The sequence below is a fragment of the Hoylesella shahii genome (genome assembly GCF_937990675.1).
Lineage (GTDB): Bacteria > Bacteroidota > Bacteroidia > Bacteroidales > Bacteroidaceae > Prevotella > Prevotella shahii.
The window spans coordinates 1-55,366 of sequence record NZ_CALKQY010000028.1 but is presented as its reverse complement, the minus strand read 5'-3'; the positions used below and the strand labels follow the sequence as shown (position 1 = coordinate 55,366).

The 55,366-nt window shown below is 45.3% G+C and carries 34 protein-coding genes; 14 read left to right on the top strand and 20 right to left on the bottom strand.

What is annotated here, in order from left to right; genetic code table 11:
* Positions 1-1,361: 1,361 nt before the first annotated feature.
* The 7 genes from QME03_RS04795 to QME03_RS04765 form a co-directional block, all read right to left on the bottom strand.
* On the bottom strand, positions 1,362-2,645 hold the full coding sequence (locus tag QME03_RS04795; protein WP_281723642.1) for a Gfo/Idh/MocA family protein: 1,284 nt from the start codon (positions 2,643-2,645) through the stop codon (positions 1,362-1,364).
* Between the two features lie 566 nt (positions 2,646-3,211).
* A complete protein-coding gene (locus tag QME03_RS04790) occupies positions 3,212-4,723 on the bottom strand; it encodes a glycoside hydrolase family 10 protein (RefSeq protein ID WP_273146574.1) in 1,512 nt (503 codons plus the stop codon).
* A 191-nt stretch (positions 4,724-4,914) separates the two neighbouring features.
* Complete coding sequence (locus QME03_RS04785) at positions 4,915-5,499, bottom strand: IMPACT family protein (RefSeq protein WP_025815976.1); 585 nt, start codon at positions 5,497-5,499, stop codon at positions 4,915-4,917.
* Positions 5,500-5,845: 346 nt separating this feature from the next.
* Entirely contained in the window at positions 5,846-7,099 is a 1,254-nt protein-coding gene (locus QME03_RS04780; RefSeq protein ID WP_025815977.1) for a DUF1015 domain-containing protein, read from the bottom strand.
* A 10-nt stretch (positions 7,100-7,109) separates the two neighbouring features.
* Complete coding sequence (locus tag QME03_RS04775; protein ID WP_281723641.1) at positions 7,110-8,027, bottom strand: NAD(P)-dependent oxidoreductase; 918 nt, start codon at positions 8,025-8,027, stop codon at positions 7,110-7,112.
* Between the two features lie 96 nt (positions 8,028-8,123).
* Positions 8,124-9,191 carry a 3-phosphoserine/phosphohydroxythreonine transaminase gene (serC, locus tag QME03_RS04770; protein WP_273146576.1) on the bottom strand — a complete coding sequence of 356 codons (1,068 nt, stop codon included), beginning with the start codon at positions 9,189-9,191 and terminating at the stop codon, positions 8,124-8,126.
* A gap of 545 nt (positions 9,192-9,736) precedes the next feature.
* Positions 9,737-10,246: a nitroreductase family protein gene (locus QME03_RS04765; RefSeq protein ID WP_273146577.1), complete on the bottom strand. Its 510-nt coding sequence runs from the start codon at positions 10,244-10,246 to the stop codon at positions 9,737-9,739.
* A gap of 211 nt (positions 10,247-10,457) precedes the next feature.
* Here QME03_RS04765 and QME03_RS04760 point away from each other — a divergent pair, with 211 nt between their 5' ends.
* From QME03_RS04760 to QME03_RS04740, 5 genes are all read left to right on the top strand, one after another.
* The gene (locus QME03_RS04760; protein WP_281723640.1) at positions 10,458-12,515 is read left to right on the top strand and encodes a DNA topoisomerase 3; all 2,058 of its coding nucleotides are present in this window, start codon (positions 10,458-10,460) and stop codon (positions 12,513-12,515) included.
* A gap of 295 nt (positions 12,516-12,810) precedes the next feature.
* Positions 12,811-14,151 carry a TolC family protein gene (locus tag QME03_RS04755; protein WP_281723639.1) on the top strand — a complete coding sequence of 447 codons (1,341 nt, stop codon included), beginning with the start codon at positions 12,811-12,813 and terminating at the stop codon, positions 14,149-14,151.
* A gap of 853 nt (positions 14,152-15,004) precedes the next feature.
* A complete protein-coding gene (locus QME03_RS04750) occupies positions 15,005-18,232 on the top strand; it encodes a SusC/RagA family TonB-linked outer membrane protein (RefSeq protein ID WP_281723638.1) in 3,228 nt (1,075 codons plus the stop codon).
* A gap of 19 nt (positions 18,233-18,251) precedes the next feature.
* Positions 18,252-20,186 carry a RagB/SusD family nutrient uptake outer membrane protein gene (locus QME03_RS04745; protein ID WP_281723637.1) on the top strand — a complete coding sequence of 645 codons (1,935 nt, stop codon included), beginning with the start codon at positions 18,252-18,254 and terminating at the stop codon, positions 20,184-20,186.
* Between the two features lie 24 nt (positions 20,187-20,210).
* On the top strand, positions 20,211-21,122 hold the full coding sequence (locus QME03_RS04740; RefSeq protein WP_273146586.1) for a discoidin domain-containing protein: 912 nt from the start codon (positions 20,211-20,213) through the stop codon (positions 21,120-21,122).
* A gap of 1,668 nt (positions 21,123-22,790) precedes the next feature.
* Here QME03_RS04740 and QME03_RS04735 read toward each other — a convergent pair.
* The 5 genes from QME03_RS04735 to QME03_RS04715 form a co-directional block, all read right to left on the bottom strand.
* Positions 22,791-23,261: a hypothetical protein gene (locus QME03_RS04735; protein ID WP_273146588.1), complete on the bottom strand. Its 471-nt coding sequence runs from the start codon at positions 23,259-23,261 to the stop codon at positions 22,791-22,793.
* A 155-nt stretch (positions 23,262-23,416) separates the two neighbouring features.
* Positions 23,417-23,989, bottom strand: coding sequence for a crossover junction endodeoxyribonuclease RuvC (gene ruvC, locus QME03_RS04730; RefSeq protein ID WP_110370303.1), 573 nt, complete (start codon positions 23,987-23,989; stop codon positions 23,417-23,419).
* Positions 23,990-24,118: 129 nt separating this feature from the next.
* A complete protein-coding gene (locus QME03_RS04725; protein WP_281723636.1) occupies positions 24,119-24,763 on the bottom strand; it encodes an MBL fold metallo-hydrolase in 645 nt (214 codons plus the stop codon).
* 101 nt (positions 24,764-24,864) lie between these two features.
* Entirely contained in the window at positions 24,865-25,485 is a 621-nt protein-coding gene (gene rsmG, locus QME03_RS04720) for a 16S rRNA (guanine(527)-N(7))-methyltransferase RsmG (protein ID WP_281723635.1), read from the bottom strand.
* Positions 25,486-25,583: 98 nt separating this feature from the next.
* Positions 25,584-26,384, bottom strand: coding sequence for an RsiV family protein (locus QME03_RS04715; protein ID WP_281723634.1), 801 nt, complete (start codon positions 26,382-26,384; stop codon positions 25,584-25,586).
* Positions 26,385-26,635: 251 nt separating this feature from the next.
* Between QME03_RS04715 and QME03_RS04710 the strand changes: the two genes are divergently transcribed.
* Together QME03_RS04710 and QME03_RS04705 are read left to right on the top strand one after the other, a co-directional pair.
* Positions 26,636-27,196, top strand: a complete 561-nt coding sequence (locus QME03_RS04710; protein ID WP_025815989.1) for a 30S ribosomal protein S16 — start codon at positions 26,636-26,638, stop codon at positions 27,194-27,196.
* 101 nt (positions 27,197-27,297) lie between these two features.
* The gene (locus QME03_RS04705) at positions 27,298-27,930 is read left to right on the top strand and encodes a response regulator transcription factor (protein ID WP_281723633.1); all 633 of its coding nucleotides are present in this window, start codon (positions 27,298-27,300) and stop codon (positions 27,928-27,930) included.
* Positions 27,931-27,984: 54 nt separating this feature from the next.
* Here the strand turns inward: QME03_RS04705 and QME03_RS04700 are convergent, their stop codons facing one another.
* On the bottom strand, positions 27,985-29,592 hold the full coding sequence (locus tag QME03_RS04700; RefSeq protein ID WP_281723632.1) for a DUF7017 domain-containing protein: 1,608 nt from the start codon (positions 29,590-29,592) through the stop codon (positions 27,985-27,987).
* A 382-nt stretch (positions 29,593-29,974) separates the two neighbouring features.
* Here QME03_RS04700 and QME03_RS04695 point away from each other — a divergent pair, with 382 nt between their 5' ends.
* Positions 29,975-30,412: a hypothetical protein gene (locus QME03_RS04695; protein WP_281723631.1), complete on the top strand. Its 438-nt coding sequence runs from the start codon at positions 29,975-29,977 to the stop codon at positions 30,410-30,412.
* Between the two features lie 76 nt (positions 30,413-30,488).
* Here QME03_RS04695 and prmA read toward each other — a convergent pair whose 3' ends face one another.
* Positions 30,489-31,358, bottom strand: coding sequence for a 50S ribosomal protein L11 methyltransferase (gene prmA / locus QME03_RS04690; RefSeq protein WP_281723630.1), 870 nt, complete (start codon positions 31,356-31,358; stop codon positions 30,489-30,491).
* A 231-nt stretch (positions 31,359-31,589) separates the two neighbouring features.
* Between prmA and QME03_RS04685 the strand changes: the two genes are divergently transcribed.
* The gene (locus QME03_RS04685) at positions 31,590-32,570 is read left to right on the top strand and encodes a heterogeneous nuclear ribonucleoprotein A2 (RefSeq protein WP_281723629.1); all 981 of its coding nucleotides are present in this window, start codon (positions 31,590-31,592) and stop codon (positions 32,568-32,570) included.
* Positions 32,571-32,624: 54 nt separating this feature from the next.
* Positions 32,625-34,262, top strand: coding sequence for an OmpP1/FadL family transporter (locus QME03_RS04680; protein WP_281723628.1), 1,638 nt, complete (start codon positions 32,625-32,627; stop codon positions 34,260-34,262).
* A 1,346-nt stretch (positions 34,263-35,608) separates the two neighbouring features.
* Here the strand turns inward: QME03_RS04680 and carB are convergent.
* The 4 genes from carB to QME03_RS04660 all read right to left on the bottom strand — a co-directional run bounded on the left by carB (position 35,609) and on the right by QME03_RS04660 (position 42,713).
* Entirely contained in the window at positions 35,609-38,839 is a 3,231-nt protein-coding gene (carB, locus tag QME03_RS04675; protein WP_274946989.1) for a carbamoyl-phosphate synthase (glutamine-hydrolyzing) large subunit, read from the bottom strand.
* A gap of 15 nt (positions 38,840-38,854) precedes the next feature.
* Entirely contained in the window at positions 38,855-39,934 is a 1,080-nt protein-coding gene (gene carA, locus QME03_RS04670; protein ID WP_281723627.1) for a glutamine-hydrolyzing carbamoyl-phosphate synthase small subunit, read from the bottom strand.
* Between the two features lie 6 nt (positions 39,935-39,940).
* Entirely contained in the window at positions 39,941-41,836 is a 1,896-nt protein-coding gene (locus QME03_RS04665) for an amidophosphoribosyltransferase (RefSeq protein ID WP_281723626.1), read from the bottom strand.
* Between the two features lie 82 nt (positions 41,837-41,918).
* A complete protein-coding gene (locus tag QME03_RS04660) occupies positions 41,919-42,713 on the bottom strand; it encodes a polysaccharide biosynthesis/export family protein (RefSeq protein WP_025815998.1) in 795 nt (264 codons plus the stop codon).
* 1,066 nt (positions 42,714-43,779) lie between these two features.
* Between QME03_RS04660 and yfcE the strand changes: the two genes are divergently transcribed.
* Complete coding sequence (gene yfcE / locus QME03_RS04655; protein WP_110370299.1) at positions 43,780-44,325, top strand: phosphodiesterase; 546 nt, start codon at positions 43,780-43,782, stop codon at positions 44,323-44,325.
* 200 nt (positions 44,326-44,525) lie between these two features.
* Positions 44,526-45,326, top strand: a complete 801-nt coding sequence (locus tag QME03_RS04650) for a TrmH family RNA methyltransferase (protein ID WP_281723625.1) — start codon at positions 44,526-44,528, stop codon at positions 45,324-45,326.
* 291 nt (positions 45,327-45,617) lie between these two features.
* Here the strand turns inward: QME03_RS04650 and QME03_RS04645 are convergent, their stop codons facing one another.
* Positions 45,618-47,948: a glycoside hydrolase family 20 protein gene (locus tag QME03_RS04645; protein WP_281723624.1), complete on the bottom strand. Its 2,331-nt coding sequence runs from the start codon at positions 47,946-47,948 to the stop codon at positions 45,618-45,620.
* A 130-nt stretch (positions 47,949-48,078) separates the two neighbouring features.
* Entirely contained in the window at positions 48,079-48,561 is a 483-nt protein-coding gene (locus QME03_RS04640; RefSeq protein ID WP_232227291.1) for a hypothetical protein, read from the bottom strand.
* Positions 48,562-49,493: 932 nt separating this feature from the next.
* On the opposite strand from QME03_RS04640, the gene QME03_RS04635 reads away from it, so the two are divergent.
* On the top strand, positions 49,494-50,414 hold the full coding sequence (locus QME03_RS04635) for a TolB-like translocation protein (RefSeq protein WP_281723623.1): 921 nt from the start codon (positions 49,494-49,496) through the stop codon (positions 50,412-50,414).
* A complete protein-coding gene (locus QME03_RS04630; protein WP_281723622.1) occupies positions 50,411-54,151 on the top strand; it encodes a prealbumin-like fold domain-containing protein in 3,741 nt (1,246 codons plus the stop codon). Before QME03_RS04635 ends, QME03_RS04630 begins: the two co-directional genes overlap by 4 nt.
* Positions 54,152-55,366 lie beyond the last annotated feature (1,215 nt).

Genomic DNA, 55,366 nt, shown 5'->3' with positions numbered 1-55,366 from the left:
AGAAACAGGGATGCGCAATAAATAGATTGTACTGGACAAAGATTTGATGAAATCTCAAGTTCTGCCCATTCGTCTGTGGCAAAACATGTCCATGCCTTAAAAGGTAACCTGGAGGGAGTTCTTTCAATACATTCTTTACAAGTTGAAAGCATCTTTTCGGTGGCACATAATGAGGAAAAAGAAGATGGACTTTTTTATGTTTCTTATGTTCTTATGTCAAAATGGATGTAAAAACATGAAAGATGAACGTTTTCGTTAAGCCAAATGAACAATGTTGAGTTTGCTCGAACATTGTCATGGTGAGAAAACGCACTTTTAGAGAAACGAGAAATGAACGATTAACTCGTTCACTTATCCTCTTGTCCTCTTGTTAACCTGTTCACCCATTAAGTCGTTAGTCGTTGTAATATTTTCAGCAGGAAATTTAACATTGTGAGTGCCCATTTTATCCACCAACCGCCCACCTTGTCGCAAAAAATCGATTCTCGCGGAGGTTTGTTTTGATGCAAATAGAGGTTAGTTGTACATGAAGAGGGAATGAATATTTATTTAAACTGGACGCTACTAGCACCCGTTTTGGGGCTATTGCAGCAATATGAAGTGTGTTTTGGTGCTAAATGTAGTGCAATATGCCGCTAAACGCAGTGCGTTTTGGTGCTAAATGCAGTGCGTTTTGATGCTAAACGCAAGGTAAAATGGTGCTAAATGCAGTACTAGATGCTGCTAAATGTGAGGTGAAAAGCATAAATATGCACCGCGATGGTATAAATTTAACCTTTATGATTCATTAAAAACATGGCTGAAAAGGGCGAAATAGTCGTTAAAAAGTGGGATTTTAGGGGTTAAAAGCAGCTAATTGGGCTTGAAAAAATACGAGCAGTTAACCAAACTAGAAAGGTAAAATGGTACTAAAAGTGGTTTTATTCTTAAAAATAGACAAAATAAAAGACACGAAAGACTAGAAATAGTGGCTATTTAGCTGCTTTTTAACCCAGATTTTCGCTAGAACGGAGCGAAAAATCAAGAGAGTTTGTAAAATAAAAGCAATAATTTTAAGTTTTGTGTTGATGGGTTGGTAAGTTGCTGGGTTGGTAAGTTGATGAGCTTGTGAGTTGATGTTTTGAAATTTGTTGGGCTTCCGTTAGATTATAAGCCAGCGGGGTTACTTGTTCTGCACTTCGTATATGGTGGAATGTTTATCTTGTTGTTGGCATTACGAAGATAACAAACTCCGCTCAATTTATAAAACATTAAAAGCCCAAACGGCCTCTATGTAGGATTTAAGGGATTATGGGTGGGGTTGGGTAGGCGGAAAGGGGATGATGTTCGGCCGTGAGCAAGAGGGAACTTCGCCCATTGGGTTACCGCAAGACATTGCGGCGTGTGAAGTCGGGTATCATTACGGGCATCGACCCATGCTCGATAGATAGTTTTGAGAGTTCGGCAATGCAACACCACTCGGCCAAATCGTACACATCCATGTCTAGGGGCAAGCCTTGTTGTAGGCATTGAGCTAGGCGTAAGTCCATAAAGTAAGACATCCCACCGCGCGAGTCGAGTTGTTTAGCCGTACTAAGGGCTTCGGACGAGAAGGGCGGGGCATATTGATTGAGTAAGGTTTCGATTTGCAAATCGGTAAGAGGCGTGTTGTTATTGTCGATCTCAAGACCCCGTTTGGCGGCTGCTTCGGGGCTAATTAGCATTTCGGGAATGGGGTATTTAGCAGCATATCCCTGCGTACCAACAGCCTGAAACATGCGATTATAGGGGCGCGGGGTCATCACATTGTGCTGAATAAGGATGGTTTTGCCCTTCACGGTGCGTATCATGGTAGAGGTTTGGTCGCCGTTGGCAAAGCTATTGCAAGGCTCTCCCATTACTTCTTGATACACCTGCTTGCCCAAAAAAGCATTGGTATGCATGGCTGTGAGATAGTGTAGGCGATCGGTTCGATGTATATCGAGCAGTTGGCAGGCGGGTCCGATGCTATGAGTGGGATATACATCACCACAATTTAGGCGGTTGTACTCCATTCTCCACGCTGTCCAGCGGTTGCCAATGGGATGCGCATAGCCACCCTCCACATGCACCAGTTCGCCAAAAAGTCCTTCGTGGGCCATTTGTTGCACAGCCATTTCAAAGTGGTCGTATACTGCATTCTCCAACATCATACAATGTTGTTGCGTTTGTTCGGCTGTATCCACAAGCTGCCAAATGTCTTTTAGCGTGAGTGCTGCCGGTACTTCCACAGCCACACATTTGCCGCATTGCATGGCATAAGTGGCAATTGGCACATGCGAAAGCCAGTCGGTGCACACGTACACGAGGTTAAGACCTTGCTGTTGGCATAGTTGGCGGTAGGCCATTTCGCCCCAATATACAACCGGACGAGGCTTACCCAGTTGTTCAACGTGCTGTGCAGCCTCTTCGGCCGCTTGTTTCGATACATCGCATACGGCAGCAATGTGCACCCCTGGGATGTGGCACCAACGGGTTACGGCCACCTGTCCGCGTGCGCCAACCCCCACAAATGCTACTTGTAAATGGGGCATTGGCTCGAGAGCTAACGATAAAACATCGCGCTGACCGGCAGCACGAGTAGGGGTGAAAGTTTCTAATGGGCGCACCGCAGAGGTTATTTCCATTGTGTTCGTGTTTTAAATCTAATGCAAATATACCCAAAAAAGTGGAAGATGAAAGGGGGGAAAGCCTGAAAAAGTAGGGTGGAGGAAAATAAAATGTAAAAGGAGGAGAAGAACACCAACGAAAACAGTAGGCGAAGGAGGCGTAAAAAGGATAATGGTTGTGAGATAAACTCATGGTTGTGATTTGCTTTCTTGGTTGAAGGCGGTTGTGTTCGTGGAGGCTTTTGCGTGTTTTCTTAGCAGAAAAAACTTTGTTTGCACTTTATTTTGCGTAAGATAGAACTTTGATTGTGGTTAAAAGGTGAACTTGTTAGCCAGTCAGTGAATTAACTCTCGATACACAATGCGGGCCACATAAGTTCTTCGTAAAGGCAATGAGCCATTTTCGAGCAGCCTATATGGCCCGCAAAAAGCGTGTATGTAGAGAAAAATCTCAGACGTTGTTTGTTTGTTGCACCACGATTAAGACTAGAGGTGTTTGTGTGCTGAGGCGCTCAACCTGTGAACGCAACAGCGCAGCAGGGGGAGAATAGTGGTGTGCAAAAGGCATTTGCGGCCCAACAAGCCTACAACAACACCTTCTTTTTAGCCTTACGGCTCTCGTTGCTCATTCTGTCTAGGGCCGTAACCACGTAAGTGTATTTCACTTCGCCTTTGTTGTAGGGCAATTTAATCCATTTGTCGTGAGTGATAGCCACTATCTTAGCAGGATTCTCAATGTCGATATCCTCTCCAGGAGCAAAGCGATACACCACATACTTTTGTGCGAAGTCGCCCCAGCGTTTGCCTTTGGGTTCTTCCCAGAACAGAACAAGCCCATCTTCTGTCCATACAGCCTCAAGGTGTTTAGGTTTTTTGGGGCGTTTGTGGTCGATAAAAGGCATAAGCGGTTGCAGAGCTGGCGTCTTCCAATAGTAAGTTCGGAGTGCAGTTCCGTAGCTTCCCATGTTGTCGGCCACAGCTTTAGCATACCAAAGCACAGCACCTTGCACGTTGGGTAGCATTCTGCGCAACTTAAATTTAGCCTCCATCTGGTTGGTGGCAGGGTTCTTGAGGTCGGGTTCTTTAACCGTTTTCTCCACACTTTCTCCAATGTAGAGTGGTCGGTTGCCAGCATATTTATTCCACCAGATGGCCAGTGTTTGGTAGTCGGCAGCTGGATGGCCAATCTTCCAATACAGTTGTGGCACGCAATAGTCAACCCATCCTTTGTTTACCCATAAGAGAACGTCGGCGTAAAGGTCGTCGTAGTTTTGTAACCCACTTGTTGCGCTGCCGTTAACAGGGTCGGACTTTTTGTTACGGTAGATGCCAAACGGCGACACACCGAACTTAACCCAAGGTTTTCTATCTTTGATTGTTTGTCCTAGTTGCTGTACAAAGGCGCTCACATTGTTTCTTCGCCAGTCGTTTTTGTTGGCAAATCCGCCGCCATAGCGTCTAAATTCCTGGTCGTCGGCAATTGTTTGTCCAGCGGCAGGGTAAGGATAAAAATAGTCGTCTATATGAATACCGTCAACATCATAACGCGTTACGATATCGTCTACCACACGACAGATGTGTTCGCGGTTCTCAGGCAAACCGGGATTGAGAATTAATTGTCCGTTGTATGCAAAGGTTCTGTTGGGATAGAGCGCAGCCACGTGGTTGCGAGCCAATGCCTTTGTACCAGCAGTTTTGGCCCGATAGGGATTTATCCATGCATGAAGTTCCATGCCTCGGCGATGACATTGGGCAATCATCCATTTGAGTGGGTCCCAATAGGGTAGGGGTGCTTGGCCCTGAACGCCAGTCAAGAATCGGCTCCAAGGCTCAATCTTGCTTTCGTAAAAGGCATCACACTCTGGTCGTACCTGAAAGATAATGGCGTTAACACCATCGCGTTGTAGCTCGTCGAGTTGTTGTTTGAGAGTTTGTTGCATGGCTGCAGTGCTCATTCCTGTGAACTGTCCGTTCACTGTTTGTATCCATGCTCCCCTGAATTCTCGTTTGCTATGAAGCGAGGCAGCACGGAGTTGGGTTGCGCCCGCTAGCAACATGGTAGCCAAAAGAGTGGCTATCATCATTGTTTTTTTCATTTCCTATTAATGTTTTCGTGCAAAATTAGTCAAAATATACGTAAAAACAGCCTTTGCGGATGTAATATTGTTTAAGAATGTAGCCTCTTTTGCGTGTGGGCTTAGGCGATATTGTATTATTGTATGATTGAAGATGTTTGTTTGAAATGGTGAAAATCGCTGTCTCTTAGTTTGCTGCGACGTTGAAAAGGCTATTGAAAAGACAATTTTTTAAGTCGGTTGCGAAGCTCTTCAGCCTTTGAACGCACAATGCTCAACTTTATTTCGCAGGTGTTTTCGAAGTCGGTAGACACAATTTGAGCGTCCGACTCCTTTACAACACGCATCACACTGTTCATCATCACATAGGGAAAGGAGAAAGTAACGATTTCTTCTATCAGCTTACTTACCGCAGGTGTGTTGTCGATGGCTAGTGCAGCAGCTGTGCGATAAGCAACGATAAGCCCGCCCGTACCAAGGTTTACGCCACCATAATAGCGCACCACCACCACGAGTATGTTGGTTAGTTCGCGACTGTTAATTTGTCCGAGTATGGGCTTGCCAGCCGTGCTGCTAGGTTCGCCATCGTCGTTGGCTCTGAAATCCAGTCGCTCAGGGCCAAGCATGTAGGCATAGCACACGTGCCGAGCATCGTAATGTTGTTTACGATAGTTGGCCAGCAGGTCTTTTATTTGCTCAATCGAGTTCACGGGATGTGCATAGGCCAAAAACTTACTTCGCTTCTCGGTGTAAACCCCTTGTCCTATATTGTCGATGGTTTTGTATTCGTCGTTCATCCTTTTTATGTGTTGCAGCATGCCCATGCAGAAATATAAAGGGCACCTTGCAAAGTTAATACAAAAAGAATGATAAGGCGAAGAAAGTTGATAGTTTGTTTGGAGTGTTGATGAGTTATAGGGGAAAACTTGTGTTTCTAGGTGTATTCGGCGTTTCTAGTATTTCTTGGTGTTTCAGTAATCTTAAAAAGTTCAATTAATACTATTTTTTCAGGTTATTGGATATAAAAGCAATGTGTTTATGTGTGAATTTGTCTTTAGGTATAGAGCAAAACAAGCCGTGGACAGCTTTCTGCGCTTAATAGCGCACGCAAAAGCTTGTCCACGGCCATAAAGTGTAGGTGTGTTAGTCGCTAAGTTTATGTATAACAAGGCCCGAGCGCAGTTTAGGTTCGAACCAAGTAGCCTTTGGTGGCATAATCTTACCGCTGTCGGCGATGTCCATAATCTGTTGCATCGATACAGGATATAGTGCCAAAGCCATCTTCATTTCGCCACTATCAACGCGTTCTTTCAGTTCGTTTAGACCACGAATGCCACCCACGAAGTCGATGCGCTTGTCGGTACGAAGGTCTTTGATGCCCAAAATCTCATCGAGTATAAGCCGGCTAGAAATATCAACGTCGAGCACGCCAATGGGGTCGGCATCGTTATACGTGCCTTTCTTTGCCGTGAGGCTGTACCATTCTCCGTCAAGATAGAGTGAGAAATTGTGCAATCCCGTGGGATGATACATTTCTTTACCCATCTTTTTAACATCAAAGTTTTGTTCCAGCTTCTCCAAGAATTGAGCAGAAGTAAGTCCGTTAAGGTCTTTCACCACGCGGTTATAGTCTAAGATGGTGAGTTGTGATGCTTGGAAACACACAGCCATGAAGTAATTATACTCCTCGTCACCCTTATGATTAGAGTTGTTCTTAGCCTTTTCTGCGCCAACAAGAGCGGCAGCTGCCGAACGATGGTGTCCGTCGGCGATGTAAAGAGCGGGCATCTTGGCGAATTCTTTTGTGATAACGTCGATGTCGTTAGCATCGCTGATAACCCAGAATTGGTGTCCGAAGCCGTCGATAGGTGCAATAAAATCGTATTCGGGAGCGTGGTTCTTAACGTATTTGTTGATGAGTTCGTCGAGAACCTTATTATCAGGATAGGCAAAGAATACAGGTTCAATGTTGGCGTCGTTCACGCGAACATGCTTCATGCGGTCTTCTTCCTTGTCCTTACGAGTCAGTTCGTGCTTCTTAATCGTTCCGTTGAGATAGTCGTCAACGAATGCACCCACCACCAAACCATACTGCGTTTTGCCGTTCATGGTTTGTGCGTAAATGTAATACGAGGGTTTTTCGTCTTGCACCAGCCATCCCTTATCTTGGAATTTTTTGAAGTTGTTGGCTGCTTGCTCGTAAACTTTGGGGTCGTATTCCGAGGTTTCGGGTGAGAAATCAATTTCTGGTTTAATGATATGATACAAGCTCATTTCGTTATCGCCAGCTTCTACGCGAGCCTCTTCAGAGCTAAGTACGTCGTAGGGACGCGATTCCACCTTCTCAACCAAGTCTTTTGGGGGGCGGATACCTTTAAATGGTCTTATCGTTGCCATAGTTCGTGTATTATTTGTTTACTTGGAACTTGGTGCATCCATCAGCGAAGTATGCATTAATCTGCTTGGCTGCAGCCAGTCCAGCATTGAAGTTAGCCTCTGCTGTTTGTGCACCCATCTTCTTAGGTGTGCTGAAATATCTTCCTTCCAGCTTAGCAAAGTCGGCATCAGCGTCGGGTTTGATGTCGGTAACAAACTTCAAATCTTCGCGTTCAGTCATCAATTTGAGCAGCTCGGGCTCATTAATAACCTCCTTACGAGCGGTGTTTACTAGGATACCACCTTTAGGTAAGCGATTTACGAGTGCGTAGTTGATGCTTTGTTTTGTTTCGGGAGTTGCGGGGATGTGCAAGCTCACGATGTTGCATTGCTCGAACAGAGCTTCTTGGCTAGCCACAGCGTGCACGCCAGCCTCTTCGATAACGTTGGCAGGGCAGAAAGCATCGTAAGCGTAAACGTCCATTCCGAAGCCTTTGGCGATGCGAGCCACGTTGCGTCCAACATTTCCAAAAGCCAGCAACCCCAGTTTCTTACCGATGAGTTCTGAACCCGACTTGCCATTATAAAAAGCTCTAACGGCATAAACAAGCAAACCAAGAACAAGCTCAGCAACAGCGTTAGCGTTTTGTCCAGGAGTGTTTTCTACGATAATACCTTTCTCTTTGGCATAAGCAGTGTCGATTGAGTCGTAGCCAGCACCAGCTCTAACGATAACTTTCAATTTAGGAGCAGCGTCCATAATCTCGGGAGTAATTTTGTCGGAGCGCACAATCATGGCTTCAACATCTTTCACTGCGTCGAGCAATTGAGCAAGTTCTGTATATTTTTCTAGCAAAACAAGTTCGTGTCCTGCTTTTTCAATTTCTTCTTTAATGGCTTTAACCGCGTTGGCGGCAAAAGGTTTCTCGGTAGCAACAAGTACCCTCATAAGGAAAACAGTTATTTAGTTAGGTAAAAAAGTGTGGGTCTAGGTCTGACTGCGACCCCAGACCCACCTAATTGAATACGAAAATCTATATGTAGCTTAGAGTTTTGCTTCGAACTCTTTCATGCAAGCAGCAAATGCTTCAGCGCCTTCGATGCTCATAGCGTTATAGCAGCTAGCACGGAAGCCACCAACATCGCGGTGACCCTTGATGCCCACCATACCCTTTTGGGTTGCAAACTCCATGAAAGGCTTCTCCAGTTCGGCGAAGTCTTCGTTCATAACGAAGCAGATGTTCATCAATGAGCGGTCTTCTTCCTTAACGGTGCCACGGAATAAGCGGTTGCGGTCGATTTCATCATAGATAATCTTCGCTCTTTCGATAGCCTTTTTGTCCATTGCTTCAACGCCACCCGACTTCTTAATCCAGCGAAGTGTTTCGAGTGCACAGTAGATAGGAACAACGGGCGGCGTGTTAAACATCGAACCCTTGTCAACATGTGTGCGATAGTCGAGCATGGTTGGGATTTGGCGAGGAGCGCGACCCAGCTTCTCATCTTTCACGATGATAACGGTAACACCAGCCATAGCCAAGTTCTTTTGCGCACCAGCGTAGATACAATCGTATTTAGATACGTCAACGGGGCGGCTGAAAATGTCTGACGACATGTCACCAATAAGTGGGATGGGTGAGTCTATTTCTTTGCGGATTTCAGTTCCGTAGATAGTGTTATTGGTTGTAACGTGTAGGTAGTCGGCATCTGTGGGGATGTCAAACACCTTAGGAATGTAAGTAAAGTTAGCATCAGCCGATGTTGCTACTTCCACAACTTCGCCATAAAGCTTAGCTTCTTTCATTGATTTTTTAGCCCAAACACCAGTATTGAGATAAGCAGCCTTCTTAATAAGGAAGTTGCAAGGCACTTGGGTGAACTGTAACGAAGCACCGCCACCGAGGAAAATAACAGAATATCCTTCGGGAACGTTGAGCAATTCTTTGATTAAGGCAACGGCCTCATCAAGAACAGGTTGAAAATCCTTTGCTCTGTGGCTAATCTCCATCAGAGAAAGTCCAGAACCATTAAAGTCTAAAACTTGCTTCGCCGTGTTCTCGATAACTTCTCTAGGTAGGATTGAGGGACCGGCATTGAAATTGTACTTCTTCATATCTGTTTATGTTTTTAGTTATATAGACTAATCTGTGGCGTGCGCTGAAATGCTTCTGCGGTGCAGAAATCATTGTTCTTTTCTAGCCCTTCATGGTGCTGGGCTTTTGCTTGGCTTCTTTTGCTTTTCCTTTCTGTTGTTTTGTTAGTCATTTTTCATCAGGAAGTTAGCAAGGTGTTGCTAGGTTCAAGCCTTTTATCCATTAGGGGAGGTTTTTAGAACGCGCTTTAATTGTCATCAGGTAGTTGATGGTGCGAAGATAGTTTTTTTTGCTTTCCCCGCCAAATTTTTTTGTAGTTATTTTTCGCTAACAAAGGGCGATGGGTTTAATGATTTTGTAATGAAATATATTGCAAATGTAAAATATGTTGCAAATAGTAACGAAAATGCCTTTAACAAGATAACACGAATTTATTGTTTGCGTATGTCAATTGTCTTTTTGATACTCTGTTTAAATTTGTAAAAAAGCGCGACTATTAAACATTTCAAGGCTTTTAATCGCGCTTTTTAGTGTTTTAGGGATGTTTTTGGATGGCTGTTCAAGGTTAGAAACGAGACGTTATTTGGCTCATTTCTTTGCGTGGTGATGGTTTGTTAGGTGTGTTTGCTGGGTAGCCAATTGGCAAGATGGCCACGGGATGCCATTGTTCACCGAGGGGGAATGCTGCTTGCAGAGCCTTCACATCAAAGTTACACACCCAGCAACTGCCTAGTTCTAAGGCCGATGCAGCCAGACAAATGTGCTCTGTGGCAATGGCCGCATCGATGTCGGCGTGGTTTTTTTCATCCTCTTCACGCCTCCAGGCTTGTTCGTTTGCCGCATATATAATAATGTATAGTGGGGCTTGTTTTATCCAATCGCGGTTATAACATTGCTGCACTTTGTTTCGGGCTTCTGCTGTTTCTGCCACAACGAAGTGCCATGGTTGTTTGTTGCAAGCCGAGGGAGCACGTCTTGCACATTCCAAAAGATAGTTTATCTTTTCTTCTTCCACCGCTTGCGCACTGAAGGCGCGTGTTGAATAGCGTTCTTTTGTCAATTCTAGAAAGTTCATTTGCATGGTTGTTTTTAGGGGTTCAACATATTATGCACCCACAAAGTTAGCATTCTTTTATCAGTTCACCCTCGTTTCTGCCTTGTCTTTTAGTTTTTTTCTTCGCTAAAAAATGCTTTTTGCCAATGCCTCAAATACAGTTAGCCCATCAAGCTGGCACCATATTATAAATAAAATTCCTAACTTTGTAGTCGTAATTCGATAAAACAAGATGATAGTTTGTATAGCCGAGAAACCTAGTGTGGCACGCGACATCGCCTCTGTGATTGGCGCAACTGCTCAACGCGATGGATATATGGAGGGAAATGGGTATCAGGTGACCTGGACTTTTGGACACCTCTGCACCCTAAAAGAACCCAACGACTACACCGATAATTGGAAAAGGTGGAGTCTGGGGGCACTCCCCATGATACCTCAACGCTTCGGCATTAAGCTAATTGAAGACCGTGGTATCGAAAAACAATTTCAAGTGATTGAACGTTTGATGCAAAATGCCGACGAGATTGTGAACTGCGGTGATGCCGGACAGGAGGGCGAACTCATTCAACGATGGGTGATGCAGAAGGCGCAAGCTAAATGTCCCGTGAAGCGGTTGTGGATTTCGTCGCTCACAGAGGAGGCCATCAAACAGGGTTTTGCCAATCTTAAAGACCAAAGCGAATACCAACCGCTTTATCTTGCAGGACTTAGTCGTGCCATTGGTGATTGGATTCTGGGCATGAATGCCACGCGACTCTACACCCTAAAGTACGGACAAAACCGACAAGTGCTAAGCATTGGGCGTGTGCAAACACCTACTTTGGCCCTCATTGTTAATCGGCAATACGAGATAGATAATTTTAAACCCGAGGCTTATTGGGTGCTTTCAACCATCTATCGCGACACCTTGTTCACCGCCACAACTGGAAAATTCACCAACAAGGAAGAGGGAGAACGCGCCTTTGCCACCATTGCCAATAAAGATTTTGAAATTACGGATGTGGTTAAGAAGAAAGGAACCGAGGCTCCGCCCCATCTTTTCGACCTTACCTCGCTGCAAGTGGAGTGTAATCGCAAGTTTGGCTATTCGGCCGAAACCACGCTCAACCTCATTCAAAGCCTCTACGAGAAGAAGCTTACCACCTATCCACGCGTTGACACCCAATATCTTAGTGATGATATCTACCCCAAATGTCCGCTTATATTAAAAGGTGTGAGGGGATACGAAGAGTTTACCCAGCCACTGATGGGTAAGCCTTTAAACAAAAGTAAGAAGGTGTTCGACTCCTCAAAGGTTACCGACCACCATGCCATCATACCCACAGGCGTTGCTGCAGGAGGGCTTTCGGATATGGAGAGCAATGTGTACGACTTGGTTACACGTCGTTTTATCTCGGTGTTTTATCCCGATTGCAAGTTTTCTACCACTGCCGTTACGGGTAAGGTAGACGATGTTGAACTCAAAGCCACGGGTAAGGAAATTCTTGAACAGGGATGGCGCATGCTCTATAGTAAGGATGCCAACAACACCAATAATGATGAAGACAACCCTAAACCAGCGGCCGAAGAAAGCACGTTGCCCACTTTTACCAAGGGAGAAAAGGGGCCACACACACCTACCTTGAGCGAAAAGTGGACTGTTCCGCCAAAGTTCTACACCGAGGCCACGCTCTTGCGTGCAATGGAAACGGCTGGAAAGTTTGTTGATGATGAGGAATTACGCAGTGCACTGAAAGAAAACGGCATTGGCCGACCTTCTTCGCGCGCTGGCATTATCGAGACTTTGTTTAAGCGACACTATATCCGCCGTGAGCGTAAAAACCTTTTGCCCACTAAAACTGGTATTGAATTGATTGGCATCATTCGCGAAGAACTGCTCAAAAGTTGCGAATTGACGGGTATTTGGGAAAAGAAATTGCGCGACATCGAACATGGTAAGTACGACGCTCAGCAGTTTGTTAACGAACTGAAGGTGCAGATTACCGAAATTGTTAACGAGGTGTTGGGCGATAACTCTCATCGTCAAATCACCATCACCACCGAAGACGACTTGAAAAAAACTATCGTTAAGAAGAAAACCACGACCCCTAAAACTAAATCTCCTGCTGCAACAAAGAAGCAAAGTGAGCCTCAAAGCCAATCTCTTCAAGCGCTGCCTGCCAACGATAGCATTGTGGGCACGTTATGTCCACAGTGTCAGCAAGGACAGATTGTCAAAGGTAAAGGCGCCTATGGGTGCAGCAATTGGAAGGCGGGCTGCAAGTTTCGTTTGCCTTTTGGCGATGCCTAGCCTTTTGGTTGTTCGCCTTTTTGCATCTCTTGCAATGTTTCGCTACAATACAATGGCATTAACCCAACCATAAATTATTGTTAAACCCAGTGCCGAATGTAAACTTTTTAGCCGTTTTTTGTGTCTAAACTTACATAATAACATCCTGCGTACAAGCATAAAAGGGCGTATGAAGCGCACTCACATGAAGTGTAGCTGTTGGCAAACAACCTCATTCACCCCTCAATGTCTACATACAACCTACAACTAACGTAAAATGCCGCAAGGCGCAATCAACAATAAAGCACAATATATAATGAAGAAATGGATATTAAGCCTTGGCGTACTCTTCGCCTTGCCCACCATGCTCTTTGCCCAAACTCACCAATGGACATTGAAAGACTGCATTAGCTATGCCATGCAGCACAATATCAGTCTGCAAAAGCAACGGCTTGCCGTGAAAACTGCCGAAGAAGATGTGCTGAGAAGCAAGTCCGACCTCTTGCCTTCGTTGTCGGCTTCCACCTCGCAAAACGTGAACTATCGCCCTTGGCCCGAAACTGGGCAGGCTCGTGTGTCTAATGGTTACGTGCAGTCGAGTGTGGATAAGGTGTTCTATAATGGCTCTTATGCGGTTAATGCTCAATGGACCGTGTGGAATGGAAACCGCAACCGCAACACCATTGCACTCAATAAGCTGGAGGCAAACAAGGCTCAAGCCGAAGAAATGGTGTCGGCTACCACCATTCAAGAGCGCATCGCTCAGCTTTATGTACAAATCTTGTATACGGCGGAGGCCATCAATGTGAACAAGCAGTCGTTGGAAACGAGCACCCGAAACGAAGAGAGAGGTAAGGAAATGTTTGATGTGGGTAAGATTAGTAAGGCCGATTTGGCTCAGCTCACTGCCCAAAGGGCACAAGAAGAATATAATGTACTGGCCGCACAAAGCACCTTGGCCGACTTTAAACGCCAGCTTAAACAGCTGTTGCAAATAACCGACGACACGCCTTTTGAAGTGGCTGTACCTGCCACAACCGACGATATGGCCCTGCAGGCTATACCTGCTGTGAGCGAGGTTTATGCCCAAGCCATTAGCTGGAGACCTGAGTTGAAAGCCGCACAACTAGCCATCGACGCATCAGAATTGAATATTAAGATGGCTAAAGCCCAAAACCTACCAACGCTAAGTCTTGGCGCTAGCTTCGGCACCAGCACCTCGTCTATGAGCGATGCTGCGTGGGGCACGCAGATAAAAACCAATTTCGACATGGGCGCTGGTCTCTCTTTAAGCATTCCTATCTTTGACAATCACAATAAACGCTCGGCCGTTAGTAAGGCGTTGATTGGTAAACAAAACTCATTGCTCGACCTACAAGACAAGAAAACAACGCTTTATTCGAATATAGAAGACTGTTGGTTGCAGGCCACCAATAACCAAAATAAGTATAAGGCGGCAAGGATTAGTGTTGAGAGTGCGCAGCAAAGTTTTGATTTGTTGAACGAACAGTTTAATCTTGGAATGAAAAATATCATCGAATTGATGACGGGAAAAAACAATCTTGTTTCTGCTCAGCAAAACGAATTGCAGAGTAAATATTTGGCCATCCTTAATATTAGCCTGCTCCACTTTTATAAAACGGGCGAAATTAAGTGATTTGTAGTCTCTTGGTGACTTGTCTTTTCTTTCCAAATACCCTCTAACGCCAGTTGCTTTGCTTTTATGGCTTTTGTTTTAGTGGGCGCAGGCTGCAAGGCTGTCTAAAAAAGCCACTTTGCAATAAGCCCCTTCAAACCTGAATTGTGGTTTGAAGGGGCTTATTGTTGGTATGTGCGACGATGTTTTTGTCTCCAGGGTCTTTACCTACGATAACTCCATCCTTTAACACTATAATGGCTGTTTTTTGTGTTTACGCTCATGATTAGGGTAGGAGATGGAGCGTGTTGTTTGTACTACACATTATAATATATAGAGCGATTTGCAGATGTGGACAATACGTGAGCGGTGTTGAGGCTGGTGTGATTGCGTAAATAGGGGAATAAAGTGAAGGGCAAAGATGGAAAAGAAAGGGAAAACAGAGGATGGCTGATGTTGAAGAATAAAGCTGGTGAAAAAATTGTAAAGGTTAGATGCTAAACAAGCGTCTTTTGATGATAGGGTTTTGCGAACAGCTTTTTAAGTTCGATAGTATTTTTAACGCGGAAGTATGTTTTTTTAGTTTGCTTATGGTTGGATAAGATTTATGTATTAGGGTCTTGATTTTCATTTGTTTAGTTGTAGTATCTGTTTAAAAGGAGTGCTTTTCATTAGAGTTGATTAACTAAAATTAACGGTTTAATAATAAATTAATTAATAAAACATCGGATAGAATAAGAATTTTAATTACTTTTGCAAGGCAATTCTCTACTAGATGACAATAGGAAATTATTTGCGCCCTGCCTTGAAATAAATGGCTACAAGATTAGACAAATCATTTTAAAAAGTTACAATCATAAACTAAAACCACATTATGCAATCACAAACAACCTTGACTAAGAAGTTGTGTTGTACTGTGTCGGGAGCGGCTTTGCTAATGCTCGCCCCATCTTTGCAGGCTAAAGCTTATGCCAGCGCATGGCCGCTTGGTATGCCTTTGGCTAGTGTTGCTGCCACTCCTAATGGATTGACGGCATCAGTTTTGCCTGCTCAAAACAGTTCTTCACCAAAAATCGTGGGTGTAGTAACCGACTCAAACACCGGCGAACCGCTAGTGGGAGCCACTATTAAAGTGGCTGGTACAAACGATGGAACTACCACCGATGTTGATGGACGCTTTGAAATCCGTGCGTCAAAGGGTGCAACGCTTGAGGTTTCTTACTTGGGATACACCAGTAAGAAAATCAAAGTTACCGATGTAAAGGTGTTAACCATTACGCTTTCTGACCAAGCTCAGATGCTGGAAGGCGCTGTTATTACGGCTTTCGGTACGGCTCAGAAGAAAGAAACCGTTACTGGTTCTATCCAAACAGTTAGACCAACCGACCTGAAAGTGCCTGCAACAAGCCTTTCTACTGCCTTTGCGGGTAGACTGTCGGGTGTTATTGCCTATCAGCGTAGTGGCGAACCTGGCAACAATGGCGCTAACTTCTTTGTGCGTGGTGTCTCTACTATGAGTGGTGCAACGTCTCCGCTCATCGTAATGGATGGTGTTGAGATTTCTCAAGGCGACCTGAATGCCATCGACCCCGAAATCATTGAGAGCTTCTCTGTGTTGAAAGATGCAACCGCTACGGCCATGTATGGTACACGTGGTGCTAACGGTGTGCTCATCATTAAAACCAAATCGGGAGCCGACCTCGACCGCCCTGTTATCGGTGTGCGCGTAGAAAGCTGGGTGAACACACCCACTAAGGTGCCAAAAACTGTTGACGGTGTTACCTTTATGCGCATGTACAACGAGGCTGTAAGAAATCAAATGTCGGGCGACTTGCTTTATTCGGACGATAAAATCAACGGAACAATGCAAGGACTTAACCCCTATGTATATCCTAACGTTGACTGGTATAACGAGCTTTTCAAGAGTGCAACTTGGAATCAACGTGCCAATTTCAATGTTCGTGGTGGTACTTCGAAGATTACTTACTTCATGAACATCAATGCAAGCCACGAAACCAGCATGCTCAAAGACGTGTCTAGTAAGTATTTCTCTTACGACAATGCTACCAGCTACATGAAGTATGCCTTCCAAAACAACGTAGATTTCAACATCTCTAAGAACTCTAAGCTGTCGCTTCACCTCAATGTGCAACTTACCAATATGCATGGTATGCTTACAAATAAAGATGGTGGCGGTGTTGGAGAAGTGTTCAATGCCATCATGGGAACCAATCCCGTTGACTTCCCCATCACCTATCCCAAGCAAGGTGAAGCGTGGTATCGCTGGGGAGGCTTGCTGGCTGGAAACTATAATCCTGTTAACCCCGTGGCTTCGGCAACTACTGGGTATCGTGATGAGTTCTCAAGCACGGTGGTAGCAAACATCAATTTCGACCAAAAACTCGACTTTATTACCAAAGGCTTGTCGTTTAAGGCGTTGTTCTCTTTCAAGAACTGGTCGCATAATAATAAATATCGAGTGCAGAATTACAACCGCTATCAGCTTACTGATTATGCTGCTAACCCATCAGTTGAGGGTGGATACGATATGACTGTGAAGCCTATTGCTGTTCCTGAAAAGTATATTTTGAATAACTTCTTTAGCACTTCCGGTGACCGTAGATATTATTTCCAAGCATTTGCAGATTATAATCGCGCTTTTGGTGACCATACTTTAAGCGGTATGCTGTTGTTTAATATCGACGAATATAACTCGAATGTAAACTCTAACTTCTTGTCTTCACTCCCAAAGAGGCGTATGGGTTTGGCTGCACGTCTTTCTTACGATTATAAGTATCGTTACATGGTGGAAGTGAATGCGGGTTACAATGGTTCAGAAAGTTTTGCTAAGGGGCATCGTTGGGGCTTCTTCCCATCTATCTCTTTGGGATGGAATGTTAGCGAAGAACCTTTCTTCGAACCACTTAAGAATACCGTTAAGCAATTGAAACTGCGTGCTTCTTATGGTTTGGTTGGTAACGACCAAGTAAAAGATCAGCGTTTTGCTTATCAAGCCATTGTAGAATTAGGACAGAGTCCAGGTTTCACTTCGGGTTATGGTGGACAGACTAGAGAACTTAAAGGCCCTGTATTCAAGCGTTTTGAAAACAATAAACTGACTTGGGAAGTGGGCCATAAACTCAATGTGGGCTTTGATTTGAACGTGATGGATATTAAACTTACCGTTGATGCCTTCCGCGAAATACGTAGCAACATCTTCCAACAGAAGGGATCGGTACCTAACTATTTCGGTACCGCATCTACCGTAATCTATGGCAACTTGGCCAAAGTAAAGAACTGGGGTATTGATTTGGCTGCCGATTATGGTAAGAATATCACCAAAGACCTTTCTGTTGAGTTCCGCGGAACATTTACTTTCGCACGCAACAAGGTGCTTGAATATGATGAAGCAGCCGACACGCGTCCTGCTCTGAGACAAGTAGGCAGAAGCCTAAACACCTATATGGGTTATGTGGCTAATGGGCTTTACATCGACGATGCCGACATTGCCAACAGCGCAAAATCAACAATTGGCAATATTGCTATTGCTCCTGGTGACGTGAAATATGTTGACCAACCCGACCAAAATGGTGAGTACGACAACAAGATTGACGCTAACGACCGTGTACAATTGGGCTATCCCCACGTGCCCGAAATCATTTACGGCTTCGGTCCTTCTATTTCTTACAAAAAATGGGACTTCTCTTTCTTCTTCCAAGGACAAGCTAACGTAAGCTTGATGATGAGTGGTTTCGAACCATTTGGTACACAAAGCAAGAAGAATGTGCTGCAATGGATTGCTGACGACTATTGGGGAAAAGACAATCAGAACCCCAATGCACGCTATCCACGCCTAACTAAGTATAACAACAGCAATAATATGCAGGGGTCTACCTATTGGTTACGCAATGCGGCATTCCTTCGTTTGAAGAGCCTTGAGGTGGGGTATAAATTTAAGTTTGGCCGTGTTTACGCCAGTGCAACCAACCTTGCCACCTTCTCTGCATTCAAATTGTGGGATCCCGAAATGGGTGGAGGAGCTGGTATGAGCTATCCGCTGCAAAGAACTTTCAACATTGGCTTGCAGCTAACATTTAAATAATCAATAACTGAACAATAAGATGAAATCAATATATAGAATTTTCATTGCCGCGGCGGTGACGTTCTCGTTGGCATCGTGCAACTTCTTGGACATCGTTCCAGATGAAAATGCAACGAAAGAAGATACCTATTCGGATAAGGAAAAGACAGAAGGCTATCTTTATTCTTGCTACTCGTATTTGCCACAGTCTAACTTAGGACATTCTTCGCTGGATTTTTTTACCGGCGACGAAGTGGTTACGGCATTCGAACACGAAACGTTTGCTGCCTTCCCTAAAGGCAATTACACGGCTGCCTCTCCTGTTATCTCCTATTGGAACACCTTTTTCCAAGGTCTAAGACAGTGCTACATGTTCTTGGAAGCAGTAGATAAGACACCAGACCTTGATGAGGATAAGAAGATTGACTATAAGGCACAAGCCCAATTCCTTATCGCTTACTATCATTATCTGCTTGCTCGCTGTTATGGTCCTATCATTTTGATTAAGGAAACACCAGACATCAATACTACAGTAGACAGCTATGCACATCGCGCTCCTTATGATGAGTGTGTACAATGGATTTGCGATAAACTGGATGCAGCTGCTGCCGACCTTCCTGAGAGACGCGACCAAATACAATATGGCCTTGCAACAAGCGTGGCTGCAAAGGCTGTAAAAGCAAAAATGCTGCTCTATGCTGCTTCGCCCCTCTTTAATGAGCGCGCTCCCGAACTGTTTAAGAACTTGCGCGACCCAGACAATGGCACGCAATTGATGCCCACTGCGTACGATGCAAACAAGTGGGTGAAGGCTCGCGAAGCGATTAAAGAAGCCATCGACATTGCTGAGCAAAATGGTTATCATCTCTATACCAAGCAAGACCGATTTATTGGCGAAGCTGGTAAAAACCAATACCCCGCTGCTGGACCCGTTCGCTGCTTGCGTTTAATGACTTTAGATTATCAAGAGGTTAACCCCGAGGTGCTATTGGCCGAAAGCCGTGGCGAAGGATGGTACGGTGTGCTTAGCAAATCGCTGCCTTTCAGTGCCTCTGGTTGGGCTTGGAATGGTGTATGTCCTACATGGGCAATGCTTAATCGCTTCTATACCAAGAACGGATTGCCATGGGATGAAGACCCCGAATATAAGAATGTAGATAAGTTGCAAATCGTTGCTATCGACTCTGCTCACCAAGACCAAGGCCAGTTGGGTAAGCAAACCATCGCCTTTAACCTCGATCGCGAGCCACGTTACTATGCGTGGATTGCTTTCCAAGGTGGATATTACGAAGTGCAAAACGACCCTTCTAACCCTGCTTACACCATGAGCAATGGACAAAAGAACACTTCAGACACACGTTTGGTTTGTGATTTCGTGCTTGGTGGTAACTGTAGCTTGGGTACGCCTACAGTAAAGCGTACGGGTAACTATTCACCTGGTGGCTATCTCAATAAGAAGTTTGTTAGCCCCAATACGGCTGTCTCTGCTCGTGGTGGCGGTTCGCGCGAGTGGATGCCCTTCCCCGTTATCCGTTTGGCCGACCTTTACCTGGCTTATGCTGAGGCTTGTGTGGAGACAGGCGACCTTACAACAGCTAAAACCTATCTTAACAAGGTGCGTCAAAGAGCAGGAATACCCGATGTTGAAACATCGTGGGCACGTGTGGGCGCTACACTCGACCAAGCTAAGTTGCGCCAAATTGTTCGTCAAGAGCGTATGGCTGAATTCTATTTGGAATGTCAAAACTTCTGGGATATGCGTCGCTGGATGCTTGCTGAGCAATATTTTGGAACTAAAGCCAAAGGTTTGAACATCAATGCAACCAATATGACAGAGTTTGCTGAGCTGCACGAAATTCAATACGAACGTAAGTTTGAAGCTCCTACGCAATATCTATTGCCCATACCCATTGATGATATCAACAAGAATCCTCACCTTGTGAACAACCCCGGATATACCGGTGACCATAGGTAACATCCACTTTTAATATTCAACAAAATGAAAAAAATAATATTATCTATCGTTTGTTTGTGCGCGATTGGCTCGTTCTTCTCGTGTAGCAACGACGACAACGGACCAGCACCTGCGCCACTTGCCGCTAATGCAATTACCTACGACAAGGTTCCGGGCGCCATCATCATCAGATTGAACAAACCTGCTGAGCCAACATATAAGTACATTAAGGTTACTTATCAAGTACCAGGAGAAGACAAACCACGTTTGCGTTTGGCTAGTGCCTATGCAGATTCTATCAAGATAGATAACCTGTTGGCACGCTATGGCGAGATTGAATACTCGCTGCAACCTGTTAGCGAGACGGGTGTTACTGGCGAAGTAACGAAGATTACTGCGCAAGCTGGTGCAGCATTGAAAACGGTTTACGAGACGTATAAAGACCCTATTGAGTTTGATATCAACCGCGTGTGGACCGATGACCCTGAATCAAGCGAGGGACCATTGTCTGCTTTGATTGATGGAAAGGAGAATACGTTCTTCCATATGAGTTGGAGTGCACCCAAACCTTTCCCTCATTACATCGTGTTCGACTTGGGACAAGAACGCACTGCATTGCAATTCCGCTATGTATGCCGCGACAACAACAACAAAGACAACCCCAAGGAAATGGATGTTTTGGTGAGCAACACCTTCGAAAACACAAGCGACTATTACACCAACGAAACAGGAACACGCAAGGTGGCTACCTTTGCTAGCTTGCCTGGTGATAAGAAGGCTGTGTACGAATCGGCTCGCACCATCAAGAGCGACACGCCTTTCCGCTATGTTTGGTTTAAAATTAAATCGTCTACCTCTAATTCTAATTGGGTGGCAATGGCCGAATGGCAAGTGTTTAAGGTGAGAGAAAAGGTGTTCGACCCTGAACTCAACGAAACAACGATATTGGAATATTAAACTGATGGCTTAACATACAGACAAGTTTACTTGGCCCAAGAGGCAAATAGTTAAGCTGTTGAACTGTTTAAAAGCCAAAGATTATTCTTAAAAAAATGCTCATTAAAATGCCGCGTGCTTGTATTGCATGCGGCATTTTTTTCAAAACCTGTTGTTAGTGCATTTAGATTTTGTGTGTTGTTGAACCCCAATCGGTTAATAAACCACAATGTTTCCATAGTTCTTGTTTTTATGTTGTTTCCTAACAGCTTTTATTTTCTTGTCGGCATCTTGTATGTCTTGCACCTTAACGTAGCCCGCTACGCCTGCTTTACAAAGAAAGGCAATCTACTCGACAATAAAGCAACATCTGTTTAGGCTCTAATGACTGATTTGGGTTTAACCAATGGTCTGTCTTTTTCTAAAGGCGAAGTGAGCTAAATACAGGCAGATGCCCGACAAACAAACCATAGATGGAATTAGAAGCAATGAAAACAACATGAAATAGGTGGTTAGCGGTCTAACTACCGATTGGGTTTAAATGGATTGGTTAGATTATTGTTATCCGCATTTTCATCCTGCAGGAAGCTAAACTACTAGATTTGGAAATGTTAAACTGGTAATGAAACTTTACAAAACACACCTCTTGAGGCGAGCCCTTCTAGCGAAAACAAATGCCAAAAAGCACGCTTTTTGCCCCATTTTTTTTGCCCTTTCTCGTTTTATTTTACATTGGTTTTTACCCCAATTGCTGCAATTTGTGGCTTTTTGCCATTCTATTTCGCGTTTTAGTCGAAGTTTTTCACCGTCCAAGAAACCGTTTTTTATGGGTAAAAACTCATATTCTTTGTTCAATTTTACTTATAAAACAAGCCTCTTCCTTGAGTTATGTAAAGATTTGAGCAAGCGAAAAGACTGCGTTTAGCATCGTTTTACCTTGCATTTAGCACCAAAACACACTGCATTTAGCACCAAAATGCACTGCATTTAGCACCAAAACGCAGTGCGTTTAGCAGCAAAACGCAGTGCGTTTTGGTACTTTTTGCATTAAATATTAGTATAAAAGGCTTGTTTTTTGGTATAAATCGCTGTTTTTGTAAAGAAAAACAATCTGCTTAGCGTATCCAAACTTTGTGTTGCTTACATCAAAATAAACCCTCGCGAGAATTGAATATTTGCAAGCGATGGGCAATTGAAGAGCAAAAAGGGCACTCATAATGTTAAATTTTGGTGCGTTTATTTTACAATATTAGAATGACGCCGGATGGCAATTGCGTAAAATATAGTTTCTTTCGCATCGTTAATCGCGCGTGTGTGTAGAATGATAAAGGTGTAAAAACATAGTGCGAGCAAAGCGTTTAAGTGGTTTTTATGGTGTTGCTGTTAATCTTTTGTTTGTTTGCAGGCTGCTTACCAGCTGTCTACACTGCTCTCTACTTGCTATGCAAAGCCTAATACGATTTATTTGCTCAGCAAGTCAATGAAAGATGGAGTAGAAGCAAGGATAACAACAAATAACAAGTGATAACCAGTTTAACTACCGATGAGGGTTTAAGTGGGTAAATAAAAAAGACAGGGACAACAATGTAGACTGTTATCCCTGTCTTTTTATATGCTTAATCCACTCATTGCTATAACGTACAGCGTGTAGTAAGGTTAGAGCTAGCGTTTGAATGATGCGTTAAGCGCCTAACGTTTGCTGCGAATTTCGGCCAAAGCCTTAACCCAATCGGTATCTAAAGAAAATTGCGTCATGTAGTTACTGTTGTCGTAATAACTCAACACCAACTCTTTGTCCATATCGTTAAAGCGACTGTTGTTGATAGACGCATTTTTAAAGCGGGCCATAACCAATTCTTTTTGCGTTTTTTTCTTCGCTTCAGACAAGCGTTTAAAGAAGAGGTTGATGAACTCGTGCATGGCATAAGCCTGTGTGTCGAGCATACGCACGGTGCTATCGGGCATGAGCTCTTTCGACTTCATTGCCATATAGTTCAGTTCGTCTACCTTAAATGTAGCCACTTTGCGCACGTCAATGCTCTTACTCTTGTCGGCAGCCGTTTGTTTCGACACCATCAATATGCGCTTATACACTTCTTGTGCTTGCGCCGTGAAGCATGTGGTGCATGCCATCAGCGCCAAAATCAAAATCTTTTTCATTGCTCTTACTTTTATTTTTTATACTTCTAATCTATTGCGTTTATTATTCTCTATTGTTGTTATACCTGCTTTTGTTGTTGTTTGCGAGCCTTATATTGCTTTTTAAGCCAGAGTGCTTAGCCCATTCGTAGACCCTAAGGAGGCCCGTGTTGGGCTTATTTGCCAGCAACTCGGTTTTGGTTGCGGCTTACAAAGTCCTTCCAACCTTTGTATTTGGTGTCGGTTTCGGGTCTTCCCATCTGTAAAAAGTGACAATAAGCAGCCCCAAGCGCATCAGTGGCATCCATAAACTTAGGCATGTCTTCATCGCTTAGTTTCAGCATACGCTTCAACATGCCCGCGACTTGCTCTTTAGAAGCTTGTCCTTGACCCGTGATGGCCATTTTTATTTTTAGCGGTGCATACTCGTGTATGGGTATGTCTCGATGGATGGCGGCTGCAATGGCAACGCCTTGCGCTCGGCCAAGTTTCAACATTGACTGCACGTTTTTACCAAAGAATGGTGCTTCGATGGCCATTTCGTCGGGCAAATACGCCTCGATAATGCCCGCGACACGTTCAAAGATATGCCCTAGACGCAAATAGGGGTCGGGCATTTTGCGCAGGTCGATAACGCCCATGGCCACCATCTGCGCTTTGTTTCCAATCACGCGGATGACGCCATAGCCCATCAATGTGGTGCCAGGGTCGATGCCTAATATTATCTTCTCTGTGTCTTGCTTAAGCATGAGTCTTTTTTAGTTGCTCTAGTGTACTATACTTTTCTAGGATTTACTAGGTCCAGCTACGTTCGTCTAGGTGTTTATTGTTTTCCTAGAGTTTTAGTATTCCTGATGTTTCTAGTATTTCTAGTTACCTTATCTATCTAAATAGGGATTGTGTGCCAGCTCGTAACCAATGGTTGTTTCTGGTCCATGCCCAGAAAACACGCGTGTGGTGTCGGGCAATTGCGACAAATGGCGTATGCTTTGCATCATCTTAAACATGCTTCCACCAGGGAGGTCGACCCTTCCTACCGAACCTCTGAACAGTGTATCGCCAGTAAAGGCAACCCCTTCTTCGGCACAATAGAATACACAACTGCCCTCGGTGTGGCCCGGTGTGTGGATAATGGTAAAGCAATGATTGCCCCATTGAATGGTGTGAGCCTCGGTAAGGCAGGGTGCAAGGGGTGGTTGTTGCTCTTCCAAGGGCATGTTAAGCAGGTAAGCAGCTTGCTCGGGCAGATGTTCGAGCAGTTGGCTATCGTCTTCGTGCACCTCTGGTTGTAGGCCATAAGTATCGTATACAAAAGCATTACCCAGGTTATGGTCTACATGGCCATGGGTAGCCAGCAGTCGGGAAGGCTTCAATTGGTTGTCGGTGATATACTTTTTGAGGGCCTCTTTATCTTTATCGAAAAACACGCCACAATCAATGATTACACATTCTTTTGTTTCGTCGGATACAACATAGCAGTTTTCTTGCAACATGTTGCACACAATATGATGAATATTCAGCATTGTTCTAAACTGTTTTGCTTAATATATATGGTGTGTGCAGCTGGATTTTAGGGCTAAGCCACTAATCAATTTGTGCACATTTTATATCTGGTGCATACCCTCTACATGGGTACATACACCACATTTTTCTCGTCGAACCATGCCTCTTCAAACCAATTCCCAATTGGAGTGATGTCGACAATCTTTTTCACTGCGAGCGTTTCTCCCTCAAGATTTCCCCCTTTGAGGCAAATTAGTCCGTTGGGGAGGGCATTACGTTGTTCGCGAGCAATGTTTTTTTTCACGATTTTCATGAGGTCGGGTAAAGGCATTACGGCCCTACTCACCACGAAATCGTAGAGTTCTTGTTCCTCTTCGCCTGCTTTTTGTTCGGCCTTTACGTTGGTTAGGCCAACAGCAGTAGCAATTTCTTGCGTAACGCGTATTTTTTTTGCCGTGCGATCAATGAGTTTAAAGCTGCATTGGGGGAAGATAATGGCTAGTGGAATGCCTGGGAAACCGCCGCCTGTGCCAAAGTCTAGTACTCGCGTTTGAGGCTTAAACTGCACATATTTGGCAATAGCCAGCGAGTGAAGCACGTGATGCAGGTACAGGTTGTCGATGTCTTTGCGCGAAACCACGTTAATACGTTCGTTCCAAGTGCGATAAAGTTCACCCAACTTGGTTAGCTGTTCCGTTTGTTCAGTTGTGAGTTCGGTAAAATATTTACGTATCTCGTTCATTGTTTTATCAGTTGTTGCGATGATTTAGCGCCGTGTTAAAGGCAATATGGCAGTTTCTGCCTAACCACTAAGTCACAGCTTGCGATGAAGTGTGTCGTTTATTTCAATATCTTGCTTAGTTCGCTGCGGGTGAAATTCACGCTAATTTCTCCCAAGGCGTGCGGTGCAATTTCGTCTTCACAATATATAAAGGTGAAACCATCATCATCGATAGCGAAATTATCGGGCACATATACGTGCGCATCGGCAAACACATCCTTTTTGATTAAACCCTCAAGTCCGTCTACGTCAAAGCGCTCGGCCAGTTTGTCTACCAGCATTTCCTTAAGTGTTAGTTCGTATCCAGGCACAAAAACATCTTGCAGTTGCAGCACCGTACCTGTTTTAATGTCGATGTTGCGCACCAAAGTTTGGTTAATTCCGTGCGCGCCTCCACCGAAAATATAAACTTTGGCCGTGTACACAACGATGTTGTCTGCGCCGTTTCGGGTAGAGGTTTTCACCTTATATTTGTAGTTATACGATTCGTAATGCTCTTTATCCTGACGATAAAGCACGCCATATTCAGTCTTATAGTCGCTGAGCATTCTTTGTGCAAATGAGTCAACAGCCTGCTTCATGTTAAACTTTTGATTGGTAAGTCCCAGATAATCGGGCATCAATATACCCGCATGCAGCAGCGCATTGTTAATCTTTTCGGCGTTGTTTCCTTTAGCGTATTGCAGATTAAGCGATATTTGGCATGTAGGTGCGAGCTTTGTTTCGCTTAAAGCCACTGTGGTATCAACCACAATACTATCGAAAGTTAGTCCGTCGACCTTTGCTGTGTCGCCCTTTTTGCTGGTGCAAGCCACAAAGGCCACAAGAGAAACAGCCAAAGTTATAAGTATTTGTTTCATGTATTTATTTTGCGTGATAATGTGCAAAGTTACGAAAAAAAATGCAAGAAAGGGTTCGTTGGGTGTTAATCTGTGTTTTTATAACGCCTGATTGTAGTCGTTAACCCAACGATAGCAACGCTTTTTGCCAAGCATTAACTAAAAAACACGCTTCGTGTGGCTCGTTATCAGAAAAATATGCGTACCTTTGCACTCGCTATCACGAGTTGATGGCATAAAATTCAAACCTAATTACATTATTTAATTGCACAATGGCAACAAAAATCAGATTACAACGCGGCGGCCGTAAAGGTTATGCTTTCTATGGCATCGTTATCGCTGACGCAAGAGCACCACGTGATGGTAAATTTACTGAGAAGATTGGTACGTACAATCCTAACACCAATCCCGCTACCGTAGATTTGAATTTCGAACGCGCCCTGCATTGGGTTGAGTGCGGTGCACAACCCACCGACACTGTTCGCAACATCCTTAAGGGCGAAGGCGTTTACTTGATGAAGCACTTACGTGGTGGCGTTAAGAAAGGCGCTTTTGATGAAGCAGCTGCTCAAAAGAAGTTCGATGCTTGGAAAGAAGAGAAGAACAAGGGCAACGAAGCTATCCGCACCAACGACGCTAAGGTAAGAAAAGACCTCGAAGCTAAGAAGTTGGAAGCAGAAAAGAGCATCAACGCTGCTATCGCTAAGAAAGTTAACGAGAAGAAAGCTGCTGAAGCTGCTGCTAAAGCTGAAGCCGAAGCTGCCAATGCTGAGGTTGAAACAGCTGCTGAAGCTCCTGCTCAAGAGGCTGCTGAAGCTCCTGCAGAAGCATAAAGCACTGCGCTTAACAAACAATAACGAGGGACATGCCATGATAAGGCTTGTTCCTCGTTTGTTTTTGTACTCCCACACCCACACCGTTAATCTGTGTTCATATGCTTATACTTGCCGATAACCAAGATATCACCCGAGCTGGTTTGCTATGGCTTTGCAGCGAAATGCACATCGAAGATGTTGCACTTGCTAAAGACAAAGCCGAACTTGCCAATGCTCTCGAAAAAGAGCGTGGAGCGGTGGTGGTGATAGACTACACTTTGTTCAACTTCAACAGTTTCGATGAATTGCTAGTGTGGCAACAGCGTTTTAAACATGCGCAATGGCTCTTCTTTAGTGAAGAACTAACGGCCGATTTTGTTAGAAGGGCCATGGCTAGCACGGCGCGGTTTGGTCTTATTCTTAAAGATGCCACGCTAACTCAACTCGAACAAGCCCTCAAAGATGCTTTTAAAGGTGAACAATACATCCAAACTGCTCTTGAACAGTTGGTTATAGCCCCCCAGCAAGAGGAAGAACAAGTTAAACTAACCAAAACCGAAACAGAAATATTGCGCGACATTGCTCTGGGATTTACCACCAAGGAGATTGCCGAAAAACGTTTTTCTAGCTTCCACACCATAAACACACATCGCAAAAACATCTTTAGGAAGATAAAGGTAAACAACATTCATGAAGCCACAAAGTATGCTTTGCGCGCAGGAATGGTAGATACTGCCGAATATTACATATAAATAATGGTTGTATAACGCGCATGTCTATATATAATAAGGTGTAGATTAAGGTGCTTAATGCTTGTTTGTCTCTGTGCAAGGAGGATATAAAAAGTTGTTAGCAGCCTGCAAATGCGCATTGTAAAATGCCCACATGTCGGCACAAGCCACCGTGTTAGGAGGCATTTCGTTGGCCAAGGCTTGCATTTCGGGTGTAGGCGTCCAATGATTTCTTCGATAAGTCTCGGCAAAGGCATTAACTTGCGCTTGCGCCTCGGCCAACATGCCCAGTTCCTTAAGTAGCGTTCCCAACATGAAATGCACCTTACCCAAAAACTTATCGCGTGGTTGAAGCAGGATGGCTTTACATAAAGCCGACAGCTTTAGCTCTTTATCGGGAGTGATATCGGCCAATTCTTTCCAGAGATAAAAACGTTGTTGCTTGCGAATCAGATGGCGAAGCACATCCAAAGCCTCATCCCTTTTACATGCTGCTAGTTTGGTTCTTACCCACAAGCGCATCAAACGCTCATTGTCGTTGAAGGCGATAAGCGCTCTTTTAAGTATCTCGGGCGTACGAACATGGAGTTTAATCAGTTCGGTTTCGTTGCACGCCGATAGTATAGCCACCAGTACACGTTCTACCAAGGCAGGGCATCGATGCCCCTCTCTGATGCTTCTGTGCCAATCGTCGTCGCTAAAATTACCCATTCCCCATGCCCTTATAAAGGTAAATAGAAGGCGTGGGTGCTGTTGCGGTAGGTGATGTAGATAGAAATTGAGAATTTTAGAATGGTATTCGTTTATCATATTACCGCCATTTACAGCCTGCGCATAGCGCATGGCAAGGGTTATAGCCGCCTTTTCGTCGTGTTTTTGCAAGTTGTATATGCTGAAAAACCAACTTCTCGCAAACAATTTTCCCAACTGTTGTTCGGTGAAATGGGGGTTGGGTAAGAAAATATCGCACACCTCTTGTAGGGCATAGCCCAAGCTAAAGCAATGTTCAACAACCCTTTCCGTCAAAGGACGGAATGTTTGTTCTTCGTGTTGCGAAGGCAGGAAGTCGGCTTCCGAAAAGGAGTTTACATCCCAAACAAAGATGAATTTAAGCAAATTGAAGTCGGCAAACCGTTCTTTTACACTCAAAGCCATCAATAACATTTGCGAATGCAGCAGCGAAGGGCGTGGATTATTCAGTTTGATATAATTAAACAAGGCCCATCTAGCCTGGGCCGATTGGCATTCGGCGAGCATCCGTTTAAGGTATTTATACACCACCCATCCCACTCTTTCGTGCAAAGCCAAAGGTAAATTATAATCAAGGAGCGGCAGCAACGTCTCGTAAGCCGCCTTTTCGCAACCATCTTTACACATTCGTTCGATGCGTTTTATCTGCGGATAAAAGGGCAAAGCATGCTCTTTGAGCTTGGCAATGGCTCTAGCGGCAATGCCTTCCGTGTCGTTCATCAGTGGTAACAGCACCTCAAGGAAGCCAATTCGCTCATTGGCCTCGTCCAATCTTTGCGCTTTGATAAGACATTCGCAGATGTCTTTCTGCACCCAAAACATGGCTATGCACGAATGAAAAGTTTTCTCTTGCTGCCAATCTTCGTTGGCTTGCAGCAAGGCTTCGTTCAGTCGGCCCGCCTTTCTCAAGGTCATAGTAGTGATAAAGCTCATGGTTAGGCAAATTTAGGTTATGATTAAACAACGCTGTTATAGTTGTTTTATTTTACGAAAAACCAAAAATATTCGGTTTGTTGCGGTGTGTAACCTTATCTCTAGTTTGTCTTACGGAGGCCTTTCAAAATGATATAGCACCATTGTAAAAGTCTTTATTGTAGATATTGATGTGTTGTGTAATACACGTGTAATGCCTTGATATGTAGCATGAAAGCTCATTTTAATTGGCATCTCTCGTTAAGTACATGGCCAAGATAAACTGCCTACGACTGTAGTCAAGAAAAATAAATATCTAAAAAAGGCAAACATTTTTTATACAAACATGCAAGCGTTAATGGTTTTTTATTATCTTTGCAATACCATTAAAACAATTTGCATTATGAAAGCTACGGAACAAACCATCATGCAGGTGGAACGCGCCATCAATAAGATAGCGCAAAAGTTTCCAAACCAGGACAGCAGCAACATTCTCACCGACATCCACATTAGGGTTTCGCAAGACTCAGGCGAGCTTCTTGCATTCGACGACGATGAAAGGGAGATAACGCGATGCGTGGTGGAGCAGTGGATTGAAAGCAGAGACGAGCATTTTTACAACAGCGTTACGCACATTCTACAAAACAATTTGCGGAGACTTAATGCTGTGGTTGAACGCATGGGCATACTCAGACCCTTTAGTTTTGTGCTTGAAGATGATGAGAAAAACCATGTGGCCGAGCTATATCTCGTTGACGATGACACCACAATCATCTCTGGAGAACTGCTCAAAAACCTCGATGAAGACCTAGATAGCTTCATGGAAGATTTGCTGAAATAATACCATTTGTTGTACGCAGCACAGAGCTTTGTGCCCTGTGCCGCGCCACTATGCCTGCAGGCGGACAACTTAGTAGTTACTGCTTGCTAAATGTTAAACACGCCCAGCCGTCCAGTTCTTTTTGAGATGTGAGCGCCAACCCCAACGTTTTGGCTGCCGCCACCAATATTGGCGTGTCTGTTTGGTAAAATCCACTAAGCACAATAGTGCCTTTTGGCGTTGTTTTTTCTACCCAAAGAGGTAGGTCGGCCAAAAGGATATTGCGATTAATATTGGCCACAACCACGTCAAAACATTTCTTTTCGGCGTTCAATGCTGTGGCATCGCCTTTTACAACCACCATGTTTTCCACGCCATTAAGCGTAGCATTGTGCAAACTGTTGTCCACACTCCATTCGTCGATGTCGTAACCCAGCACGCTTTCAGCGCCAAGTTTTGCGGCCACAATGCCCAAAATGCCCGTTCCGCATCCGCAGTCTAGCAGCTGTTTGCCCACCAGTTGTAGGCTCAACAGTTGTTGCACAACCATCCTTGTGGTCTCGTGTGTGCCCGTGCCAAAGGCTTGTCGTGGTTCGATGGCCACCTGCAAGCTCATGTTCGCCGGCAAATCTTCGGGCGAATAATGGCGTGCATCGTATATAACACATTTGTTTTCAATACAAATAGGCTCAAAACCATTGGCTTCCCACTCCTCGTTCCAGTTGCGGTTTTCGGCCTCTTCCATTTCATATTCAATTCGTGCCGAGGCAATAGGGAAGTCGGCGATGGCCTCATCCAATGTTTCTTTATCCAATAAATGGGGTTGCACATATCCCGTTAAGAACCCTTCAGATTCTTCAAAAGCTTCAAAACCCGCAGCCGCGGCAAGGTCGGCTAGCAGGTCTTTAGCTGCTTGTTCATCGGTGGCAGCCACATTCAGTTTGAAAATCGCTTTAAGATATTCCATATCAACAAGTTTGTTTTAAAATGATTTTGCCTTATTCTTGTGTTGGCAAACGGGCTTGCGTGACTTTGTTCAGCATTGATTAGCCCGCATGTTGCAAAGCAAGACCCATCGCAAAATTACAAAAAAATAGGGAAATCCTCTTTTTACTTAGGGAAAATCCTTATATTTGCATCACTATCATTTGTAAATTTGCAAAGTAACAAATTGCCTTTGGCAGAAAAGAACATTGACATGAAAAGATTAGGATTATTGGCAATCGGCTTGGCTCTTGGGTCGTTCTCAGCAATGGCCCAGACAGACGATGTGTATTTTGTACCAAAAAAGTCAGACAGAATTAACAAAGAACGCCAAGACAAGGATGAAACAGACGCCGATGTGTATTACTCGGGCTCGAACAGAAACGTAGACGAGTACAATCGTCGCACGCGTAACGGTAGTCGTTACCAGAAAATTAGTCGCGATTCGCTAGGCAACATCATTGTTGAAGAAGATGTTGAAGGCGTAATGGCAACTAGAGACCGTGGTTACAACGACCGTTCGCGACGAGACAACCGCGACTATTACGACGAGGACGACTATTATTACAGCCGCCGTGTAAGTCGTTTCTACGACCCTTGGTTCTTTGGCTATTATGGTTACTCACCTTATTATGGCTATTCGCGCTGGGATTGGGACTGGTACGACCCCTTCTATTATAGCTACGGGCCTCATTGGCGTGGCCATTATGCTTATTGGTATAACGATTGGGCATATCCCTATTATGGTTATGGCTGGCGTTCTCCTTATTATTATGGTGGTTATTACGGTCCCTACTATGGCTACTACAGCCCCTATTACAGCTGGGGTGGCTACTATTCACCAGGCTATTACTCGTATAGCGGTGGTGCAGCAGGCAGCCGAAACCATGGCAGCATGGACTCGAGAGCAGCAAGAGACCGCACCGACTATCGTTATCAAGGCAGCAGAAGCACGCGTTCGTCGGGCCGTAGTTATGGCGATGGATACCAACGCAGCAACAATGGCGACTTCTCCAACTCGCGGTCTTACGACAATAACCGCAACTACAACCCGCCCACTCGTAGCTACGACAGCGGTTCGCGCGGTGGTTCGTTCGGCGGTGGAGGCTCATACGGCGGTGGAGGTTCGTTCGGTGGTGGCAACTCCGGTGGCTCGCAACCCAGCAGAGGCGGAACATTTGGTGGCCGACGCTAAGCAAAGACAGTAATTAACAACAGAAATTGAAACAGGATTATAGAGATGAAAGTTATGAAGAAAAAATATTTGATGATATGTTCGGCCTTGTTGGCTTTCCCCGCAATGGCTCAAGACACATACGAGAATGCCCGCTTGCTGGGTAACGACCTCAACGGTACAGCAAGGTACGTGGGTATGGGTGGCGCAATGGAGGCATTGGGTGCCGACCTCTCTACCATTAGGACCAACCCTGCTGGTATCGGACTCTTCCGAAAGTCGGGAGTGAACTTCTCTTTAGGAGTGGTTTCGCAAGCCAACGCTAATGCTAAGCTAGACCATTCGGCTACGAAGCTAAGCTTCGACCAGATTGGTTTCTATCGCACCATGCGCACAGGCCAAACATCTTACGTTAATTTTGCTTTCAACTTCAGCAAAGGAACCAACTTTAACTACTTCCTTGCAGCTGCCGATCAGCTAAATAATGCCTCGCTTGGCAAGCAAGCTTATCTTAAAGGCATGCGTGGCTCGCTTTCGAATGGAGGTTATTCCATTGGTACTGGCTCTGGTTCGAACGTAGACACATACTATGGCTACATCGATAATTCTAGCAATAACATCGCCCGAAACTACGGGCAGCTGGATTATCTGTATTGGAACACACGCCTTGTGGATAAAAACACCCCCTCACTTTTTGGTTATGACGCGGCCAACGGATACGATTTCAACCGCTCACAACGAGGTTATATCGGCAACTACGATTTCAATATCAGTGGCAATGTTAACGACCGCGTGTACTTGGGGCTTACCCTTGGTCTGCGCACCGTTAACTATAAAGGCTATTCAGAATATGTTGAAAACCTCGTGAATGCTTCTAACACGGCCATAGGTACAGCCACAATTACCGATGAACGCAAAGTTAAGGGTACGGGTTTCGACCTTAGCGCGGGTGTGATATTCCGCCCAGTGGAAGAGTCGCCCTTCCGTATTGGTCTCTCAATCAACTCGCCTTCATGGTACGATTTGAAGACTGAGAACTACACCACCATACAAAATGTGGGTCAAAATCAAGGTAAATGGGAACATGGAAAGTCTAGCGAGGTGTATAACTACAAGCTTTTCACCCCCTGGACCTTTGGCGCGAGCCTTGGACACACCGTTGGCAACTTCCTTGCTCTGGGTGCTTCGGTTAGCTATGCCGACTATTCCACGGTTGATAACCGCTATATAGATGGCGAATATGTTGACTATTATGGTTACACAACCGAGACTTCGGCTAGCGATAAGGTGATGAACAACCACGCTAAACGCACGCTCAACGGTGTTGCAACGGTGAAAGTGGGTATGGAATGCAAGGTGCTGCCACAGATTGCATTGCGTGCAGGTTACAACTACGTAACGCCAGCATACAAAAAAGATGCTTTTAAAGACGGCGCACTTAATTCGGAGGGTTCTTATTATAGTTCGGCTGCCGACTACACCAACTGGAAAGGCACTAACCGCATGACACTTGGTGTGGGGTATATAGGCAAAAACTTCTCGGCCGACTTGGCTTACCAATACAGTGCTACTGATGGTGAGTTCTATCCCTTTACAAACGGACTGGCTGCGCACGATGCTTCAACCAACACCACGCTGGTAAACGAAGCTAAAGCGGTGCAGGTAAGCAACCAACGCCACCAAGTGCTCTTCACCTTGGGTTATCGTTTCTAACAACAAATCATCATTAGCGTGGTTGGCTATAGGCAAACAAGCTGTGTTGTGCCTGCAATAGTCAAACCCATTGCAATAGCTAAGACCAGCTGGCTATAGCGATAACAAACCAAAGCACACTGCTTAAGTTAGAACATACATAACAACCCGGCCGCATGTTTCTCCAAAACATGCGGCATTTTTTTGCCTTACACTTTTCAGCTACACAGGTATGGTTCTGTCTTTTCTTTGTATTGCCATGCCCTTACCCCTCTAAATCGTGCAGATGCGTATAACAGTCGTTTTGCTTAAGATGTAAAATATTTGTACTAAAATTTAACATTGTGAGTGCCCTCGGCCTGAAAATTCCGAATGCAGGGCGTATAAACGCGCGTATTTTTTTAGTTTATAACGCGCTGGTTTACTGGTGTTTATCTGTTATAATGCAAAAATATACCTTCGTTTCACGTTTAATCGGGACTTACAGCATAATTATACGCACACCAAAACGCTATCAAACACCGATTGTTCACTATTTAGTAAATGGTTTATAATCAATAGTTTATAAGTTTGAAGAGCGTTTTTGGAGAACAATTTACACCAAAAACGTTGCGTTTTAGTGCATTTTGCCTTGCGTTTAGCACCACTTAGCCTTGCGTTTAGTAGGAGTTAACCTTGCGTTTTGCTGCATATTGCGATGCGTTTTGGTGCTAAATGCAGTTAATCCGCAAAGGTTTTAACCGAAAATTCATGACGTGTAGAACCCAAATTTGGGGCAGTTTTTCTTCAAAAAGAACAGCAAAAGCATAGTATTTACCCCAAAAAGGAGCGAATTGTGTTAGAAGAGAGGGTGCTAATTTTATCAGTTTAGCACGTTTTATGTGCTTTTTGGCAGGTGAGGTGGTCTAGAATGAGAACTAAAATAGACTATGTTTTGTAAAATATATTGACCAAATTTAATAGAATAATGCCACTTTTTTACCCCAAATTATTCGTTAGAGCTGTTTAGAATTTGTGTATTGGGTGAGTACACTGCCTGTGAATTTCTTTAAGGCGTAGCAACTACTACAAAAGGATAAGACTAGTAAGATGCCGACAAGCCAACGAAAGATATACAGGAAGTAATGCAAACAATATAAAAACGGTGATAAACGGACTAACCACCAGTTGGGGTTAAGGTGGCTATAATTAGTTGATTGAAGAGCGATGAAAAGAGAGTGGCATGAGATAAATAAAAAAACGAGCGCGCAATGTTAGTTGTTAACATGCGCGCTCGTGTGTAAGAGCTAAGCTTGATTACTGTTTTCGCGAAGAATGCTAGTGCTAATCAAGCACTTGCGAAACCTGCATTAAACCCAGGCCTCACATTACTTGTATTCCGACCATGCTTTAATCTCGATGTCTTCAACACGCATGGTGGTAAAGGCTGTGATAAAAGCGCTGGCCAAACGCGTGTTGGTGATAAGTGGGATGTTGAGGTCGATGGCTGCACGGCGTATGCTGTAGCCGTTGGTAAGTTCGCGTGGGGTGAGGTCTTTGGGTATGTTCACCACCATGTCTATCTTCTTATCACGAAGCACATCGAGCACTTTGGGTTGCATACCCTCGTCAGTAGGCCAGTAAACAGTGGTGTTGCTAATGCCGTTTTCGTTGAGAAAGCGCGAAGTTCCGCTAGTGGCATATAGTTCGTAGCCATTTTTTACCAAGCGTTTGGCCGCCTCTAGCATTTCGGCTTTTTGTTTTCCGCCACCCGTTGATAGCAAAACAGTTTTCTTGGGGATGCGATGACCCACCGAAAGCATACTTGTAAGGAGTGCCGAGTTGGTGTCGTCGCCCAAGCAACCCACCTCGCCAGTAGACGCCATGTCGACACCCAGCACGGGGTCGGCCTTTTGTAGGCGGTTGAACGAGAACTGCGATGCCTTGATACCCACGTAATCGAGGTCGAAAAGGTTTTTCTTAGGCTTCTCAACAGGCAAGCCAAGCATTACGCGAGTGGCCAAGTCAATGAGGTTGAGTTTAAGCACCTTGCTCACAAAGGGGAACGAACGCGAGGCGCGCAGGTTGCATTCGATAACCAGCAAGTCGTTGTCGCGAGCCATAAACTGGATGTTGAATGGTCCAGAGATATGTAATTCTTTGGCTATCTGGCGGCTAACGCGCTTAATGCGTCGCACTGTTTCGATGTAAACCTTTTGTGGTGGGAACTGTATGGTGGCATCTCCAGAGTGAACACCAGCAAACTCGATGTGTTCACTGATGGCGTAGGCCAAAATTTCGCCATCTTTAGCCACGGCGTCCATCTCTATTTCTTTGGCATGCTCAATAAAGCGGCTCACCACAACGGGGTGGTCTTCGCTAACGTTGGCAGCCAATTGCAAGAAGCGTTCAAGCTCTTCGCGGTTAGAGCAAACATTCATGGCAGCTCCCGACAGCACATACGAAGGACGAACCAGCACTGGGAAGCCCACGCGATCGATAAATTCATTAATTTTATCCATCGATGTAAGTGCGCTCCATTCGGGTTGGTTGATGCCATTTCGGGTGAGCATAGACGAGAATTTGGCGCGATCTTCGGCGTTGTCGATGTCGGTTGCCGATGTTCCAAGTATGGGCACGTGCTGTTCGTCGAGCTTCATGGCCAAGTTGTTGGGTATTTGTCCGCCAGTAGACACTATCACACCATGAGGCGTTTCAAGGTCTATAATGTCCATCACACGTTCGAATGTGAGTTCGTCGAAATACAGTCGGTCGCACATATCATAGTCGGTAGATACCGTTTCGGGGTTGTAGTTAATCATCACCGAGCGATAGCCCTCGCGACGTATAGTGTTAAGCGCTTGCACACCACACCAGTCGAACTCAACAGAAGAGCCAATGCGATAAGCACCCGAGCCAAGCACAACGATAGAACGGCGGTCGTTGTCGAAGCGCACATCACTTGCCACGCCCGAATAGGTGAGGTAGAGGTAGTTGGTTTGTGCAGGATATTCGGCCGCGAGCGTGTCGATTTGCTTAACAACAGGCAGGATGCCATAGGATTTTCGCAAGTTGCGCACCACCAAGGCGGCCTTGTGCATGTTGCCCATCTCTTGTTCAAGTCCCACGGCGCGAGCAATTTGGAAGTCGGTGAAGCCATACACCTTTGCTGTACGCAGCAATTCCTTATCCAGAACATTCACACTGGTGCAGCGTTTCAGGCTTTCGTCAATGTCAATGATGTGTTTTAGCTTTTCCAAGAACCATTTGTCTATCTTGGTAAGTTCGTGTATTTGGTCGATGGTGTAGCCCTTGTGCATGGCTTTCGAAATGATGAACACACGCTTATCGGTGGGTTCGCGCAGTGCTGCATCAATATCATCGATCTTTAATTCCTTGTTCTCGACAAAGCCATGCATGCCTTGTCCAATCATGCGCAGTCCCTTTTGGATGGCCTCTTCGAAGTTGCGACCGATGGCCATTACCTCTCCAACCGACTTCATCGACGAGCCTAGTTCTTTGTCAACGCCCCGGAACTTGCTCAAGTCCCAGCGAGGAATTTTGCAGACAACGTAGTCGAGAGCAGGTTCGAAGAAAGCACTAGTGGTTTTAGTCACCGAGTTTTTCAGTTCGAAGAGTCCGTATCCCATGCCCAGTTTGGCAGCAACAAAAGCCAAGGGATAGCCAGTAGCCTTAGAGGCGAGGGCCGAAGAGCGACTCAGTCGGGCGTTAACTTCGATGACACGATAGTCTTCGCTTTTGGGGTCGAAGGCATATTGCACGTTGCATTCGCCAACGATACCGATGTGTCTAACAATCTTAATAGAGAGTGCGCGCAGCTTGTGGTATTCGCTATTGCTAAGTGTTTGCGAGGGGGCAACAACGATACTCTCGCCTGTATGAATGCCAAGCGGGTCGAAGTTTTCCATGTTACAAACAGTGATGCAATTGTCAAAGCGGTCGCGTACCACCTCGTATTCAATTTCTTTCCATCCCTTAAGACTCTTTTCAACGAGCACTTGAGGAGAGAAAGAGAAAGCTTTCTCGGCCAGTTTGTTTAGTTCTTCCTCGTTATCACAGAAGCCGCTGCCCAGTCCGCCCAAGGCGTAAGCGGCGCGCAAGATAACAGGGTAGCCAAGATTTTCTGCAGCTCGGCGAGCTTGTTCGATGGTGGCACATGCCTCGCTTTTGATGGTTTTGACGTTAATCTCATTGAGTTTTTCAACAAAGAGTTCGCGGTCTTCGGTGTCCATAATAGCTTGAACGGGCGTACCCAGTACCTTAACGCCATATTTTTGCAGCACGCCGCTTTGATAAAGTTCCACACCGCAGTTAAGCGCAGTTTGTCCGCCAAAGGCAAGAAGGATGCCATCAGGACGTTCTTTCTCGATGACACGTTCAACGAAATAAGGCTGAACGGGTAAGAAATATATTTGGTCGGCCACGCCTTCCGAGGTCTGCACTGTGGCGATGTTGGGGTTGATGAGCACAGTTTTAACACCCTCTTCGCGTAGAGCCTTAAGGGCTTGCGAGCCAGAGTAGTCGAATTCACCCGCTTCGCCAATCTTCAATGCGCCGGAACCCAGCAGCAACACTTTCTTTATGCTTTCGTCTTTCATTTTTTTCTAGGGGTTTTAAAGGGTGAGTTTTTCTACAAAGAGGTCGAACATAAACAGCGTGTCAACCGGTCCGGAGCAGGCTTCGGGGTGGAATTGCGATGTAAACCAAGGGTTGGTGTTGTGGCGCACGCCCTCGTTGCTACCGTCGTTCATGTTCACAAACAGTTCGCTCCAGTCTTTATCCAAGGTGGAAGCATCTACGGCATAGCCGTGGTTTTGGCTTGTTACGTAACATTTGTCGGTGCCAACCATGCGTACAGGTTGGTTGTGTGAGCGGTGTCCGTATTTCAATTTGTAAATGTTAGCACCGCCAGCCTTAGCCATTAGTTGGTTGCCCATGCATATACCGCAGATGGGTTTGCGGCTCTTGTTCATCTGTTGTCGCAGAATGTCTACTGCCTCTTGGCACAGGTCGGGGTCGCCAGGGCCATTTCCAAGGAACAAGCCATCGAATTCCATGCCGGTATAGTCGTAGTTCCAGGGTACGCGCACCACCTCAAGTCCACGTTCGATGAGGTTGCGAATGATGTTGGCCTTAACACCACAGTCAACGAGAACCACGCGTTTTCCAGCCCCTTCGTTATATTTAATAATATCTTTGCAGCTAACTCGGTCAACAAAGTTCACCCCTTCGTATTGTGCTTGGGGAATATTGTTGGGTTCATCGTCGAAAATAATCTGGCCCATCATCACGCCATGTTCGCGCAATACTTTGGTTAGTTCGCGCGTGTCGATGCCCGTGATGCCAGGAACATGTTCTCTTTTAAGCCAGTCGGCCAAACTTTCGTGTGCGTTCCAGTGGCTATATTGTTCGCTATAGTCGCTCACGATTACGGCCGAAGCGTGTATATGGTCGCTCTCCATAAACGTGGGCAGCCCATCGGCAGTGAAGGTGAAGGGCGGAACACCATAGTTACCAACCAAAGGGAAGGTGAGTGTTACCAGCTGACCAGCGTAGGAGGGGTCGGTAAGACTCTCGGGGTAGCCCATCATGGCGGTGTTGAACACCACTTCGCCTGCAACAGGCGCATCGTAACCAAACGACTTACCATGAAATTTGGTGCCGTCTTGCAGAACTAATGTTACGTTTCTCATTATATCTTAGAATTTCTGTTCGTTTTGATAAACCTTTTCAATGAAATTTACGAAGGCCTGATTGCATAGTCGCATGCCGCCAGGAGTGGGGTAGTCGCCAGTGAAATACCAGTCGCCCTTATGGTTGGGTATGGCTTCGTGTAGGCCTTCGATAGACTGGAACACCAGTTCGATGGGGGTGGACACGCCTTGCGGGCGAAGCATCTGCACAATCTTTTGGTTGATTTCGTCTACCGTTACGGCCTTATATATCGGTTGCACACAGTTAGTCATTTCGCCTACGGGTTTCTTTAGTTCGTTTCTGCAGTTATCGTAGGTTTGTTTTATGAGTGCGTGCATGTTTTTTTCTTTGAGTAATTCGATAGTAGCTCGGAACACGCAAAACTCTTCGAGTCGAGGCATGTCGATGCCATAATAATCGGGATAGCGAATTTGGGGTGCGCTGCTCACCACGATTATGCGTTTAGGATGCAACCTATCGAGAATGCGCAGAATACTTTTTTGCAGCGTTGTTCCGCGCACAATGCTGTCGTCGATGATAACGAGGTTATCTTTGTAGGGCCTGATGCTTTCGTAAGTGACGTCGTACACGTGCGAAGCCAAGTCGTTGCGCGAGTTGCCTTCGGCTATGAAGGTGCGCAGTTTTATGTCTTTCCAAGCCACTTTCTCCAATCGGATGGTGTCGCTTAAGATGTTGTCAATCTCTTCTTGTGTAGGCGCATGGCCTAAGGCTTGTATTTGGCTAACCTGTTGTTGGCGTATGTAGCGTTTAAATCCAGCAACCATGCCATAGAAAGCCACTTCGGCTGTGTTGGGAATGTAAGAAAGCACCGTGTTTCTTGTGTCGAAGTCGATGGTGCGCAGTATGGGGTAGGTGAGTTGTTCGCCCAATTTTTTACGCTCTTTATAGATATCAGCATCCGATCCACGACTGAAATAAATTCTTTCGAACGAGCACGAGGCATCAGCTTTTTGGTCCATGATGCGCTCGATGCGGCATTCGCCATTGCGTTTAACAATGAGAGCCGTTCCAGGTTCAAGTTCATTCACGTCGTCGCATTCGATGGCGAAGGTGGTTTGTAGCACAGGACGTTCGCTAGCCACCACAACAACTTCGTCGTTTTTATAATAAAAAGCAGGTCTGATGCCCCATGGGTCGCGCATAGAAAACATCTCGCCGCTGCCTGTTACGCCACAAACAACATATCCGCCATCGAAATGAGGCATGGTGGTGCGTAGCACATTGGCCACGTTGACATTGTCTTCGATGTAGTTTGTGATATCAGTGTCGGTTAATCCTTTTACTTGCGCGTCAACAAAGTTGCGTTCCACTTCGCGGTCTAGTCGGTGTCCCATCAGCTCAAGCATGATGTAGCTGTCGCTATAGATGCGTGGGCATTGGCCTTGTCGTGTGAGTCTTTCGAAAATCTCACCGATGTTGGTCATGTTAAAGTTGCCACAAAGACTAAGGTTTTTGGCTCGCCAGTTGTTTCTTCGTAAGAAGGGGTGAACGTAAGAGAGTCCACTTTTGCCAGTTGTAGAATACCTCAGGTGGCCCATATACAGTTCTCCAGCAAAGGGAAGCGTTTGTTCGGCGTAGCTAGCATCAGCAAGGTGCTCGGCAGTTTCTTGGGCAAACTTTTTCTGCACGGTTCCGAAAATCTCGGTAATGGCGTTGCTTCCTTCAGCTCTTTCGCGAAACATGTATTCGTTTCCAGGAGTTGTTTTAAGTTTAACGCACGACATTCCCGCAGCTTCTTGTCCGCGGTTGTGTTGTTTTTCCATGAGCAGATAGAGCTTGTTAAGCCCATACATCCATGTGCCATATTTCTGTTGGTAGTACTGTAGTGGCTTAAGTAGCCTTATCATGGCCACACCACATTCATGTTTCAATGGTTCCATCCTGTGTTTATCTTTATTTAGCCTTGGCTATTTTAAACAAGTAGAGGGATGTCGAAAAACATCCCTCACTGTGTTGTTGCTGTTATCTAACAAGGTTTACAATTAAAGTTGTGAGTGACAACACGCTGCTTACCACCGAGAACCAAATGGTTGTGGAGGTGCTTATTTTCGAGTTGCTTGCTTTAGTCTTGTTGGGTTCAACGTAAATTACGTCGTTTTGTTGTAAATAATAGTAAGGAGAATTGATGAGATTGGCGTCGCGTAGGTCTATGCGGTGTGCCTCTTTGCGACCATCGGGGTTCTCGCGAAGCAGCATAACGTTGTCTCGACGTCCGTAAATGGTGAGGTCACCAGCTTGTGCCAGTGCTTCAACGATGCTCATCTTTTCACTGGTTACGGGTATTACGGTGGGTTTTGAAACCTCACCGAGTACAGTTACTTGGTAGCTAGCCATGCGAACAGTAACAATAGGGTTTTCGCTAGCAGCCAAATAGCCTGCAATCTTGCTCTTTATAAGGTCTTGGCATTGATTCTTTGTTAGTCCGCCTACATGCACCTTTCCTATTACGGGGAATTCAATGTCACCGTTGTTGTCAACCAAATAGGTTTGAAGGTTGGAGCCTTGAGCCAACTGTCCTTTTGTACCAACACTGTTGCCCACAGTCAGGTTGAATGGAGCAGCGGCAGCAGGGTCAGTTGTTACCACGGTGATAGACAATTGATCCTTGGGCATTATCTTAGCTTCGTATAGGCCCTTAGAACCTTCGAGGCTAACACCATCAATGTTTTGGAAATATACAACCTCTTTACTTCCTCCACAACTCCCTAACAATAATACGAATGTCAATAAGACAACTGAACTAAGAATTTTATTCATACCAATAATACAATCAATTTATTATGCTTGCAAATTTACGTTCTTTTTTCTGATTTCGCAAATCTTAAACACATAATTAATGAGAGAATTTTACATCATCTCAAGCTTTGTGGTATTGAGGTGTGGTTTGAAGAGAAATGGAAGAGTATTGATGGCGAGCGACTTTACTTCTTAAGCGCTTTCGTTGGGCTGTTATTTTCATGTGTTTACAGGGCTATTTTATTGTTAACCATTTAATTGTTCTGTTTCACACTTTTTATTTATTGTATTCCAAAACCCATATTTAAAGTTCGATTCATAACGATTGTGCAATCGGTTGTCCTGAAAAATAAGCACTTTTCACATGTTTTATAACATATCTATGGAAAGTATTTGTATCTTTGCAGCCGAAAAGAAATAAAGAAGTTAGATAAGGTAGATACAGCCTACGATGTTTATCAAAACTTAGTAGTGTTGACAATACTGTAGGTATTAGATTGGCAATAAAGATTTATTCAAGGATTAGTTACATGGTAAGACGTTGAATATCGGTTGTCTGATGATTTTAACACAAGGTAATTTCAGTAGCATTAGACACACAACGTCGCTTCGTCAAGACCGTAGAGAGGGTTAGAGTAGGCCATTAATTAAGGGAATGGAGAGTTGGGAATAGCTTTCAAGTTTCCGCCTCGTACCGCGTGATACGGATATTGAACGAAGAAATTTTTATGTTAGTAGAGAGAACCCGACTGCATGTGTATGTGGTCGGGCTTTTTTTGCAGGAGACAGCTTACTTTGACGGGCTGTGAAAATGTACGAATGCCTTTGTTTACTTAGAATTTTATGGGTGTTATATTTGTGTTGATGGCATATATTTTGTAACTTCGCACTGTTTTTAATTGCTCTACAAAGGAATGCGTTATTAATAAAGTGCATCGTTGGCGAGGGATAAAGTCTAAGTTTGCTTCTTTTGGCTGATGCTTGGACTTTGGTTATTTATCTACCATCATACGAAAGTAATGACTTTTTGCTGGATTCTTGGCAATAATATGTCATCATCCGCAACAAAATATTTAATATACAGAGAATGAAATATCTATTAATTTCTGATATACACGGCTGTTTGCCTGCCTTGGAGCGTGCATTGCAGTTTTATAACGAACAGAAGTGCGACATGCTTTGCGTCTTAGGCGACATTATCAACTATGGCCCGCGCAACCAATTGCCTGAGGGACTCGACCCTAAAGGGGTTGTCGACCGACTGAATGCCATGGCCGATGATATTGTGGCCATTCGTGGTAATTGCGAATCGGAGGTCGACCAGATGTTGCTCAACTTCCCAATTATGGCCGATTATCTGCTTCTTGTGGACGGTGGGAAACGTTTGATACTTACTCATGGACACTTATATAATAAGGAGTGCAGACCAGTGGGTAAATGCGACGCTCTTTTTTATGGTCATACGCACCTTTGGGAACTAACGCGCACACCCCAAGGCGTGGTTTGTAATCTTGGTTCGATAACTTTTCCCAAGGGTGGAAATCCCCCAACGTTCGCTACTTACGAAGATGGCGTGATCAATGTTTATCAAACAGACGGCACGCTGTTGCAGACAATGAACCTCAACGAGTAGTCTTTTAATTGGGTGTTAAGCTAATTTGACTGGACGATTGAGACGGGATAAATCAGCTTTCTAATGGTTTAACGTTAATAAGTGATGGCTCCTGCTGGCATTTAGTTGCTGCGTTTGCAAGCTTTTGGTTAGCGTTCTAACAGGCCGTGCCAGTGTCTCCACCCCATCTTTCACCTTTTTCTGTTTAAAAAATCCTTTTCATGTCGATAGAACGAATTACATCGCTCACTCATCCTGGTGTTGAAGTGTTCAGTGCACTAACCGAAACGCAGTTGCGCAACACGCTTCAACCTGAAAAAGGTGTGTTCATAGCAGAGAGTCCGAAAGTTATTCGTGTGGCTCTAGATGCCGGTTACCAACCTTTGTCGATGTTATGTGAGGAGCGACACATTGTGGGAGATGCCGCAGACATCATTGCGCGATGCGGTGATATCCCTGTATATACAGGCGAACGTGCGTTGTTAGCCCAACTAACTGGCTACACACTTACCCGTGGTGTGCTTTGTGCCATGCGCCGTAAGCCTATGCCTAGTGTTACAGAGGTGTGTGCTCGTGCGTCGAGAGTGTGTGTTATTGATGGCGTTTCTGATACTACTAATATTGGAGCCATATTCCGTTCGGCGGCTGCATTGGGCATTGATGCCGTTGTTTTGGCACAAAATGCGTGCGACCCTCTTAATCGTCGTGCCGTGCGCGTGTCTATGGGGTCGGTGTTTCTTGTGCCATGGACGTGGTCTAAACAACCTTTAGCTCAACTTTCAGCTTTGGGATTTCGTACGGCTGCTATGGCTTTAACGCATCATTCTATTTCGCTAGACGACGACAAACTGAAAACCGAACCTCGTTTAGCCATCGTTATGGGTACCGAAGGAGATGGATTGCCCTCCGAAATGATTGCGCAAGCCGATTATGTGGTGCGCATACCCATGGCCCATGGTGTCGACTCGCTTAATGTTGCTGCTGCTTCGGCCGTTGCTTTTTGGGAATTACGCAAGCGGTAGTTACTTATCCTTAGCTTTTAGCGTTGTTTTACGTCATTAGGTGATTTAGTGTTTTTGGCTTTACGCAACGTTAGTGGTTCGTTTTGCTCTCTATCTTATTGTTAGGAAGCAGCTTATCGTGCAGCCTTTTATATCGTTCTGAGGTTAACATACAAATACAATTGGAGAGACCTGTGTGCTTCTTGCCGTGGTTTACCGCTTTTGGGTTACCACATGCAGAGCAGTCACAAGTCTCTCCATTCTTTTAATTCTGTTGCGTATTGCTTTACGTTGTGCGATTACGCAACATAACTATTCCACCGTAATCTCATCTACAAACAACCAAGCTGTTTTTCCAGCATTGGGATGCCAAGCAGGCATGCTCTTTTCAGATAACATCTTGATGCGAACATAGCGTGCGTCTTTCGGCATAGGCAAAAGCACGTTGTCTGTGTCGATATAGTCGGGCTTATTGGCCGGCATTGGTTCTGCTGGTAGGTCGTAAATGTCTTCGAAGTTCTTGCCGTCTGTGCTCACCCACATCCATATACCGCGATGAGGCATAATCCATTGCGACGGACTTACCAATGTGCGCACGCTAATAAGGCGGATGGGTTTCACCTCACCGAGGTCTATTGTGAGGTCAAGGTCTTTGCCTTCGTATCCCACCCATCTACCAGAGTTAAAGATAACGTTACCTTGTAGGCCGTTAGTTAGTTCGCGAGGAGACAGTCCTGGGTATTTATTGTTTGGTTCAACGTTATATTTCACGTTGGCCATAGTAGCCTTACTGATGAGTAAGTCTTCAGTGTTCTCGCCACTAGTGAAGCTTGGATAAACGGCGATGGTGCGCAGTTTACAGCTTTTGTTCACGGTGAAGGTTTGTGTATATCGGTTGGACTTTGTTGTGGGTTTGCTTCCATCAAGGGTGTAATAGATGGTGGCCCCCTTGCGTGCAGTAAGCGTTATGTTGATGCTACCGGGTTTGTCTGCAGCCGTTACGTCGATGTTCACATTGAACAAGTGGCGCCCATAGTTGTATTTGTTCAAGTTATACACATTGAGTAGTTGTGGCATGCGGTTGGCAAAGTCGTCAAAGTTTTTCTTTTCGGGCATTGTCCATTGCACTTCGCTTGCTGCAGCCAGTCGAGGCAGCGTCATATATTCCACTTGTTTAAACGTCTTCATGTATTCCGTCCATACGTTTGCTTGCACACCGATGATGTGTTTAGCCTCGTTGGCAGTAAGTTTGGGCGATACGGGGTTGAAGTCGTAGGTTCTTTCAATGGGTATGAAGCCATTAAAGGCCGTTGGTTCACTCTCGCGATCGGCCGTTTGGTAATAGTCTAGGTAGAGATGCGACACAGGACACATTATGGCGTCGTGTCCTAATCGTGCTGCTTCTATGCCACCTTCCATTCCACGCCACGACAGCACTGTGGCATTGGGGGCTATTCCGCCCTCCAAAATCTCGTCCCAACCGCCAACTTTGCGTCCATGAGCCGTGATAAAGTTGGCTATGTCGCTCATAAAGTAGCTTTGGAGGCGTTCTTCGGCCGTATGTTTTTCGTCTGTTGCCAATCCTTTTTCTTTAATAAGGACTTGGCAACGTGAGCATTTTTCCCAGCTCGACTTTGGACATTCGTCGCCACCAATGTAGAGATATTCGCCAGGGAAGATGTTCATCACCTCCGAAAGCACATCTTTGGCAAACTTCAGGGTGCGTTCGTTGCCTGCACATAGCACGTCTTCGGCCACACCCCACGTGGTGCGCACCTTATAGGGACCGCCTGTGCAACCCAATTCTGGATAAGCTGCCAAGGCTGCAACCATGTGTCCAGGCATGTCTATTTCGGGAACAACCATGATATGTCTATCGGCTGCATATTTCACAATGGCTCGAGCTTGTTCTTGTGTGTAAAATCCGCCATGTGGTTTGCCGTCGAACTTACTCGCATCGTGGCCCACCATCGTTTCGGGACGCATCGACGAAACCTCGGTTAGTCGCGGATACTTCTTTATTTCTATGCGCCAACCTTGGTCATCTGTTAAGTGCCAATGAAAGCGATTGATGTTGTGCAGGGCCAAGATGTCGATAAAGGTTTTCACTTCTTCGAACGAGAAGAAGTGTCGAGCCACGTCGAGCATCGCGCCACGATAACCAAAGCGGGGCTGGTCGTTGATGGTTACGCTGGGAAAAAACAGTTTTTGCGCTCCTGTTTGCGGTATCGCCTTGCGCAATGTTTGTATGCCATAGAACGTTCCGGCAGCCGAAGCTCCGTTGATGCTAATGCGGTCTTTGCTTACATCAAGGCGATAGGCCTCCTTATTGTTGTTTTTCAGTGTGGCCGACAGCACAATGAGGTTGCGCCCTTGTGCGTTAGTGGTAAGTGTGGGGCGCACTTTGGTTGCTTCAAAGAGGTATTGTGTCAGCAGTTCGGCATCTTTTTGCAAGACTGCGTTACCCTTGGGGTAGGCAATACGCGTTTGGGCGTTGAGTGCAAAAGCCCCTGCCGATGTGTTGCTAATTTCTTGTGGAAGGGGCACCACACGGTAGTTGGCAGTTGTTTTGGGCGCTTGTGCCTGTGCAAAGGTTGCAAAAAGCAGTCCTAATGCGCCAAGGAAAATTTGTTTTAAGTACATTTTGTGTATTGTATTAATTGTTTTTTTATTGTTTGGGTTATTGGGCGAACGCCTTTTTGGGGCCGAAGATAGGGTAAAAGCTGCATGATTGTATGGCCGAAGCATTAAGCTTCACTGTCACACTTGGCAGTTAGTAGGTTTTAAGTATGCGTTCGTTAGCTTCGCGTTCTTTCTTCGAAGGGCGTCTTGTGCGCTTGTCGAACATTCTAAAGAAGTCAAATCCTCCAAACCCTCCTGGCGACATACTAGCTCCAATTCGTGCACTCCGCCTTGCAGCTTCTTTAATATCGAAACCTGGTTTTGGTGCCTTTCCATACACCACCACTTCGTTAAGCATAGTGGAAAGCAGCTGCACCGTATCCGTTAGTTCTTCCTTATTCATCAGTCGGCGCATATATCCATAGCCCACAAACTTCAGTTTTTTAAATGTTTTTGGTAACAAACACGTGCCCGTATAGTCGGTTTCAACCGTGATGTTGTCTTCTGTTATCACCCGCACTGCTTTAAGCGGGCGGCGCGTTTCCATGTCTACCACCACGCATCTAGTTTGTGCCTGTGCTGCTTGCATCCACAGCAGGGCCATCCAGCAAAAAGCAACTGCGCGTTTTTTCATCTCTCAAAGTTGTTTTGTTACCAATGCTTATCATGCATCTAACAGTTGTTTTTAAGTTACAAAGATAGCAATTTGTTATTTATTTAACAAATATAGCAAACAACTTTTCGTCTTATTCTCTGTTAAAAGCTCATTTTGCACGGTGCACTCTGGGCAAATTTATTTTTAATGTTTACGAATAGCTATTCCTGTTGCAAGTTATTTTCTATCTGTTTTGCTGTTATTGGGATGTTTTTCTTGGGTTTGTTAACATTCAAAATTTTCCTTTTTTGCTTTTCTTAGGCCTGTTTTGGGCTTTTTATTGGGATTTAGTTCATTACAAAATTTAAATATCATGAAAATAAATTAAGTCTTATTGCAGGTCGTTGTTTATTTCTTAACTTCGCACAATCGAGCATCAAAGGCCACAAAAAGCATATTTTATGCCAGCGAAGCCTAGTTTGTTGCATTCGAAATAACAACCAAATGTGATGCAAAACTTTAAGAAACTTATTATTTTGATTTGTTTTTACTAGAGAATATCAAGGGATGAGCTTGCCACAAGAGCGAATTTAAGGGCAATGATGAGGAGTTACAAGTCTTTATCGTGCAACTTTAATCGCCTGCTTTGCATGCAAAACCATGGGCAATATGTCCTCAACACCATCGCAACGACCATCTTTCGGCTGTAGGTGCGCAGCCAATGAAAGCCTAAATTTATACGTTCATGTATTGATTGCTATGTGCTATGCCTCTCTTTGATGTCTGCTTTCTATACAAGCTGTAGACTAAAGTGCGCACAATCATGATGAGAAATCTTTCTTTTCTACCAGCAACATGCCAACTAATGTCCACATTCGTATTTTCAAAGCAATGTGCTGCACAATCTTTCCTACGTGAACTTGCTTGCTAATAAACTTAACAGTATTTTTTTAACCTAAAACAAGCTTCGTATGAGAAAATTATTATTAGCCTTTGCTGCCACATTATCTGTTGGCGCTGGGGCACAAGTTTTTAACGTTAACAGCCTCGCTCCAGTGGCGCTTCCACCCGATGTGGGGAGCAAGGTGGTGGCTATCAGTGGGCAGGGAGATTTTCTTTTGCTCACAGCCGACGACAATCGCGGACTCACTAAGCTGGATTTAAATTCGGGTAGGGCGCAAAACATCTCGCTAGCTGCTGGTGCTGGCTATGATGCACGTGTGTCGCCCGATGGCAAAAGGGTGGTGTATCGCGAAATTTCGTTCACCGCTGGACGACTTCGCATGGTGTCTTTGCACAGCATAAACCTCGAAACGGGAAAAAGCCAAGAACTTGTTGCTCCCACACGCAGCCTGCAAGGGGTGAGCATCAACAATCAAGCTGCTATGCCCGTGACGCGCGGACAGGTTGCGGCTAAAGGCTTCGAAAGCAAAGTTTCTAACAAAAAAGGGGTGGTGCTAAGCATCAACAACCGCCAATTGATGATTTCGCGTAACGGAAAAACACACAATCTCTCGCCCAATGGTAAGGATAAGAGTTATCTGTGGCCATCGCTTTCGCCCAACGGAACCAAGATTTTGTATTACGTGGGGGCAGAAGGCACTTTTGTGTGCAATCTCGATGGAACTGATGTAAGGCCGCTTGGCGTTATTAGGGCTCCGCAATGGTGGGACGACAACACCGTTGTGGGTATGTATGATGAAGACGATGGCGACTTTGTTTATGCTTCGCACATCGTGGCCACTAACCTTCAGGGACAAAAGCAAACGCTAACACCCGACTCGCTCATTGCCATGTATCCCAAAGTGGCTACTAAGGCAGGCAAGATTGTTTTTTCTACGCCTAACGGAAAGGCCTATGTAATGAACGTAACTAAAAGCCTACAGCCATGAAGAAATTTTTACTTTTTATCGCAATGGCCTTTGTTGGGCTTGCGCAAGCTCAAACAAAAGACGCAAAACAATTGCGCATCTACCTCAATCCTGGACATGGGTGCTACGGACCTAACGACCGTCCGCTGCCCACTATCCCTTATCCCAACTTGCCTGAAACAGGAAGACCTGGGAAAAACGGATTCTATGAGTCGACCACTGTCTTGATGAGAACTCTACCCATGGTAGACAAACTGGTGAAGATGGGTGTGAAACGCGAGAACATTATGCTCTCAAGAACCGACAACGGACCCTATCCTTACGTTGAAGGCAATGCCGAAAACAAAAAGTTCGACCGCGCTTTGTCTGAAATTTGCGAAGAGGTAGACGCCAACAACATGGACTTCTTTATCTCGGTGCACTCTAATGCTGCCACCGATGGGGGCAACACCAATTATCCCCTCATTCTTTATAGGGGGCGTGATGGCGAAAATGGCGACTTGGTTGCTGGAAGCCGAGACATGGCCATGAAGATGTGGGAACCGCATTACATGGACGAACTTGACCCGCAAAGCTTTTACAGCAGAACCAATGTTAATGTTAGGGGCGACATCTCTTTTTATGGTAGCTCGGCCGTGCGCAAAGGCACACATGGCGACTACGAAGGCTATCTGGGCGTTTTAAAGCATGGTGTGCCTGGTTTTCTTATCGAAGGCTATTTCCATACTTATCAGCCCGCACGCCATCGTGCGCTCAATGCCGACTACTGCAAGCAGGATGCTATAAGAATGACACGTGGATTGGCGCAAATATTTAATCTTCAACCCGAAACCACTGGCTATATCATGGGCACTGTGAAAGATCTTCACCAGCTTATTGTTAACCCTTTGTTTCATTATGCGCCACGCACCAACGACCAATGGATGCCACTCAACGGGGCAAAGGTTACGCTCTTTAAGGGCGATAAAGCGCTGAAAAGCTATCAGGTTGATACGCTTTACAATGGCATCTTTGTGTTCGAAGACCTCGAACCAGGCGAATACTCCGTGCGTGCAACGCTCGATGGCTACAAGCCCCAAGGCAATTTTACTGCCGATGCCACATCCACCGAGTACCAAAAGCTTGTGGCACAGAGTATGGATAAACTGGTGGTAAAGGCCAATCAAACGGCTTATACCAAACTCTATCTTGAGGCCGTGGGCTTCGAACCGCCTAAACAAAACTTCAAAAACTATCCCGACCCCGTGCAACCGGCTTACTTAACCATGCCCGAGGCCCTGAATATGAAGACCGAAGAGGCTGTTACCTTGAAGCTAAAGGGGGTGGTGAAACGGGCCATCTGTCGCGAAGGTAAAACGGTGATTTTGACCGACGACAACGGTACGCCCCAACTTTATCTGGTGAACAACGCCACTAAGAAAATTGAAAAACAAATCAGCACCAACGGACTGCCTGCTGCCGAAACCGATAATAAGGGCTTCCACAGTCGTTTGAACGACATCGCTTTTACTGCCGACGGACAGTTGGTGGGCGTAAACAGTGTGCAATGCCAGTTCAGCGATGAACAAGTGGATGTGGATGAGGGGTATAAGCGTGGCACTCTGCGCATTTTTAAATGGCAAGACATGGATGCCAACCCCACTGAATGGCTCACAACGCAAAGCTCGGTTAACTTCTATAACGCCGATATGGGTAAAACGGTGGCTGTGAGTGGTGCTGCCAAAAGCTGTAAGGTGATTGTTGGCGCCACCAATGCCAACGGTGTGGCTAAGGGTATCAGAAACTTGGTGCTCTACGTTGAAAACAACACCATCACTGCTTCGCTCTTTACTGAGAAAACATTCAATGCCAGCAGCAATCTCACTGAGGTGAAGTTGGGCAAAGATTATAAGCTGTCGGCATCGCCCTTTGGCGACGAACAATGGGTGGTTGATGGCAATGTTACGCCTCCTATGGAGTTCCAGCCTGCCCAATCTTCTAATGTGGATAGCAAAGTGTTGGGCCGCTTGCCTGCCAATATCTTAGGTGGCGAGGGCGAAGTGGCTGCTGCCTCGGGAGCTGTGTTCTTTAAATATGCCAAACACACACTCTTGGCCACGCCTTATCTCAAGGACGAAAAGGTGGCCGGACTGCGTCTGTTTGATGTTAGTGAGGGCTTGGAGAAGGCACAACTGATTAAAACCTCTTCCTTAGACCTTGCCTCGCCTCTGCAAAATGTTGGCTTCATGGCTGCCACTGCCACCGTTAACGGAACCGACATCACCCTTACCCTTGTTGCCGATAGCGTGCTAACCAACTTTACCACTAAGGGCGTTGAACAGCCCGCAGTGAAAGGTGTGTATGCCTACAACTTGCGTTTGGCCCAGACTGGCGAACGTTACACCTTCTCGTTTGATGCCAATGCGCAGCCCACAACGGCTAAACTGGTGTTTACCGATGCCAAAACGGGCACCGAAGTGGGACAATTGCCTCTTAACAATGTGATAGAAGGCCACAATAGTTTCGACTTTGCCACCGACCAACTGCCGGGTGCGCTTAAGCAAGAACTTAACTGGGCTGTGTGCCTCACTGGCAATCACATCGCTATGATTAACCGCATTAACCCCGAAGCGGCTACAACTGCCTACAATCGCGCCACGGTGGCCATAGACAAGAGCACCGAAAGCGATTTCTTTGGACGTATCTACGTGGGCGAAAGCGATAAGAAAAAGGCCGAGGCTACGGGCGTTTACGTGTGCAATGCCAACGGCGTGCGCACCAATACCATGCCTTATAAAGGCGGACAAAACCTCACGGGCAACTACCGAATGAGTGTTGACGCCACTGGCAAACTTTATATTGCCGAATATAGCGATAACAATTCGGGCGTGTTTATCGCCAACCCGGCACAGATGGAGGGCAATTTCGAACAGTTCTTTATCGGACAACGCAACGAAAAGGGACTTATCACCAACGATGGACAAAACGTTGGCTCGTCGGCTTCGATGGTGCTGGCCACAGGAAGTGGTGCCGATGCCAAACTATATGTGTGCCTCGAAGACCTGAAGGCGGCCATTGGCGTGTATAACATTGGCCAGGCCGATGGTTCGGTGCTTACTTCGTGGAACAAAGAACCAAGCAAAATGCTAAAGGTGGCAGGACTAATCAACACCGACGACAACCTGGCTGCTGGTCCTGACGGAGGACTTTGGGTGGCACAGTTCCGCGGTGCTGGCAACAACACTAAGGGTGTACCCTCGCTTATGTTTGTGGATAAGGATGGTAATTGCACCTTTAATTCGGGTAATCCCGATTGGGCCGACAATCTTAATGGCTCGCGCCGGTCGGGTTTTGCTGTTAGCGACGATGGCAAAACGCTCGTGATATGCGATGGTAGCTATGCCTTGCAATTCTTTGATGTGGCATGGAACGGTTCTACACCCACGCTAACTAAGAAATACAGCTACGAAGGCATTGGCGCAGAGGTATATCAGATGGCCTTCGACCCAGCTGGCAACTTAGTGTGCGCGGGTAAGCAAGTGTATGTGTTGAGCATTCCAACCGAGCTTAACCAAACAATTACACCAGCCAAACGCAGCTTAACAGTGAAGCGCCAAACCACAATGGGCGTGGAACAGCCTGCTGGCGGTAAGCGCGTGGTAAGCGTTAGCTATTACAATGCTGCCGGTATGCAGTCGGCACAGCCCTTCGAAGGGGTTAACATCGTTGTAACGAGGTATGCCGATGGCACAAAGAAAACAGAGAAAGTTATTCGTTAATAACCTCTAGAAGGTTATCAACAAACGCTTTGAAGGTTATTGATAGCACCTAGTAGGTAGATTGTATCGCCTTGTAGGTTATCAACAAACGCTTATAGGGTTATTGATAGTGCCTAGTAGGTAGATTGTATCGCCTAGAAAGTTGTTAATAACGCCTATGAGTCTGTTAATATCCTCTAGAAACTAATCATTGTCCCATCCCTGCTCCCTTTCGAGGGTGCATGGGGTGGGCTTTTTTGTGGCTAAAGTCAATTAGAGAATCGTTAAGACGATAAGAATATTTTACAAAACATGTTTTTGTGGCTGCTACATCTAGACAAACAATCCTCTCAAAACGTATGTAAAATGTGGCAAATAGGCGAAAGGGGCGGTGGGTTTTGCGCACTTGTTCACCCCGTTTTTTGCAATTTACTATGCTTTTGCCTTTCTTTTTGAAGAAAAACTGCCCCAATTTTGGGTTCGAAACGTTATGAATATTCGGTTTAAAGCTTTGCAGATGTACTGCATTTAGCACCAAAACGCATTGCAATATGCAGCAAAACGCAATGCTAACTCCTGCAAAACGCAATGCTAAGTGGTGCTAAACGCGGGGTGAAATGGTGCTAAACGCGGGGTGAAATGCAGCAAAACGCATGTTTTTATGCTGTAAGTAGTACACAAGAAATGTGTACGAAACTTATAAATGGTTGCTAATAAGCGTTTTAGTAATTAGGAAAGGAAAACCGCTTAGTGACTTTTAGCGACGTGTTTAATTATGCAGCAATCCTCTATTCAACGCCAAAAAATGGTATATTTTTGCGTTTTTATTGGTAAATGTCAGTAAACCAGCGTGTTATAAACTTCAGAAATACGCGCAAAAATAAGCCCCACGCCAGGAATTTTCACAACGAAGGCACTCATAATGTTAAAATTTGGTGTAAATATTTTACAAATAATGAGAGCGACTATTATGCGTCATCGGGCGGTTTGGGTGTCAAAACCGTTGTTTTTGCTCAGTGTTATCACGCGTAACGTAACAATGGGTTTTAAAAAAGTGCATAAGATGTAGAGGAGGAAAATGCATTTAGCCATTGTAAAAGTGGGGGAGGAGGACAAGGCATCAACTTAGGTGCTTGTGCAGAAGGAACAAATAAGTTCTACGTTTGGGCAAAATGTACTTAGGGTCTATCAGCACACCGCAGAACATCTGCATGTGGATGCTTCCGTTGAGCAGCT

Excerpts from the sequence above, each read along its gene's own strand:
- QME03_RS04705 (WP_281723633.1), top strand. The coding sequence starts at position 27,298 with ATGCTTATACTTGCCGATAACCAAGATATCACCCGAGCTGGTTTGCTA.
- QME03_RS04700 (WP_281723632.1), bottom strand. The coding sequence starts at position 29,592 with ATGAGCTTTATCACTACTATGACCTTGAGAAAGGCGGGCCGACTGAAC.
- serC (WP_273146576.1), bottom strand. The coding sequence starts at position 9,191 with ATGAAGAAGTACAATTTCAATGCCGGTCCCTCAATCCTACCTAGAGAA.
- yfcE (WP_110370299.1), top strand. The coding sequence starts at position 43,780 with ATGAAATATCTATTAATTTCTGATATACACGGCTGTTTGCCTGCCTTG.
- QME03_RS04640 (WP_232227291.1), bottom strand. The coding sequence starts at position 48,561 with ATGAAAAAACGCGCAGTTGCTTTTTGCTGGATGGCCCTGCTGTGGATG.
- QME03_RS04660 (WP_025815998.1), bottom strand. The coding sequence starts at position 42,713 with ATGAATAAAATTCTTAGTTCAGTTGTCTTATTGACATTCGTATTATTG.
- ruvC (WP_110370303.1), bottom strand. The coding sequence starts at position 23,989 with ATGCTTAAGCAAGACACAGAGAAGATAATATTAGGCATCGACCCTGGC.
- QME03_RS04725 (WP_281723636.1), bottom strand. The coding sequence starts at position 24,763 with ATGCTGAATATTCATCATATTGTGTGCAACATGTTGCAAGAAAACTGC.
- carA (WP_281723627.1), bottom strand. The coding sequence starts at position 39,934 with ATGAGAAACGTAACATTAGTTCTGCAAGACGGCACCAAATTTCATGGT.
- QME03_RS04695 (WP_281723631.1), top strand. The coding sequence starts at position 29,975 with ATGAAAGCTACGGAACAAACCATCATGCAGGTGGAACGCGCCATCAAT.
- QME03_RS04755 (WP_281723639.1), top strand. The coding sequence starts at position 12,811 with ATGAAGAAATGGATATTAAGCCTTGGCGTACTCTTCGCCTTGCCCACC.
- QME03_RS04650 (WP_281723625.1), top strand. The coding sequence starts at position 44,526 with ATGTCGATAGAACGAATTACATCGCTCACTCATCCTGGTGTTGAAGTG.
- QME03_RS04710 (WP_025815989.1), top strand. The coding sequence starts at position 26,636 with ATGGCAACAAAAATCAGATTACAACGCGGCGGCCGTAAAGGTTATGCT.
- QME03_RS04680 (WP_281723628.1), top strand. The coding sequence starts at position 32,625 with ATGAAGAAAAAATATTTGATGATATGTTCGGCCTTGTTGGCTTTCCCC.
- QME03_RS04745 (WP_281723637.1), top strand. The coding sequence starts at position 18,252 with ATGAAATCAATATATAGAATTTTCATTGCCGCGGCGGTGACGTTCTCG.
- QME03_RS04715 (WP_281723634.1), bottom strand. The coding sequence starts at position 26,384 with ATGAAACAAATACTTATAACTTTGGCTGTTTCTCTTGTGGCCTTTGTG.
- QME03_RS04750 (WP_281723638.1), top strand. The coding sequence starts at position 15,005 with ATGCAATCACAAACAACCTTGACTAAGAAGTTGTGTTGTACTGTGTCG.
- QME03_RS04775 (WP_281723641.1), bottom strand. The coding sequence starts at position 8,027 with ATGAGGGTACTTGTTGCTACCGAGAAACCTTTTGCCGCCAACGCGGTT.
- QME03_RS04685 (WP_281723629.1), top strand. The coding sequence starts at position 31,590 with ATGAAAAGATTAGGATTATTGGCAATCGGCTTGGCTCTTGGGTCGTTC.
- QME03_RS04635 (WP_281723623.1), top strand. The coding sequence starts at position 49,494 with ATGAGAAAATTATTATTAGCCTTTGCTGCCACATTATCTGTTGGCGCT.
- QME03_RS04790 (WP_273146574.1), bottom strand. The coding sequence starts at position 4,723 with ATGAAAAAAACAATGATGATAGCCACTCTTTTGGCTACCATGTTGCTA.
- QME03_RS04645 (WP_281723624.1), bottom strand. The coding sequence starts at position 47,948 with ATGTACTTAAAACAAATTTTCCTTGGCGCATTAGGACTGCTTTTTGCA.
- QME03_RS04665 (WP_281723626.1), bottom strand. The coding sequence starts at position 41,836 with ATGGAACCATTGAAACATGAATGTGGTGTGGCCATGATAAGGCTACTT.
- QME03_RS04630 (WP_281723622.1), top strand. The coding sequence starts at position 50,411 with ATGAAGAAATTTTTACTTTTTATCGCAATGGCCTTTGTTGGGCTTGCG.
- QME03_RS04785 (WP_025815976.1), bottom strand. The coding sequence starts at position 5,499 with ATGAACGACGAATACAAAACCATCGACAATATAGGACAAGGGGTTTAC.
- prmA (WP_281723630.1), bottom strand. The coding sequence starts at position 31,358 with ATGGAATATCTTAAAGCGATTTTCAAACTGAATGTGGCTGCCACCGAT.
- carB (WP_274946989.1), bottom strand. The coding sequence starts at position 38,839 with ATGAAAGACGAAAGCATAAAGAAAGTGTTGCTGCTGGGTTCCGGCGCA.
- QME03_RS04765 (WP_273146577.1), bottom strand. The coding sequence starts at position 10,246 with ATGAACTTTCTAGAATTGACAAAAGAACGCTATTCAACACGCGCCTTC.
- QME03_RS04735 (WP_273146588.1), bottom strand. The coding sequence starts at position 23,261 with ATGAAAAAGATTTTGATTTTGGCGCTGATGGCATGCACCACATGCTTC.
- QME03_RS04740 (WP_273146586.1), top strand. The coding sequence starts at position 20,211 with ATGAAAAAAATAATATTATCTATCGTTTGTTTGTGCGCGATTGGCTCG.
- QME03_RS04795 (WP_281723642.1), bottom strand. The coding sequence starts at position 2,645 with ATGGAAATAACCTCTGCGGTGCGCCCATTAGAAACTTTCACCCCTACT.
- QME03_RS04780 (WP_025815977.1), bottom strand. The coding sequence starts at position 7,099 with ATGGCAACGATAAGACCATTTAAAGGTATCCGCCCCCCAAAAGACTTG.
- QME03_RS04760 (WP_281723640.1), top strand. The coding sequence starts at position 10,458 with ATGATAGTTTGTATAGCCGAGAAACCTAGTGTGGCACGCGACATCGCC.
- rsmG (WP_281723635.1), bottom strand. The coding sequence starts at position 25,485 with ATGAACGAGATACGTAAATATTTTACCGAACTCACAACTGAACAAACG.